Below are 56,965 nucleotides of genomic sequence, written 5' to 3'. Positions count from 1 at the left end.
CATGCGCTGATGTCGGGCGTCACCTCGATGCTCGGCGGCGGCACCGGTCCCTCGCACGGCACCTTCGCCACCACCTGCACGCCGGGCCCCTGGCACATCGCACGGATGATCCAGTCCTTCGATGCTTTCCCGGTCAATCTCGGCATATCAGGCAAAGGCAACGCATCGCGCCCCGCCGCACTGATCGAGATGATCAAGGCCGGTGCCTGCGCGCTGAAACTGCACGAGGATTGGGGCACGACGCCGGCCGCGATCGACAATTGCCTGTCGGTGGCCGATGACCACGATATCCAGGTCATGCTGCATTCCGACACGCTGAACGAATCCGGCTTCGTCGAGGACACCATCAAGGCCTTCAAGGGCCGCACCATCCATGCGTTCCATACTGAAGGCGCCGGCGGCGGTCATGCCCCCGACATCATCAAGGTCGCGGGCCTGAAGAACGTGTTGCCGTCCTCGACCAATCCGACGCGTCCCTTCACCCGCAACACCATCGACGAGCATCTGGACATGCTGATGGTGTGTCACCACCTCGATCCCTCGATCGCGGAGGACCTCGCGTTCGCGGAAAGCCGCATCCGCAAGGAGACCATCGCGGCCGAGGACATTCTGCACGATCTCGGCGCGCTCTCGATGATGTCCTCGGATTCGCAGGCCATGGGCCGTCTCGGCGAAGTGATCATCCGCACCTGGCAGACCGCGGACAAGATGAAGAAGCAGCGCGGATCGCTGCCGCAGGACAAGGGCAAGGACAACGATAATTTCCGCGTCAAGCGCTACATCGCCAAGTACACGATCAACCCTGCGATCGCGCATGGCGTGTCGAAGCTGATTGGGTCGGTCGAGAAGGGCAAGCTCGCCGATCTCGTGCTGTGGTCGCCGGCCTTCTTCGGCGTCAAGCCTGATTGCATCGTCAAGGGCGGCACCATCGTCGCAGCGCCCATGGGCGATCCCAACGCCTCGATCCCGACGCCGCAGCCGGTGCACTACCAGCCGATGTTCGGCGCCTTCGGCAAGGCGCGCACGGCGTCTTCAGTGGTGTTCACCTCGAAAGCAGCCGTCACCGGTGGCCTCGCGCGAAAACTCGGCATCGAGAAGAAGCTCTATGCGGTCCAGAACACCCGCAGCAAGATCTCGAAGAAGAGCATGATCCACAACGACGCCACGCCCAATATCGAGGTCGATCCGGAGACCTACGAGGTGCGCGCAGATGGCGAGCTGCTGACCTGTCCGCCTGCAGAGGTGCTGCCGATGGCACAGCGATATTTCATGTACTGAAATAGCGCCTCAACGCATGTCCCCGGCGCATGCCGATTGCATGTCCCGGGACGGCTTTTCCGGTTTTGCGTTCGATCCCGGCTGGTCTAATGTCCCGCCCGGTATCAAACCCCTCAGAAGAAAAGCCGGGAGGATTTCTCGTGATCTACGTCGTTGCCACCTTGACCATCAAGCCCGAAACGCGCGCCGAATTCATCGCGGCCGCCACCGCCTGCATCAAGGAGACGCGGAAGGAGCCGGGCAATATCGCCTACGATCTGCACGAGAGCGTGACTGATCCCAGCAAGATGGTGTTCGTCGAGCAGTGGGAGAATGCCGAGGCGCTGGTGCCGCATCGGGGCCAGGAGCATATGAAGACGTTCGGCCGTGTCGCGGTGAAGTGCTTTACCGCGCCACCGAAGATCGAAGTGATCACGCCCGAGAAGGTCGAGACGAGGTAACAGCGCATGATCCGGGCGACGCAGGTTAAGGGACAACACCGCTTCACGGAAACGCCGGCCGATACGGTCGTGCTCGATTTCGACGATCGGCACCGGCGCCGCATGGCGATGACCGGGACGCGAGGACTCGAATTCCTGCTCGACCTGGAGAATGCGGTCGCGCTGCGTGGCGGCGATGCGCTGGTGCTGGAGGACGGAAGGCTTGTCGAAGTGGTGGCGGCGCCCGAGCCGCTGCTCGAGATTCGCGGCCGCGATCCGCACCACCTCGTCCGCGTCGCCTGGCATCTCGGCAACCGGCATCTGCCGACGCAGCTGATGACCAAAGCCTTACGCATTCGCCGCGATCACGTGATCGAGGCGATGGTGAAGGGGCTGGGCGCGAAAGTGGTCGAGATCGAGGCGCCGTTCGATCCCGAAGGCGGCGCTTACGCCGATGCCGGTCATGCGCACGGGCATGATGATCACGCGCACCACGATCACGGTCACCACGACCATGCTCATCACGATCATGGTCATGATCATCACGGCCACGATCATCATCATGATCATGCCGCTCATGAGCACGGGCATGATGACCACCATCACCACGACGAGCATTGCGACCATCCCGACCATCATCACGGCCACAAGCATGCTCATGACCACAAATGAGCCTGACGGTGCCGACGACCTCGCCGAACGCGAGGCAGCGGCGCTGTACCGGCTGATGACCTGGCTATCGCCGGCGTTTCCCGTTGGCGGCTTCTCCTATTCCAGCGGTATCGAATGGGCGGTCGAAGTAGGAGATATCACCGACATTGTGACGCTGGCCGATTGGCTCGACGCGATGCTCGGTGAAGGTTCCGGCTTTTGCGATGCGACTTTCCTGGTGCAGGCCTATCGTGCCGCTGAGGCTGGCGAAGATGCTTCTTTGAGCGACATCGCCGAGCTCGCTGCCGCCTTCGTACCGTCGCGCGAGCGGCAACTCGAAACCACCTCGCAAGGCCGCGCCTTCATCGATATCTCGCGCGCGGCGTGGAATGCCAAGGGCCTCGATGCCATGGTCGCGGCATGCTGTACGCCAATGGTCTATCCCGTCGCCGTCGGCGTCGTCGCCGCAACGCACGGCGTGCCGCTTGCGCCGACGCTGCACGCCTTCCTGCATGCGCTGGTCTCGAACTGGATTTCCGCGGCAAGCCGGCTGATTCCGCTCGGCCAGACCGACAGCCAGCGCGTGCTGGTGAGGCTGGAAACCGCCGTCGCCGCGACCGCGAGTCGGGCGCTGAACGCGACCCTGGATGACCTCGGCAGCGCGACCTTTCGCGCCGATCTCGCCAGCCTGCGGCACGAGACGCAATATACGCGGCTGTTTCGGTCATGAGGACGAGATCCAACCGATCGTCGTCCCGGCGAAGGCCGGGACCCATAACCACAAATGTGCGTGGTTATAGAAGGATGCGCCCACAGCCCATCCCATCAACTGAGTTCGTTGGCTATGGGTCCCGGCCTTCGCCGGGACGACACTAGGAGAAAGTATGTCGAAATCTCACGGCCCTTTGCGTGTCGGCGTCGGCGGTCCCGTCGGGTCGGGCAAGACCGCGCTGATGGACCTGCTCTGCAAGACCATGCGCGAGCGTTACGACATCGCAGCGATCACCAACGACATCTACACCAAATGGGATGCGGAATTCCTTGTGCGCTCGGGCTCGCTGACGCCGGACCGCATCGCCGGCGTCGAGACCGGCGGCTGCCCGCACACCGCGATCCGGGAGGACGCCTCGATGAACCTCGCGGCGGTCGCCGACATGCGCGCGAAATTCCCCGGGCTCGATCTCGTGCTGATCGAATCCGGCGGCGACAATCTCGCTGCCACCTTTTCCCCGGAGCTTGCCGACCTCACCATCTACGTGATCGACGTTGCCGCCGGCGACAAGATCCCGTCCAAGGGCGGCCCGGGCATCACCCGTTCTGACCTTCTGGTCATCAACAAGATCGACCTCGCGCCCCATGTCGGTGCGTCCCTGGAGAAGATGAACACGGATGCCAAACGCATGCGCGGCGAGCGCCCCTTTGTCATGACCAATCTGAAAAAGAGCGACGGGCTCGACCGCATCGTCAGTTTCATCGAGACCAAAGGTGGACTGAAACAAGCGGATTGAAGCGGACGGGCCGCGGCGACGTGGCGCAGCCTTTTCCGCCGTTAACGCCTAAGGCAAAGCGGGGCCAACGGAACAAATTTCGGACACGGCGATTACCTACCTCCGGTGCCCGGGGCAAAGCCACAGATGGCCAGACGATCGGCCGGGCGGATTAAGCTTTTTGGGCGACCCAAGTTGCGTACAGATGCCTCCTCCGTCATTATCCCCTGCCACTGGGCTCACCCTGTTTCGGCACATGGCCGTTCGAGCGGCGTTGATATGCTCCGTTTTTATTGCCGACCTCCCGCTTTAGCCTGAGTATTCGCGTGGTCCGGCTGGGTTTCATCATCGGCTTCATCGCACTGCTCGGGGCCTTGCTCTCGGGGCTTGCGGCCTATCGTGTGCACGATCAGGAGCTGGCGCTGGACCGGATCGCGCTGGCGCGCGCGATCGACGTTCATGCGAGCCTCGTCCAGGATCGGTCAACAGAACGTGAGCTGCTGGCGCGTGTCGCCTCAGGCCTGTTCCGCGCGCCATCGGTGCTGAAGCCCAACATGCTGGAGCCGCTGCGCTCGGCGATCTACGCCTTCAAGACCGACTTCGTGGTGGCTGGCTGGGTGGCCCGGCTTCGGCCAGGCGAGCTCGCCGCGGCGCAGAACGCCATCGCGGCCGCCGGCTTCCCGAAGCCACAGATCCGAGATTACAACGACAAGCCGATCGATTCGGCAAGCCTGACGCAGCCCATCGACGTGCTGATGGATCTGGAGCCGCGCAGCGACGAGACCAAGACGCTGCCAGGCCGCAGCTACGATGACGAGCCGGTTCGCAGTGCGATGCTGACCCGGGCCAGGGTCGAGAAGCGGTCGGTTGCCTCCGACCCGATACCGCTGTTGCGTGGGAACGGGCCGATCGGCGTCATCGTAGCGGCCCCCGTCATTCCCGAAGGCGCAACCGAGCCGGCCGGCTTCATCACGTTTTCCTACGAGCTGGCCTCGCTGATGCTGACCAACGACGATCTGTCGTTGTTCTCGGTCGCGCTCAAGGACCCGCGCAAGGAGAACAGCGAGCTCGTCGCCAACGATCAGGGCGTCGTCTCGACCCGCATGACGACGCCGGACGGTCCGGCGCCGTCGGCGACGCGCACCATCAGCTTCGGTGGCCGCGACTGGCAGCTCGGCTATTACGCCAAGACCAATTCGGCGCGCCGCGCCGAGCAGACCGCGATCATCGTGGCGGCGATCGGCTTCGCCATCACCGCGATGGTGTGCGGCCTGTTTGGTTACGTCGCCTACAACAATCTGCGGCTGAGCCGCGAAATCCAGGTGCGGATCGGCTTCGAACGGCGGCTGACGGCCGTGATCGACGAGCTGAATCATCGCGTGAAGAACATCCTGGCGGTAATCCAGTCGATCGTGACGCGCACGCTGCGCCATGGCTCCGACATCGACGTCGCCCGCGAGCTGCTGATCGGCCGCATCCACGCCATGTCCAACGTGGTCTCGCTGCTCAGCGAGAGCCAATGGCAGGGCGTCAAGCTGAAGGGCCTGTTCGAGGCGCGCGCAATTCCGCACGCTGACCGCATCGCCGTCAGCGGCCCCGATATCGCCGTGAGCGCGCGCGCCGCGCAAAGCCTGTCGCTGCTGTTCTTCGAGCTCGCCTCGCATTCAGATGAAGGCCTGTCGCTGGTCGGCAAGCATCCGCACATTACCGCGAACTGGACCGTGACGGGCGAGGAGCCCGAGACTGTGTTTCATTTCCGCTGGGAGGAGTTCAACACCAGCGAGGCGACGCGTCGCCCGGATTCGGATTTCGGCCTGATCCTGCTCGACCGCGTCGCCCCCGAAGCGCTCGGCGGCAACGCCAAGCGCTATTTCACCGACGTCTCCTATGTCTACGAGCTGACGGCGCCGATGGAGACAGTCGTCGACATGACCGAGCGCGACCGCACGGACAAGATTTCGGCGCCGGTGCGACCGACGAAGTCGCCTTGAAGTCGGCTTGGCGCTCGCGCTTCAGACAGCGCTCACGCGAGCCGCGATGGCGGTCATTTCAAGTTTGACGTTCGGGCCAAGATCGGCCACGCCGACGGCGGCACGGGCCGGCAAGTGAGCTCCCGCAAAGTGCGCCTTCCAGGCCGCGTTGAACGCAACCTTCTCGCTGAGGTCGGTCATGAAGATGGTCACCTGCAGGACATTGGCCATGTCGGATCCGAGAGTCTCGAGCAGACGCGACAGCTGCCCAAGCACATCATTTGCCTGACCCGACATGTCCTGGCTCGTGTCCTCCGGCACGATTCCGCCGATGTAGAGAACGCCTCCATGCTCGACCACTTCGTGGAGCAACCCTTCGTAGGGCAAGATGCGCTTGATCATGATGAGAACGATGCTCCTGTCGAAATAGGCAGATTGGCCGTATCCTACGCCGGTTTTTAGCCTTTCGGCCGCAGCACCAGATCGACCAGGGACCGCGCATAGGCCGGGGTGATCGGCGCGATACCGAAGACGTAGCGATAGAACAGGCTGCCATAGATGGCGTCGTAGAGATCTTCCGCCGGCGCTTGCGCGAGAATGCTGCCGTCGCGCTGACCGGCCGCGATCATCTCCACCAACGCGTCGCGGCGGAATTGCAGATAGCGGGCATAGAACAGCTCGGCCGAGCCGGTCTTGGAGATGCATTCGGAGATGACGGCAAGCTGCACCTTGCCGAATTCGCCCTGCAAGGCTTCGGCATAGGCCGCGGCATGACGGCGCGCGCGCACGGCAGCCGTGCCCGCGCTCGCCGGCGGCAGTGGCAGCATTTGGGCGGCGTGATGGAGAAAGGCGTCGATCAGCAGCGCCTCCCGCGATGGCCACCATTTGTAGATGGTCATCTTGGAGACGTTGGAGTGGCGTGCCACCGCATCGATCGTGGTCGCGGCAAGGCCGGTCGTGGCCATCAGCGCATAGGCGCTTTCGAGGATGGCGTTGGTGGACTCGATCGAGCGCGGCCGGCCGCGCCGGGGCGCGCCCTCGGCCGCATCGCTCGTGCTTTTCCGCATGACCAAGCCGGTCTCTCCTTGCGCAGAGGCCGCCATTGCCACAGGGCCACCTCATTCCGCATAGCGCAGCGGAGGTCCCTGGCCTAGCAAAATCGCACGATAATTAGGCCCGTTGCCGCAAGGCCGCCGGCTCGTCCTGGCGCTTCGACCAGGAGATATAATACGCCACCGCCGTCATCACGGCGAAGCCGGCCAGGCTCACCCCGATTTGCATCACGACCAGATTGGCGCCAGTGATCAGGATGAGATGGCCGGCGAAAGACAGGAAGACGCCGATGCAGAACACGGCAAGCCACTCCTCGCCGCATTTGATCACCATCTGGAGCGACTTCCATTGCAGCCCCGGATGGTTAGACGGAATGAGATGGGTCGCAAGGAAGGCGAGCGCGAGGAAATGGATGACACGATACGGCGCGAGATTTTCCTTGTCGGTCGGCGAGATGCCGTTGAGCACGATGTCAGGCAGATAGGTGGACAGAGCAGGCGAATGGCGCATCAAGGTGACGGCCATCGCGAGCACGAGGTAGGCGCCGGCGAGCACACGCAGCCAGGAGATCTTGTGAAGCTTATGGCCTGACGCGCCGGTGACGGCGAACCAGCCGCCCAGCACCATCAGCATCTGCCAGCACAGCGGATTGAATGTCCACTCCAGGTCGGGATAGGCGTGAAACGTCCAGCCGAACCATCGCGCGGCGAGATACAGCGCAATCGAAGCGGCCAGAGTCACGTTCGGACGTCGCAGCAGGCCCCACAAGGCCAAGGGAAAGAACGCCATCAGCGGAATCATCAGCTGCAGAAGGTCGAGATTGAGCGGCTCCTCCTGGAGCACCAATCCCTGGACCAGGATGCGCAGCGGGTGCTCGAGAATCCCCGAGATGTTGTAATCGCTGATGATCTCCGGCGCCATCGATTGCGAGGCGACGTAAGCAATGGTGTCGATGTAGATCACGAACAGGACCACATAGGCGGCATAGAGCCGCCAGACGCGACGGAAGATGCGGGTCGCCGCGACGACATAGCCGCGCTCCAATGCCATCCTGCCGTGGATGATGGCAACGCCATAGCCGACCACGAACACGAACAGGTCGGCGGCGCCGCTGAAGCCGAAATTGCGCAGCGTCAGCAGGTTGACGACATTGTTCGGGATGTGGTCGACGAACACCGACCAGTTGGCAATGCCGAGCGTCAAATAGAGCCTGGCGTCGTGTTGGAATGCGGCGAGGTTCGCCTTGACGGACGGCTTCATTGCTAATTATTTCATTTGGAATCAGGGCGATGCTTTTAACGGCAACGACCTGCCTATCCGAGTAGCGATTACGTGAAGCCACAAGGATTTTTCCACGTCTGATGAAATATTGCGCAGAGGCGGCCCGTCGAGTCGCCGCGAGCCTTCCTGCTCGGTGGACGGCGCAACTTTCTTAGCGTAACGCGATCCTACTCGGCAGGCTCGGCCGGCGCCTCGTCAGGGACGCCGACGCGGCTTGCCATGATTCCAAGCGCAACGCCTCCGATCGCCAGGAACGGCAGCAGCCGTTTGACCCCGATGGCGCGGACGATCTGCAGGCCTGTGGCGATGAGCATGGGATCGGCGAGCATGCTCGGGGCTGCCTTCGCGGCACGCTCGGCCGCGATACGTGCGCGAGTCCGGATTTCCCGTTTATAGCCCCAATAGCTTCCCGCGGCAGCGAGCGTCAGCAGGAAGAAGATGCCGGCGCCGGCAAGGCAGGCCTGAACCGGGCCGTATTTGTCGAGGACGGAGATGAAGGCCGCGGCGCAGAGGAAGCATGTGGTGATGAACAGCGCGAGCGCCGCACCTGCCGCCAGCGAGGTCAGCCGCACAGTCGTGCCCGTCGATGCGCTGATGCCGTCGATGATGCGCTGAAACACAGCCTTGCTCCTCAGATGCCCACAAGCCAATTCGTGACCCGCCGGTCACGGCAGGAAGACTGTCGTGACCTCACGATCAATCGCGCGCCTCAGCGGCGCCAGGCGAAGCCGATCAGGAAGCCGATGCCGAGCGCGACACCGACGGTCGCCAGCGGCCGCTGCGTGATCGCGTCTTCCAGCGTCTCCTCGATCGAGCCATAGGCATCCTGCGCCGCGTCCATCATCGCGCTGCCGCGCTCCGAGAAATCGTCGAGAGTCGAATCCATGTTGTCGCGCGCCTGTTTGTAGCCGCGCCGGGCCTGCTTGCCCGTGGCGTTGGCGAAGGTGTTAAGGGCGTCGGTGATCTGATCGGTGAGGGCGGCGATATCGCTTTTCACGGCTGCTACATCCTTCTGGAGGCGTTCTGCGGTGGCTTTGTCGGTCCAGTCTCTCGTACCGGTTTCGCCAGTGGTCATTGACATCACAAGCTCCGAACTGTTGGCGGTGACCTGGACGGAAAACGTTCGGTTGTGGCCGAAGTTCCGTCTGCGGAGCCCGTCATTCCTGCGGCAATTGCGGCGAATTCTCCGGCAACAGATGCTCCTTCAGAATCAATCCTACGATCAGCAGCGGAGACGACAGGAACGCGCCCATCGGTCCCCACAGCCAGGTCCAGAACGCCAGCGCGACAAAGACGGCGAGCGCGTTTAACGACAGCCTTCGGCCGATGATGGTCGGCGTGACGAAGTGCCCCTCCAGAAAGGTGACGCCGCCGAAGGCGAGGGCGGCCATCAGGCCGCCGCCAATGGTTGGGAATGCGACCAGCCCGACCACGGCCAGCACGACGAACATGGCGACCGGTCCGATGATTGGAATGAAGTTGAGCGCAGCCGCAAGCCCGCCGAGCCCGGCTGGATTGGGCATGCCGGTGGCCGCACAGACAATGCCTGTGGCGATGCCGACGCCGATATTGATAACCGTGACGGTCAGCAGATAGTTGCCGAGATGAACCTCGATCTCGTTGAGAATCCGCAGCGTCCGCAGCCGCGCGTCGCGGTCGCCAAAATTCATGATCATGGCGCGCCGCAGGTCGCGCCAGCTCGCGATGAACAGGATCAGCGTGGCGAAGAACAGCAGAAATTCAGCGAAGGTCGGCGACACGAATTCCAGCGCGGGCTGCACCCAGTCCACTTTCGGCAGAGGGACACTCGGCAGCCCGTCGGACCCGCCGACCATGGTCTGCAGCTCCTTCCACAGCGCGAGCGGTCGGTCGAACACATGCGCCTTCTCCCTCAACTGCGCACCCAGCTCCGGGAGGCGTGAGCTCCACTCCATTGCGGGTACCGCGATCAGTGCAACGACGAAGGCGACCACCGTCGTGACCGCGATCACGATCAGCACCGCTCCAAGCGCGCGCGGCACCCGACGCTTCTCCAGGAAGGTGGCGGCCGGCGACAGCATGGTGCCGGCGACAACGGCCATCACGACCGGGAGGAAGAACGCTTTGGCGAAATAGAGCACGGCGATGACGGCGATCAAAAGCAGGCCGGCAAGCGCAAAGGCGACGAACTCGGTGCGCCTAATCACCGGCGGCAGCTCGACGTGGCTGTCTGGGAGTGGAGAACTCTCGTCGTTGCCGGAGATCAGACGTTCACTGGGAAGGACGCGCACAATTTCTCTCCCCGCACGGAGGTTTCCGGGCGCCCATTGGTCAACGGAGAACGCGTGAGGGGTGTCGGGGTTCCATCGCGGCTTCGTGAAGCCGTGCTCGCTTGACTGTGACACAGCTGCCGCAAGCGGTGGCGGAACTTGAGTCGGCGCTGCCGCGTTTACAAGCCAGCAGCATCACCCAGATGCGCACATCCAACGGGGCAGCACATGACAAAGTTCTCCGTCGTCCGTCGCAGCTTCTCGCCGCGCGCCGTCACCGCTTGTGCCTTTGCGACAGCTTTGCTGACAGTGCCGTTCGCGGCTCAGGCGCAGACATTCGGCTATGCGCCAATGCAGCTGCAGGCCTATCCGCAGGACCAGACGTATTCGCAGGGCTATGCCAACGTGGCACCCGAGGCCACCGACGAAGACGCGGTGCTGCCAGATCGGTTGCGCCGGCAGATCGTGAGCTTTGACCGCAATGAGCCCGCCGGCACCATCGTGATCGATACCGCCAACACCTACCTCTACTACGTGCTGGGTAACGGGCGCGCGATGCGTTACGGCGTCGGCGTCGGCCGTGAGGGATTCACCTGGTCGGGCGTGCAGAGCATCAGCCGCAAGGCGGAATGGCCGGATTGGCATCCGCCGGCAGAGATGATTGCGCGCCAGCCTTATCTGCCGCGCTTCGTCGCCGGCGGCCCCGGCAATCCGCTTGGTGCGCGCGCGATGTATCTCGGCTCCAGCGAATACCGCATTCATGGCACCAACGATCCCACCACGATCGGCAAATTCGTCTCGTCCGGCTGCATCCGCCTCACCAACGAGGACGTCACCGACCTGTTCAGCCGCGTCAATGTCGGCGCCAAGGTCGTGGTGCTGCCGAAGAATGCGCCGCTGATGGCGCGCGGCGGCGATCCCGTCCGCAAGCGGCCGGCGGCAACGACGCTGCCGTCCGGACGCCAGGCGCTCAACGTCCCAGCGTCGTCGGTGGACTAAGCGTTTGAGTGAGGTCAAATGATGAGACGTTCGATCAGCAAGCTCGCTGGCGGAGCGGCCGCGTTCGTCGCGGTTGCTTCCCTCAGCCTTGCGCTCGCGCCTGCAGTGCATGCGGAGGACTTCTTCTCGGCGCTGTTCGGCGGCTTCCGCATGCGGCCGCCGCCGGAGGTTCGCGTGCCGTTCCCGAACGACGACATGCCGCGCTACGATGCGCCGCGCCAGCGCGCATCCTACGGCGGCGGAACGGCCTACTGCGTGCGTGGTTGCGACGGGCGCTATTTCCCCGCGCAAGGTGCGGATGCCGAAAGCAAGGCGCAATCCTGCAAGAGCTTTTGCCCGGCTTCAGAGACGTCGCTGGTCTATGGGAGCAACATCGACGACGCCACCACGGACAAGGGCAAATCCTATTCCGATCTGCCCAACGCTTTCCGCTATCGCAACGAGATTGTCGCGGGCTGTACCTGTAACGGCAAGGACCCCGTCGGGCTTGCGCAGGTCAAGATCGAGGACGACCCGACCTTGCGCAAGGGCGACATCGTAGCGGGTAGCGACGGCCTCGTCGTCGCCAATCGCAACGCCAACGATCGTCGCGGCGTCGCGATGAACTTCTCGCCACTGCCGGAGTCCATGCGCGCGAAGTTCCGCCAGGTGCCGGTGATCGCGAAGGAGTAAGGCAGGCCTACGCCGCGCGGATCTTGCCAAGGAAATCGGAGACGTCGTGGCCGAGCTGATTGCTCTGGGCTTCGAGCATCTCGGAGGCACTCTTCACATTGTCGGCCGCCGCGGCTGCGGCATCCGCATCGGCCTTCACGCCGGTGATGTTGTCGGAGACGTTCCGGGTGCCCTGCGCCGCATATTGCGTGCTGCGTGTGATTTCCTGCGTTGCCGCACCCTGCTCCTGCACGGCCGCGGCGATCGCGGTCGCGACCTCGTTGACCTCGCCGATGATGCCGCCGATCGTCTGGATGGCGTGGATGGCATCGCCTGCGACCTTCTGGATGTCGGCGATCTGTTCGGAAATCTCTTCGGTCGCCCTCGCGGTCTGGCTCGCCAGCGACTTCACCTCCGAGGCGACCACGGCAAAGCCGCGGCCCGCTTCGCCGGCGCGTGCGGCCTCGATGGTGGCGTTGAGCGCGAGCAGATTGGTCTGCGCGGCGATGGTGTTGATCAGGCCGACGACCTCGCCGATGCGCCCGGCCGACTTTTGCAGGCCCTGCACCGTGCCGTCGGTCTCGCGCGCCTGCGTGACGGCGCGGCCGGCGATGCCGGCAGCATGCGCGGCCTGCTGACTGATATCGTTGATCGAGGCCGAGAGCTCTTCTGCTGCCGCGGCGACGCTGTCGACGCTCATCGAGGCGTCGCTGGAAGCCTTGCCGGCAATTTGCACGCGGTCGTTGGTCTGGCGCGACACGGCGGAGAGATCGCCCGAGGTCTTGCGCATCTGCCCGGAGGCATCGTTCAGTTCACCCAGCGTCTTGCGTACCGCGCCTTCGAACTCCCCGACATAGGCCTCCACGGCGCGCTGGCGGGCGGCGGCGCCCGCATTGCGCTCGCGCTCGTGCTCCTCGATCCTGAGCTTGTCGCTGGCCTGCTGCTTGAAAGTCTCAAGCGCGCCGGCGAGCGCACCGATCTCGTCGTTGCGATCGAGATAGCCGCTGTCGACGGCGAGATCGCCACCGGCGACCTTGAGCATGGCATCGCGGATGGTGTTGAGCGGATTGATCACGCGGCGGCTGATCAGCACGTTTGCGCCGACGGCGAGGCCGATGGCGAGCGCCAGCAGCACCAACTGCACGGTCAGCGCACGCTGCGCGGCAGCGCGCTGTTCCAGTGTATGGCTCTTGGCGGCATCGAGAGCGGTCTCGGCTACGGCCACAGCGGCGGACAGGCGGCCCACCGTGACGGGGGTCCATTGGTTGGCGGTCATCTCGGCCTTTTCACCATTGGCGAGCGCGCCCACCAGACGATCGCGAAGGGCCAGATATTGCGGATCGAAATAGGCGCTCTGGACCGCGGTCAGAGCGGATGACAGAGCCTGTGGCAGCTGCATCCCCAAGGTCGACAATTCCACCGCCTTCCACGCTGCGGCCGTTCCGCCGACGAACTGGGTATAGGCGAGGCGCGCCTCCGGTGCGATACGGCCGGCGCTGAGCCCGGTCGAGACGATCAGCGAGGCTTCGCCGCCGGTGTTACGGAGCAGCCAGGCATTCTGCTTGATCGAGAGCAACTGATCGATCGCAGCGTCCTGATGATTGACGGCGGCGGCCAGCGTGTTCGAGAGCTTGTCGAGCGTGTCGAGCAGCCCCTGCGTCGTCTCCATATATTCCTTCGGCAGGCCTGAGCGGCGCTGCTCCTTCGGCTTGGCGACGTCCTCCCAGAACTGCTTCTGCTCATCGGTCAGCAGCTTGTAGAGACGGGCGAGTTCCGGCACCATCGTCCCAGATTGCGGGAAGTCCATCGCAGGCAGTAGCTCGAGTGCATGCGCCATGGCGGGCATCTCGGCGTCCCGGATCGCGCGCAGATATTTCTCGATCTCGGCATCCACAGGCCCGGTCGAGTTGAGGAGCCGGTTGGTGGTCGAGCGGTCGGTGCGCAGATTATGCATCGCCTTGAACAAATCGGCGGAGGCGTCGGCGATCTGCGAAATGCGGTTGGCGGTCCTGAGGCGGTCCCATGAGTCCCAGGCGGTGAGCGACAGCGCAATCACCACAGAGATCGACGTGATCGCGATCACGGCCTTCAGCAGCGCGGACACGGTCAGACGATTGAGCATCGAGGTCCCCCAATTCCCATTTCAAGGTTCGGTAGCGATGCCCCGGCAAAATCAAGAACGATGGGGCATGACAGGATCGGCAATCACATACCGTTCGCGGCGCGGAGCGGACGGTTTCGGCATCTGAAACGAAAAGGGTAAAGTTTTAGGCGGGTCGTCTGCCGGTAGAATTACGCATTTACCAGAAGTTGCAATGGGTTGCCTGCATGGAACCAGCGCGCGAGACAGGCGTTAGGACCTCGTTAGCAATTTGCCTGAAGGGGGCCCTGCGATGCTGGTCGGCGTACTCGTCACCTTTCTCGTCGTCATTCTCGTGCTCTATCTCATCAACATGCTGCCGATGGACGGGCGCGCCAAACAGATCGCGCGCGTCATCGTCATCATCATCGGCATCGTCTCGCTGCTGAAATACCTCGCAGTGTTTTAGCGGGGCTACGGATGCCCAACAAAAAAGCCCCGGTTCACACCGGGGCTTTGATGTTCGCGTAAGCCGACGTATCAGCCCAGCGCCTTCGCCTCGCGACGGCGCGCGGTGAGGATGTATTCGGTGTAGCCGTTCGGCTGCTCGCGGCCCTTGAAGATCAGGTCGCAGGCGGCCTTGAAGGCTGTGCCGTCGAACGCGGGCGCCATCGGCTTGTAGATCGCATCGCCCGCGTTCTGCTTGTCGACGACGACGGCCATGCGCTTGAGCGATTCCATCACCTGCGCTTCGGTTATGACGCCCTGGTGCAGCCAGTTGGCGAGATGTTGGCTCGAGATGCGCAAGGTCGCGCGGTCTTCCATCAGGCCGACATCGTGGATGTCAGGCACCTTGGAGCAGCCGACGCCCTGGTCGATCCAGCGCACGACATAGCCGAGAATACCCTGACAGTTGTTGTCGATCTCCTGCTTGACGTCGTCAGGCGCCCAGTTCGACTTCGACACCGGAATGGTGAGAATGTCGGAGAGCTTGGCGCGCGGGCCGCCCTTGGTCAGCTCCTGCTGACGCGCGATGACGTTGACCTGGTGGTAGTGCAGGGCGTGCAGCGTGGCTGCGGTCGGCGATGGCACCCACGCCGTGGTGGCGCCGGCCTGCGGGTGCGCGAGCTTCTGCTGCAGCATGTCGGCCATCTTGTCGGGCGCCGCCCACATGCCCTTGCCGATCTGGGCGTGGCCGGGCAGGCCATCGATCAGGCCCATGTCGACGTTCCAGTCCTCATAGGCCTTGATCCAGGCCTGCGCCTTCATCTCGTTCTTGCGGATCATCGGGCCCGCTTCCATCGAGGTGTGGATCTCGTCGCCGGTGCGGTCGAGGAAGCCGGTGTTGATGAACATGATGCGCTTGGAGGCGCGCTGGATGCAGGCCTTGAGGTTGACGGTGGTGCGCCGCTCCTCGTCCATGATGCCGACCTTGAGCGTGTTTTCAGGCAAGCCCAGCATCTTCTCGACGCGGTCGAAGATCTCGCAAGTGAACGAGACCTCGTCCGGGCCGTGCATCTTCGGCTTGACGATATAGGCAGAGCCGGTGCGGCTGTTCTTGACCTTGGAGTTGCCTTTCAAGTCATGAATGGCAAGAAGCCCGGAGACGGCGGCATCGAGCAGGCCTTCGGGCACTTCCTCGCCCTTCTCGTCCAGCACCGCGTCGGTGAACATGTGGTGACCGCAATTGCGCATCAACAGAAGGCTGCGGCCGTGCAGCTTCACTTCGCCCTTGCCGTCCGGTGTCTTGTAGCTGCGGTCCGCATTGAGCGAGCGCGTCAGCGTCTTGCCGCCCTTCTCGAAGTCGGCGGACAGCGTGCCGTTCATCAGGCCGAGCGTGTTGCGGTAGACCAGCACCTTATCTTCGGCGTCGACCGCGGCGACCGAATCTTCCATGTCGAGAATGGTGGAGACTGCGGCCTCCATCACCATGTCGGCGACGCCGGCCGGATCGTCCTTGCCGATCGCGCTGCCACGATTGATCGTCACCTCGACATGCAGGCCGTTATTGACGAGCAGCACGGCTGATGGTGCCGCCGCATCGCCCTGGAAGCCGGCAAATTGCGCGGCGTTCTTCAGCGCGGTGGCGTTACCGCTCTTCAGCTTCACCGCGAGCTGGCCGGCGACCACGCTGTAGGCGGTGACGTCGGTGTGGCTGCCGGTTGCCAGCGGCACGGCGGTATCGAGGAACGCCTTGGCCTTGGCGATCACCTTGTCGCCGCGCGCCTTGTTGTAACCCTTGCCGCTTTCGGAGGGGTCATGCGGAATCGCGTCGGTGCCGTAGAAGGCGTCATAGAGCGAGCCCCAGCGCGCATTCGCCGCGTTCAGTGCGTAGCGCGCGTTGGTGAGCGGTACGACCAGCTGCGGGCCGCAGATCTTGCCGATTTCCTCGTCGACATTGGCGGTCTCGACCTTCTGCGTCGCCGGCTCCGGGACGAGATAGCCGATCTCCTTCAGGAAGGCGGTGTAGGCGTCGAGGTCGAACGCCTTGCCCTTGTGGGCCCGGTGCCAGTCGTCGATCTTGGCCTGGAGCTGATCACGGAAGGTGAGCAGCGAGCGGTTCTTCGGCCCCAACTCCTTGATGATGGCGGCAACCCCTGCCCAGAACGCATCCGGCGCGATCCCCGTTTTGGGGGCGGCTTCCTTGGCGATGAAATCGAAAAGGACGGGGGCGATCTTCAATCCGTGGGCGTCGACGCGTTTCATGATGGTCTTTCTTGTTGGAAATGGCTGTTTTTGGCTGCTTTTGACCCGGCAGCAGCAAAATGCGCCCACGCGGGGGCGGCTTTCGGGACCTATTAGCCTCAAAATCGGGGCGGTGAGAAGACCCCCAGGGGTCTGTCAAAATGTCAAGGAGATGTGGGCCCCCGTCATTCCCCGCGAAAGCGGGGAATCCAGTACGCCGCGGCTTCTCCGTATCCCAACGCTGTCTCTGGGATACTGGGTCGCCCGGTCAAGCCGGGCGACGACAGCGGGGCCAGGGCGGCCTCAAATATTCGCGGCGAGGTCCACGAGCTCGTCGAACAGCACGCCGGTCGCCTTCAGCATCTGCTCGATCTCATCCGCCGCATCGGCAACCGTCCGTGTCGACGTGTCGATCACGAGTTCAGCCCCCTGCGGAGCCTCATAGTCGTTGCCGATGCCGGTGAACGAGGCCAGTGAGCCCGCGCGGGCCTTCTTGTAGTGGCCCTTGGGATCGCGCTCCTCGCACACCCCGGCCGGCGTCGCGACATGGATCTCGCGGAACGTGGTGTCGGCGATGCGGCGTGCGGTGGCGCGATCCTCACGCGACGGGGAGACCGCCGCGACGATCGCGATATGGCCATTACGCGCAAGATGCGTCGCAACTTCGGCGAGGCGACGGATGTTCTCGCCGCGGTCGGCGGCGGAGAAGCCGAGATCGCTGTTGAGCCCGGCGCGCAGCGTGTCACCGTCGAGCAGGATCGGCGAGCCGCCATTGGCGAAGAGACGCCGCTCCAGTGCCTTCGCCAGCGTCGACTTGCCGGAGGCCGGCAGGCCGGTGAGCCAGACCACGGCGCCGTTGTGGCGATAGCGCGCGGAGCGCTCATCCAGGCGCAGCGCCGATTCCACCGGAACGATGTCGACAGGCACGGCACGCTGGCCGGCATCGACCGACAGCACGAGACCGCCGCCGGCAATACGCCCGGCGACCTCGATCACAAGGCGGCCGGTGCGCGGGTTCTCGGTGTAGGGATCGGTTGCGATCGGATTGGACAGGGAGATGTCGATCTCGCCGACATGGTTGCGGCCGATCGCCTTGTTCTCGCTGCTCGAGAGCTCGCCGGGATCGACTGCCTTTTCGATGGCAACGACGGTGGCGCGGCTTTCCTTCGGTCCGCAGCGGACCAGCAACTGATCGCCCTTGGCGAGCGGCTTATCGTGCAGCCAGAAGATGCGCGCGCGCAGCCGCCGCGTCTCGCGCGGGGCGGTGCTCGCATGCGCGATGATGTCGCCGCGCTCGATGAACAATTCGCGGTCGAGCGTGATGCCGACCGAGCGGCCCGCGCCCTGGCGCGTTGCGACCGGCGTCAGCGGCCAGCTCTCGACCGACTTGATCTTGGCGATCTTGCCCGCGGGCATGATGACGATCTCGTCGCCGGCAATCAGGCTGCCGGATTCGATACGGCCGGCGACGATGCGGCGATCGTCGAACTTGTAGATCGCCTGCACCGGCAGGCGCAGTGCCAGCGCTTCCAACGGCCGCGCCGGCTCGAGCCGGTCCAGCGCCTCGACCACGGTCGGACCCCTGTACCAGCCAATGCGGGCGGTGCGCTCGGCAACGCCGTCGCCATCGCGCGCGGAGATCGGGATCACGGCGGTCGGCGTCACGCCGAGGCCGTTGAGATGCGCCGAGATCTCGTCGCTGATTTCCTTGAAGCGATCGGCGCTGAAATCCACCCGATCCATCTTGTTGACGACGACAGCGACCTGCTTCACGCCGAGCAGATGCAGGAGATAGCCGTGACGGCGGGTCTGGTCGCGCACGCCTTCCAGCGCGTCGATGATCAGCACCGCGCCGTCGGCCTGCGAGGCGCCAGTGATCATGTTGCGCAGGAACTCGGCGTGGCCGGGCGCGTCGATCAGCACGATGTCGCGCGAATTGGTGCGGAAGCGGATCTGCGTGGTGTCGATGGTGATGCCCTGGTCGCGTTCGGTCTGGAGCGCGTCGAGCAGGAACGACCATTCGAACGGCATGCCGCGCCGCGCGCTGACGGCCTTCAGCATCTCGAGCTTGCCGTCGGGCAGGCTGCCGGTCTCATGCAGAAGACGGCCGACCAGCGTCGACTTGCCGTGGTCGACATGGCCGACGATGACGATGCGAACCTGCGGACGCGTGGTGCCGTTCGGCGTGGCGGGCGAAGTGGGGGTGACGAGCATGTTCATGACCGCGATGCGTCCTTGAATCAGAGGTAGCCGGCGACGCGCAGGCGCTCGAAAGCGTCCTCGGTCTCGTGGTCGAGCGCGCGGCCGGCACGCTCCGGCACCTTGGTCTGCTCGAGCTCGGCCAGGATCTCGTCGATGTTCGACGCGTTTGAAGCGACCGGATTGGTGATGTCCTGATCGCCCAGCGAGCGATAGCGCTTGCCGTCCTTGGCGAGATAGAGCGGGATGATCGGGATGTTCTCGCGCTTGGTGTAGGCCCAGATGTCGGCCTCGGTCCAATGCAGGATCGGATGGATGCGCAAATGCGCGCCTTGCGGCGGCGATGCGTTGAAATGATCCCAGAACTCCGGCGGCTGGTCACGCACGTCCCAATTGCCTTCGAGACCGCGCGGCGAGAACACGCGCTCTTTGGCGCGGGTGGCTTCCTCGTCGCGGCGAATGCCGGCAATCAGGCCGTCAAAGCCGTATTTGGCCAGCGCCATCTTGAGACCTTCGGTCTTGCGCGCGGCGGAACGGGCGGCCGGCGGCAGCGTTGGGTCGACGGCATCGATGGGCGGGCAGGGCTCGACGCGCAGATCGAGCTCCCACTCTTTGCCATAGTGATCGCGGAAGCGATACATCTCAGGAAACTTCTTGCCGGTGTCGACATGGAGGGCCGGGAACGGCACGCGGCCGAAGAAGGCCTTGCGCGCCAGCCAGATCATCACGTTGGAATCCTTGCCGAGCGACCACAGCAGGGCGATCTTCTTCAGACGCGCAAACGCCTCGCGGAAAATGTAGATGCTCTGGGCCTCGAGCTGGTCGAGATGGTCCATGCTTGGCGCAACATCAGCGGAAAATTCTTGCGAGCCCGAGCGTCCAACGGGGGCCTGGCTGCTCACGCCGGCAACTGCGGAATCGTCCTTGAGAAGATGCATCTCTGCCACTTTGCGTTTGGAGGCTAAAATTCTATAGTTGCACTGCAGGAGAGAAGAAAAAATTTTCTCTTTGCGCGCTCGAAACGACACATATATAGAAAATAATTCCAGTCAACCCCGGATGTGGGGGAAGCGAGTATCGCATGCGGTTCTTGCCGGTGTTTCTCGATCTCAAAGCCGGTCCGGTGGTCCTCATCGGCGCGGGTGAGCTTTTGCGCGCAAAATTGCGCGTGCTCGCCGCTGCCGGTGCGCGCGTTCGCGTGCATGCGATCGATGGCAATCAGGACCTGGGTCTGAACTCCGACGACACCGCGCGTATCGAGATCGCGACGGATGATCCGCTCACATCGGATCTTGCTGGCGTCATCGCGATCGTCTGCGCCGGCGCGGGCGATGTCGGCGTGGCGATGTCGGCGCGGGCAAAATCGCTCGGCCTGCCCGTCAATGTCATGGACGATCTCGATCATTCCAGCTTCATCTTCCCGGCGATCGTCGATCGCGGCGATGTCGTGGTCGCCGTCGGCACCGGCGGCACTTCGCCGGTGGTGGCGCGGCGGCTGCGCGAGAAGATCGAGGCACTGCTGCCGGCCCGCATCGGCGAGCTTGCCGAGTTCATCGGCGGCTTCCGCAAGTCCATCAACGAGAGCATTGCCGAGTTTCCGCTGCGCCGCCGCTTCTGGGAGCGGGTGATCGATGGCCCGATCGGCGCTGCCGTGCTGGCTGGCCGCAAAGCCGATGCGCGCGCGGCGTTGAATGCTATTTCCGATCCGTCCGATTTCGCGCGTGCTGACAAGCCGCAAGGCTCGGTTGCGCTGGTCGGCGCCGGCCCCGGCGACCCGGACTTGCTCACCATCAAGGCGCTGCGCGCGCTGCAGGACGCCGACATCGTCTTCCATGACGAACTCGTCTCGAGCGAAATTCTCGATCGCATCCGTCGCGATACAACGCGCGTTCCGGTCGGCCGCCGTGTCGGCAAGCCCGGCATCGGACAGGACGCCATCAACACGCGAATGATCGAAGCTGCGCAAGCTGGTCAACGCGTGGTGCGGCTGAAGGGTGGCGATCCCTTCGTGTTCGGCCGCGGCGGCGAAGAGGTGGAAGCCCTGCGCGCCGCCGGCGTTGCCTATTCGATCATTCCCGGCATCACCGCCGGGCTTGGCGGAGCCGCCGATTTCGAAGTGCCGCTCACTTACCGTCACGAAGCCACCCGCATCACCTTCCTCACCGCGCACAAGGCCCGCGATGCAGAGACCGTCGACTGGTCGACGCTGACCGACACCAGAATGACCGTTGTTGTTTACATGGGCATGACCGCGGCCCCCGCCGTGCGCGCGGGCCTGTTCGCCGCCGGCCGCTCGCCGGAGACGCCGGTCGGCGTGTTCGCCCGCGTCACGCGGCCCGATGCCCAAGGCGCGATCGGCATGCTGCGCGACTTGCCCGAGCTCGTGCGGCAGACCAATGGTGGTCCCGCCATTCTCATCATCGGCGACGTGGTCCGGCATGCCGGCTCGCTTCGTCGTCAAACTCCCAAGAAAAACTCAGCTCAAATCATCTCTGACCTATTGGATGCAGCCGAATGACCTCCCCGCTTGAACAGAAGAAGATCAAAATCGCCGGCCCCTCGGTCGTCACCGCCAACCGCACCTGGGACGGAATCGTTGTGTACCGCACCGCCGCCAAGAGCTGGTCCGCGGACCTCTCGGAGGCTGCGATCGTGCGCAACTCCGACGAAGCCAAGGCGTTGCTTGCAGAATCGGTCGCCGATGACGTCGGCGCGATCGGTCCCTATATCGCTCCGGTGCAGGTCGGCGCAGACGGCAAGATCGAACCCGGCAATCTGCGCGAACAGATCCGCCGCACCGGCGTGACCATCGGTCAGTCGGCCCAGGCTTAAGGCATTCGCTGATGTACGCTTACGACGAAATCGACCGCACGCTCGTCAACGAGCGCGTCTCGGAGTTCCGCGACCAGGTGAAGCGCCGCCTCTCGGGCGAGCTCACCGAGGACGAGTTCAAGATCCTGCGCCTCCAGAACGGCGTCTATCTGCAATTGCACGCCTACATGTTCCGCGTCGCGATCCCGTACGGGACGCTGGCGACGGACCAGCTGCGGGCGCTGGCTCATGTCGCGCGCAAATATGACCGCGGCTATGGCCATTTCACGACGCGGCAGAACATCCAGTTCAACTGGATCAAGCTCGCCGAGCTGCCTGACGCGCTGGAAGATCTCGCCAAGGTCGGCATCCACGCGATGCAGACCTCCGGCAACAACATGCGCAATGTCACCTCGGACCAGTGGGCCGGTGTCGCACCCGGCGAGATCGAGGATCCGCGCATCTGGTCGGAGCTGATCCGCCAGCACACCACGCTGCATCCGGAATTCTCGTTCCTGCCGCGCAAGTTCAAGATCGCGATCACCGCGTCGGACCACGATCGCGCCGCGATCAAGATCCACGACATCGGGCTGAAGCTGATCAAGAACGAGAAGGGCGAGACCGGCTTCGAGGTGCTCGTCGGCGGCGGCCTCGGCCGCACGCCGTTCATCGGCAAGACCATCAAGCATTTCGTGCATGGCCGCGATATCCTCAGCTATATCGAGGCGATCCTGCGCGTCTACAACCAGTACGGCCGCCGCGACAACATCTACAAGGCCCGCATCAAGATCCTGGTGCACGAGCTCGGCATCGAGAAATTCTCGCGCGAGGTCGAGGAGGAGTGGCAGCACATCCGCAACGCCTCGCTCCAGATCGACGACGAGGTGATCGAGGACATCCGCTCGCGCTTCACCTATCCCGCTTACGAAAAGCTGCCGCACATGCCGGACGAGCTGCGTCAGGCCGCGGCGGACGCCGACTTCGAGGCGTGGCGCAAGAACTCGGTCGCGCCGCACAAGGTGCAGGGCTATTCCATCGTCACCATCTCGCTGAAGCCGATCGGCAAGCCCCCGGGCGACGCCACGGCCGAGCAGATGGATGCGCTGGCCGATCTCGCCGACAAATATTCCTTCGGCGAGATCCGCGTCGGCCACGAACAGAATTTGGCGCTGCCGCACGTCGCCAAGCGCGATTTGCCGGCGCTGTGGAAGGCGCTCGACAAGCTCGGGCTGGCGACGCCGAACGTCAACCTGATCACCGATATCATCGCCTGCCCGGGTCTGGACTATTGCTCGCTGGCCAATGCGCGCTCGATTCCGATCGCGCAGGAGCTGACGCGGCGCTTCGCCAACCACGAGCTCGCCAATCTGATTGGCCGGCTGCACATCAACATCTCCGGCTGCATCAACGCCTGCGGCCATCACCATGTCGGCCATATCGGCATTCTCGGCGTCGAGAAGAACGGCGAGGAGGTCTACCAGATCACCATCGGCGGCCGGGCCGACGAGGGCGCGGCGCTGGGCAATCTGATCGGCCCCGGCGTCAAGTTCGACGAGGTCGCCGACGTCATCGAAGACGTTGTCGAAGCCTATCTTGCGCTGCGCGAGCGGCCCGAAGAGCTGTTCATCGACACGGTGAAGCGGCTCGGCGTCGAACCCTTCAAGGAGCGCGTCTATGCCACTCGTTAATGGCGGAAAAATCGCCGACGACCGTTTCGTCAAGCTGGCCGTCGACACGCCGTTGCCCGAGAGCGGCGACATCCTGGTGCCGGCCGAGCGTTTCATCGCCGAGGCGGATGCGTTGCTGAAGCGCGCCGGCAGGGTCGGCGTGATCTGGCCGAACAACCGCGACATCGACGAGCTCGTGCCGTATCTCGGCAAGATCGCCGCCGTTGCCCTGGTGTTCCCGACCTTTCGTGACGGGCGCGCCTACAGCCAGGCCCGGCTGCTGCGCGAGCGTTACAATTATCGCGGGGAGCTGCGTGCTACGGGGCAGATCCTGCGCGACCAGTTCGTGTTCATGCTGCGCGCCGGCTTCGATTCCTTCGAGGTCAAGAAGCAGGCCGATGCGGAAGCCTTCATGCAGACCGCAAAACGCTATTCCGTGTTCTACCAGCCGACCGGCGATGGCCGTATCACGGCCCTGCACCGGCGCATGCAGCTGCGTCACTCCGAGGGTGTCGGCACGTGAACGCCATCGCACCTCAAGTCTCGTCCGTTTCCACGCTACCTTCAGCGGCGGAGCTCGATCGTGCCTTGCGCGACGCCTCGCCTGCGGAGGTCGTCGCGGCCGCGCTGAAAGCGGTCGGCCGTGAGAAGCTCGCGCTGGTGTCGTCCTTCGGTACGGAATCAGCAACGCTGCTGAAGGTGATGGCGGACGTCGACCCGGCGATCCCCGTGATCTTTCTTGATACCGGCTGGCTGTTCGAGGAGACGCTGGCCTATCGCGATACGCTGATCGAAACGCTGGGTTTGAAGGACGTCCGTTCGATCAAGCCTGCCGAGGAGACGCTGACGCGCGAAGATCCGGACCGCGACCTCTGGTTCTCCGATCCCGACGCCTGCTGCCGCATCCGCAAAGTCGAGCCGCTCGCGCGTGCACTCAGGCCGTTCTCGGCCTGGCTCAACGGTCGCAAGCGTTTCCAGGGCAATACGCGCGCCGATATTCCGGTCGTCGAGGACGATGGCGCGCGGTTGAAGTTCAACCCGTTCGCCAATGTCTCGCGCGAGGAACTCGAGGCGATCTTCGTCCGCGCCAAATTGCCGCGTCACCCGCTTGCGGCATCGGGTTTTCGCTCGGTTGGGTGTATGCCTTGCACGAGCAGGACCGCCGAGGGCGAGGATGAGCGCGCGGGTCGCTGGCGCGGCCGGGCCAAGACAGAATGCGGCATCCACACGACGAAGACTTCGTAGCACAGTCGCGCTGCGGGCTTGCGAACAAGAAAATCCGCTTCCGTTGACTTGAGAGCGTTTCGCCACGAGTTTCGCCTGCATGCCTTCGCTGACATCGAGGTCATCGAAGTGAATGGAGATGGACATGGTGCGTCGTATCTTTCCGCTCGCTGCAGGACTGCTCGTTACGGGACTCGTTACAAGTTTCTTGGCAAGCGCGGCTCTCGCTGCTGACATCAATCTTCTGAACGTGTCGTATGATCCGACGCGCGAGCTCTATGTCGAGTTCAACAAGGCGTTCGCGAACGCCTATCAGAAGGAAACAGGCAAGAGCGTCGAGATCAAGCAGTCGCATGGCGGCAGCGGATCGCAGGCGAGGGCGGTGATCGACGGCTTGCAGGCCGATGTGGTGACCCTCGCGCTCGCCTATGACATCGACGCCATCGCCGGCAAGGGCCTCACGGCGGCCGACTGGCAGAAGCGCCTGCCGCAGAATTCATCGCCCTACACCTCGACCATCGTGTTCCTGGTGCGTAAGAGCAATCCCAAGGGCATCAAGGACTGGGACGATCTGATCAAGCCGGGGGTCGCCGTCATCACGCCGAACCCGAAGACCTCGGGCGGCGCCCGCTGGAATTATCTTGCCGCCTGGGGCTTTGCGCAGAAGAAATACGGCTCCGCCGACAAGGCCAAGGATTTCATCGGGAAGCTCTATCAGCAGGTGCCGGTGCTCGACACCGGCGCGCGCGGCGCCACCGTGACCTTTGTCGAGCGCGGCGTCGGCGACGTGCTGCTGGCCTGGGAGAACGAGGCGTATCTCGCGCTGAAGGAATTCGGCCAGGAAAAATTCGAGATCGTGGCGCCGCCGCAATCGATCCTCGCCGAGCCGCCGGTCGCCATCGTCGACAAAGTCGCCGCCAAGAAGGGCAGCCGCGACGTCGCCGATGCCTATCTCCAGTACTGGTACACCAAGGAAGGGCAGGAGATCGCCGCACGCAACTTCTACCGTCCGCGCGATGCCGAGATCGCAAAGAAGTACGAAAATTCTTTCGCCAAGGTCGAACTATTCACCATCGACGACGTTTTTGGCGGTTGGACCAAGGCGCAGAAAGAGCATTTCGCCGACGGCGGCGTCTTCGATCAGATCTACAAGAACTGATCGGGCGCTGACGGAGAGGCGACAGGGGCCTGGTGAGCGCAATCGCAGCACGACGCCGGACATTGCCGGGCTTCGGTCTCACGATGGGACTGACGCTGACCTGGCTGTCCGTCATCATCCTGATTCCGCTTGCCGGCCTGTTTTTGAAGTCGACTGAACTCAGTCCCGACCAGTTCTGGGCCATCCTCTCCAGTCGTCGCACCTTGAACGCGCTCCGCATCTCCTTCGGGCTCGCGTTCGCGGCGGCCTGCGTCAATCTGGTGATGGGCAGCATCATCGTCTGGGCGCTGGTGCGCTACCGCTTCCCCGGCCGGCGGCTGTTCGATGCGATCGTCGACGTACCGTTCGCGCTGCCGACGGCGGTCGCCGGCGTCGCACTGACCACGCTGTTCGCCGAGAAGGGCTGGCTGGGGGCGCCGCTCGCCGCGCTCGGCATCAAGGTGGCGTTCACGCCGCTCGGCATCTTCGTCGCCATGATCTTCATCGGCATTCCGTTCGTGGTGCGTACCGTGCAGCCGGTGCTCCAGGATCTCGACCCCGAGATCGAGGAAGCCGCCGGCAGCCTGGGCGCGAGCCGCTGGCAGACCATTATCCGCGTGATCCTGCCCTCGTTCGCGCCGGCGCTGCTCACGGGGCTCGCGCTCGCCTTCGCGCGCGCGGTCGGTGAATACGGGTCGGTGATCTTCATCGCCGGCAACCTGCCCAACGTCTCCGAGATCGCGCCGCTGCTGATCGTGATCCGTCTCTCCGAATTCCGCTACGCCGATGCGACCGCGATTGCGGTGGTCATGCTCCTCGTTTCCTTCGTCATCATCTTCGCGGTCAACCGGTTGCAGCGCTGGGCGCAGCACCGGGAAGGAGAGCGATGAGGGTGGGACGATGACGATGCAGATCGCCGATACCGTTTCGCTGTCTTCGCCCGAGGCCAAGGCACGCGCCCGTGCCGCGGCCGCGCGCAACAATCTCCGCACCGAGCCGCAGGCGGTGCGCATCGCCATCATCGCGCTGGCGATCGTGTTCCTGTCCGTCTTTGTCGTGCTGCCGCTGGTGCTGGTGTTCGCGCAAGCCTTCTCGCGAGGTCTTTTGGCCTATGCCGCGGCGCTGGCCGAGCCAGAGGCGCTGGCCGCGATCAAGCTGACGCTGGTCGTCGCCGCGATCTCGGTCAGCGTCAATCTCATCTTCGGTCTCGTTGCGGCCTGGGCGATTGCGAAGTTCGAATTCACCGGCAAAACCTTCCTGATCACGCTGATCGACCTGCCGTTTTCGGTCAGCCCGGTTATCTCCGGTCTCGTCTTCGTGCTGTTGTTCGGCGCGCAAGGCTATTTCGGCGGCTGGCTGAGGGATCACGACATCCAGATCCTGTTCGCGGTGCCCGGTATAGCGCTCGCCACGACATTCGTGACCTTCCCCTTCGTGGCGCGTGCGCTGATCCCCCTGATGCAGGAGCAGGGCACGCAGGAAGAAGAAGCCGCGATCTCGCTCGGCGCTTCCGGCCTGCAGACCTTCTTCCGCGTCACGCTGCCCAATATCAAATGGGGCGTGCTCTACGGCGTCCTGCTCTGCAATGCGCGCGCGATGGGTGAGTTTGGTGCGGTCTCGGTCGTCTCCGGCCATATCCGCGGCGAGACCAACACCATGCCGCTGCTCGTCGAGATTCTCTACGATGAATATCAATTCGTCGCGGCGTTTGCGATTGCCTCGCTGCTCGCCATGCTTGCGCTGATCACGCTGATAGCCAAGACCATCCTGGAGCGCCGGCTAGAGGACGGAGAAGAATCCCGTGACCATTGAAGTCAAAAACCTCGTCAAGAAGTTTGGCAATTTTGCCGCGCTCGACGGTGTCGACCTCAAGGTCGACAGCGGCGAGTTGCTGGCACTGCTCGGGCCGTCCGGCTCGGGCAAGACCACGTTGCTGCGGATCGTCGCCGGACTCGACTGGCCTGATGCGGGTGAGGTTGTCATCAACGGCGAGGATGCGCTGGCGCAGGGCGCGCGCGAGCGCCATGTCGGCTTTGTGTTCCAGCACTACGCGTTGTTCCGCCATATGAGCGTATTCGAGAACGTCGCCTTTGGCCTCCGCGTGCAGCCGCGCGCGATCCGCAAGGACCAGGTGGCGATCCGCGCCCGGGTCAAGGAACTGCTCGATCTCGTGCAGCTCGACTGGCTCGCCGACCGCTATCCGAGCCAGCTCTCCGGCGGCCAGCGCCAGCGCATCGCGCTTGCCCGCGCGCTCGCGATCGAGCCGCGCATCCTGCTGCTCGACGAGCCCTTTGGCGCGCTGGACGCAAAAGTGCGGAAAGAACTGCGCAAATGGCTGCGCTCGCTGCACCATGAGATCAACGTCACGTCGATCTTCGTCACCCACGACCAGGAAGAGGCGCTCGAAGTCGCCAACCGCGTCGTCGTCATGGACAAGGGCAGGATCGAGCAGATCGGCTCGCCCGACGACGTCTATGAGACGCCCGCGAGCGCCTTCGTCCACGGCTTCATCGGCGAATCCATCGAGCTGCCGGTCCAGGTCGAGGGCGGCGTCGTCAGGCTCGGCGATCGCCCGCTGCGGCTCGCCGCGGAGGGGCTGGCGCCTGGCGCGTCAAGACTGTTCGTGCGGCGACATGACATGCTCATTGGTCCGCCTGGTAGCGGCGCCTTCGAGGGCGCGGTCCAGCATGTCCGCAATTTCGGCCCGGTGCAGCGGGCCGAAGTCGCGCTCTCGGGCGGCCAGACCATCGAGATCGACGCTCCTCGTGACCGGGAACTGCGGGCCGGCGACACTATTGGCCTCGAGCCCCGCCGCTACCGCATATTTGCGGGTTAGGCTCCGTCATTCCGGGATGGTGCGAAGAACCAGACCCGGAATCTCGCGATTATTGAGCAGGATTCCGGGCTCAGCGCTGCGCGCTGCCCCGGAATGATGGATACGATTTTCCTCAAAATTCACCTTTCAGCCACGGTTGGTATGCAACAACGGCCCCTCATTTGGGGGCCCCTGAACATGCGCGCTGCGGCCGCGATCCTTCTCACTTTGCTTCTCGCCGGCTGCGCCGGCAATGAAGCGCCGGTCCAGCAGCCGTCGATGTATGCCGACATGTCGGTCCCGGGCGCCAAGCTCGATGCGCCGGCCGCCGCGATCATGATCTCGCAATACCGCCAGAACAACGGGCTCGGCGCCGTCGAGATCGACCCCGAATTGATGCGGCTCGCCGAATCCCAGTCCGGAGCCATGGCCGCCGCCAACAAGATGGACCATGACGTGCGCGCCCCCCTGGCCAAGCGGCTCAATGCCGGCGGCTATCCGGCAACCGTGGCTGTCGAGAACATTTCGGCCGGCTATCATACGCTGGCCGAAGCGTTTTCCGGCTGGCGCGACTCGCCTCCGCACCGCGCCAACATGCTCAAGAGCGGTGTCACAAAATTGGGCATCGCGGCGAGCTATGCTCCGGGCACCAAGTACAAGGTGTTCTGGACCATGATCCTGGCATCGACCGATCCCCGATAAGCCAGACTTGATCCCGGGTGCATTGACGTCGCGACAGACTGTCGCCACGGTGGCTCGCCTTTTGCTATTGTTCCCGAATGACAGATCATAGTCCGGAAGTCGCAACAGTCCCCGCGAAGGCGCAGCGCGTCCTGGTTCTCCAGGGCGGCGGCGCGCTTGGCTCCTATCAGGCCGGCGCCTATCAGGCGCTGTGCCATTTCGACTTCGAGCCCGAATGGGTTGCCGGCATCTCGATTGGCGCGGTCAATGCCGCCATCATTGCCGGCAATGATGGCCAGACCCGCGTCAAGCGGCTCAAGGAATTCTGGGAGATGGTCTCCGCGCCGGTGCCGTGGAAGCCGATCGGCAAGAGCGACCACAGCCGCGAGCTGTTCAATTCCACCAGCGCCGCACTGATCGCGACCTTCGGCGTGCCCGGCTTTTTCACTCCGCGAGTCCCGCCCGCGCCGCTTTGGCCGCCGGGCAGCAAGCAGGCCGAGAGCTATTACGACACCGCGCCGCTGAAGAAGACGCTGGAGCGCCTCGTCGACTTCGACCGCATCAACGATCTGAAGACGCGGCTTTCGGTCGGCGCCGTCGGCGTCACCTCCGGCAACTTCAAATATTTCGACAATTACGAGTTCAAGAAGCTCGGCAAGCTCATCGGCCCCGAGCACATCATGGCCTCAGGCGCGCTGCCGCCGGGCTTTCCGTCGGTCGTGATCGACGGCGAGCATTATTGGGACGGCGGCATCGCCTCCAACACGCCGCTCGACTTCGTGCTCGATGCTGAAATCGACCGCGACATGCTGATCTTCCAGGTCGATTTGTTCAGCGCCCGCGGCGACCTGCCGAATTCGCTGCTCGAGGCCACCGAGCGCGAGAAGGACATCCGCTTCTCCAGCCGCACGCGAATGAACACCGACAAGAACAAGCAGTTGCACAACGCCCGCAGGGCGGCGCGCGAGCTGATTGCCAAATTGCCCGATTATCTCAAGAACGACCCGTCCGTCGAGTTCCTCGCGAAGGTCTCTCGTGAGAGCACTGTCACGGTGGTGCACCTGATCTATCGCAGCAAGAACTACGAATCCTCGTCCAAGGACTACGACTTCTCGCATGTCGCGATGGTCGAGCACTGGGAAAGCGGCGTGCGCGACGTGCATCTGTCGATGCGCCACAAGGACTGGCTCGAGAAGCCGCAGTCCGGCGAGACCATGGTGACCTACGATCTCACGGGGGACGTCACCGCGCCCCCGCCAAAAAGGAGCGAATAACATGGGTACTCTCTCAGGCAAGAACGCCGTCGTAACAGGTTCGACCAGCGGCATCGGCCTTGCTTACGCGCGCGCGTTTGCCGCTGCCGGCGCCAATGTCGTCATCAACGGCTTCGGCTCGCCCGAGGACATCGAGAAGGAGCGCACCAAGATTGAATCCGATTTTGGCGTGAAAGCGGTCTACTCGCCCGCCGACATGACCAAGCCGGCCGAGATCGCCGGGATGATCGCGCTCGGTGAAAAGTCGTTCGGCTCGGTCGATATCCTCGTCAACAATGCCGGCATCCAGTTCGTCTCGCCGATCGAGGAATTCCCCCCGGAGAAGTGGGACCAGATCATCGCGATCAACCTGTCCTCGGCCTTCCATGCCATCCGCGCCGCCGTTCCCGGCATGAAGAAGAAGGGCTGGGGCCGCATCATCAATACGGCCTCGGCGCACTCGCTGGTCGCTTCGCCCTTCAAGTCGGCCTATGTGTCGGCCAAGCACGGCATCGCCGGCCTGACCAAGACCGTGGCGCTGGAGGTCGCAACCAGCAAGATCACCTGCAACTGCATCAGCCCCGGCTATGTCTGGACGCCGCTGGTGGAGAAGCAGATTCCGGACACGATGAAGGCCCGCAACCTCACGCGCGAGCAGGTCATCAACGACGTGCTGCTCGACGCGCAGCCGACCAAGGAGTTCGTGACCTCGGAGCAGGTGGCCGCCCTTGCGCTGTTCCTGTGCAGCGACGACGCTGCGCAGATCACCGGCACCAATTTGTCGATCGACGGCGGCTGGACCGCGGAGTAACGGCCGCGTTCTGTCGTCCCAGACGACACAGCGTGGGGTGGGCAAAGGCGCGAAAGCGCCGTGCCCACCATCTCTCTCGATCACGAAAAAGGTCGTGGGCACGCTTCGCTTTGCCCACCCTACGATACCGGGGACCGGGCTGTGGTCTCGTGCCTCAATGGCTCCAGGCCAATGCCGTTACGATCGCAGATTGCAGGTTGAGCTCCGCGAACATGATCTTGCTGGCGACCACGACAAGGACGCTGGCCAGCGCCACGCGCAGCACCGTTTCGGGCACGCGCGTTGCGCCGTAGCTGCCGATGATGATGCCGGGCAGCGAGCCCAGCAGCAGCACGCCCATCAGACCCCAGTCGACCGAGCCGAGCATCCAGTGTCCGATGCCCGCCACCAGCGTCAGCGGCACCGCATGCGCGATGTCGGAGCCGACGATGGTTGCCATCGGCAGGCGCGGGTAGAGCAACAGCAGCACGGTCACGCCGACGGCACCGGCGCCGACCGACGAGATCGAGACCAGCACGCCGAGCACGACTCCCGTGATCACGGTCGCGATCGTGATGGTGCGCTCGTCGAGCTGTTCCATGCGGCGGCGATAGCGCTCCATGATCGACTTGCGGAAGATCAGCGATGTTGCGGTGAGGATCAGCGCGAAGCACAGCACCAGATTGACCAGGTTGCGCTCGGCGTCGCTGCGAAGATCCAGCTTCCACAGCACCAGCAGCGTCAGCGCGCTCGCCGGAATGCTGCCGCAGGCCAGCCGCAGCACCGCACGCCAATGCACGCTACGTGACCAGCCATGCACCACGCTGCCGCCGGTCTTGGTGGCGGCGGCATAGAGCAGGTCGGTGCCGACGGCCGTGGTCGGGTGGATGCCGAACAGCAGGATCAGGAGCGGCGTCATCAATGAGCCGCCTCCCACGCCGGTCAACCCGACAAGCAGGCCGACGCCGAAACCCGAAGCAACGTAGAGCGGATCAATCATGTCAGGGAGAATCTAGGTTTATCTCGTCAGTTGGGCAATATGACGTAGGATAAACTTTCCCCGCGACGCAACCTGTTGGACAGAATAAGAAAAATTATGCTGCGGAGTGGCTGGGGAGAGAGGTTTCGCCTGTTTCGCGCGCTCAACTGGAAACAGTCGTCCCCGGAACAACGCGCAGCTGGGCGTGCGTCGTACCTATTTACCAAACGCGAGCACGTGCAGCCCCAGCCGCTGTCTCACGATCCAGAACAGCAGCACGGTCTCGAAGGTCAGCGAGATCGAGGTCGCGGCCGCGGCGCCGTGGCCGCCGAAGCGCGGCACCAGCGCGATGCAGAGCACGACGTTCATGACGAACGCCAGCGCATAGGCGAGCGCGCAGATCTTCTGCTGGCCCAGCATGTTGAGCAGCCGCTCCACGGGACCGATCGCGGCGCGCACCACGAGGCCGACGGCCGCGACGAACATGATGTCGTAGCCGACAACGAATTGTGGTCCGAACAGCCAGAGCAGCGGCTTGCCGAGCGCGAGCAGCACGATGGTTGCCGCCAGCGATGGCCAGAATGTCCAGACGATCGCATGCGCGACATAGGCTGACAGGCGCGCCTTGTCGCCGCTGGCGTTGTATTCGGCGAAGCGATGCGCCGTCGTCGCCGACATCGCGTAGTGAATGAACGACACCAGCGCCAGCGTCTTCACCACGGCAAAGTAGACGCCGACCTCGTCGGAGGGGCGGAACTGCTGCAGCACCAGCACGTCGGTGTAGGAGAGCAGCAAATAAAAACTCTCGACCAAGAGAATCGGCAGCGAGACGGCGAGCCAGCCGCTGATGTCGTAGGCCTTGGGGCCCGGCGCGATGTGCTCGGCGAGCCTGCGGTTCAGCACCACCATCTGCCCGGTCATCGCGATCCAGACTGCGCCTGCGCTCGCCACCATCGCGGCGATGGCGCCGAGATGATAGCCGAGCAGGAAGGCGCACGCCGTGATGCCGATGATCAGCGCCTGGCGGATGATGAATTGCGGCATCAGGCCAAGCTGCATCCAGTCATGCGAGCGCGCGATGCCGTCCTGGGTGTTGGCGACGACGAAGGCCGGCAGCGTCATGCAGCCGATATAGAGCGGCAGCTCCTCGGCCGGATCGATCCATGGCGAGAAAAGCTTGACGATGCCCGCAAGCGCGAGCGACACCAGCGCAGAGACGGCGAAGGTCAGCCAGCGGCTGCCGGACAGAAAGCCGCGCAGCAGCGCGTGATCGCCGCTGGCGCGATATTCCGGAATGATCTTTTGCGCGGAAGCGGAGATGCCGAAATCCATCATGCTGCCGAGCAGCAGCACCCAGGTCCAGACATAGACATAGATGCCGTAGTCGGACGTCCCCATCCAGCGCGCCAGCAGCACCTGCGAAAAATAGGCGAGGCCCGCGCTGATGACGCGAATGATGAAGATGGTGCCGGCCAACCGCCGCGTCAGCGATGCTTCGCTCGAGCCGCCCGTCAGTTTTCCGCGCAACCGTGCGATCAGGCCGGCCGGTCCGGTCGTTGCGGGTTCTGCATCCATCACGGCCAAGTCGAACAATCCCCAGGCGTCCGCATGTCGCGGCAGCCTCCGGACTTAGCAACCATTCGTTAAGATTCGGTTGGGTGGGAACGCGGTCGCGCCGCCCTCGGTGTCGTCCCGGACCTGCGCGCCGCTGCACGGCGCTTGTCTGGGACGACCGCTGAATGTGGAGTGCCGGCAGCGCAATTGACGCGCCTTCGGCAGTTCGGCCTCACTGCAAGTTCGTATTGAACTCGTACGATTTGTCCGGCCCGACCAGCGTCAATTTCAGCGCCGCGCCATCAGGCTTGACGCCCGGCGGCAATCCGTCGAGCTCGAAGGAAAATCGCTTCACCCCGGGCGGGCTGTGTTCGACCGCATCGGGAATGGGCAGCGACCACTCCGGCGTCGGCCCTTCCACGAACAGATTGACCTTGCTGCCTTCGGGCGCGACGACATCGACCACCACGTTCTTTGGCCCGTCGCGCTTGACGTCGCGGATGGTCAGCGGATTTGGGTCGCCGATATTGGCGGGCTTCGGCACGGCGTCGAGTGCTGCGCGCAAATTGCCGTCTTCAGTCGATGCGACGTTGTTGAAGCCGAGCTCGACATTGGCCTCGACGGGAATGCAAAGCTTTTCGCAGACCGCGTAGTTGATCTCGGCGCGCAGCGTCACGGGCTTGTCGGCCGCCTTGGCGACGATACGCAAGGGCAGCACGATCTGGTCGTGATAGCCGATCGAATGACCGCCCGCGCCGTCGTCGAATTTCAGTGGCGCCGGCCACATCACGGTCACCGCTTCGACATTGTCTGACTTGGAGAAGTCGAACCGCGGCGGAACGCCGGAATCGCCCGGCATGCGCCAGTAGGTCTTCCAGCCGGGCTCAAGCTGGACAGCGATACCGCCGAGCAGCACCGTGCCGCTGCGCGATCCCGCGAGCAGGCGCACCGCGGAATGTCCGTCGCGCTGCCACGGCGACGCATCGTCGGCATGGGCAGCGATCGCCAGTGACGACGCAAGCAAGGTTGTTGCGACGCCAATCGCCGCATGCAGGGGAACTCTGGTCAGCATGGCACGTCTTTACAGGGTCGCCCCTGGTCAAACCATTGAATTGCTTGTGATGGATGCACCCGAATCATATCTCTGCAAGCCTTGATTTGACAGCAGGGCGGCCCGACATCAGGATAGGAATTCAAACCGGAGTGCTTCACCGATGGCTCCCACAGGCAAGAGGACGGGCGAAAGCACCCGCGGCACAGGCCCCAGGCTCCCCAATTCCGCCGCTTACCTCGACGGCCGGCTCCTGATCGCGATGCCGGTGATGGGCGACTCCCGCTTCGAGCGCTCGGTGATCTATCTCTGCGCTCATTCCGCCGAAGGCGCGATGGGCATCATCGTCAATCATCCCGCGGGCAGCATCGACTTTCCGGAGCTCTTGGAGCAGCTCGGAATCGTCAAGAAGGGCGAGCACATCAAGCTGCCCGAAAATGCCGAAAGCATGAAGGTGCTGCGCGGCGGGCCGGTCGACACCGGCCGCGGCTTCGTGCTGCATTCCAGCGATTTCTATATCGAGAACGCGACGCTGCGGATCGATGACGGCGTCTGCCTCACCGCGACGGTCGACATTCTCCGCGCGATCGCCAACGGCTCCGGCCCCAAGCACGCCATCCTCGCGCTCGGTTACGCCGGCTGGGGGCCTGGCCAGCTCGAGACCGAGATCCAGAGCAACGGCTGGCTGCATTGCGACGCGGACGCGGACCTGATCTTCGGCGACGACGTCGACGAGAAATACGGCCGCGCCCTGCGCAAGATCGGTATCGATCCCGGCATGCTGTCGAACGAGGCCGGGCACGCGTAGCTGGGTGGGGCGACTTTGCAGTCGCGTGTCACCTTCCGCTGTCATGCCCCGGCTTGAGCCGAGCGATGACACCCGCTGCTGGATTGACGCTACTCCGCCGCCTGCTGCTGAACCGTCGGCTCGGTCCCCGCCACCGTCGCACGGCGCATGTCGCGCGGCTGCGACTGGTCGTAGCGGCGGACGCGATGCATGGTCTGGCGGTTGTCCCACATCACGAGGTCATGCAGCTTCCATTTGTGGACGTAGACGAACTCGGCTTGCGTCGCGTGCTCGTTGAGATCGCGCAGCAACAGCCGACCTTCCGGCACGCTCATGCCGACGACCTTGCCGGCATGCGATGACAGATACAGCGATTTGCGGCGATGCACGGGATGGGTCCGCACCAGCCGCTGCAGCACCGGCTTGAACATCGCCTTTTCCTCGTCGGTATACTCGGTGAAGCCGAGCGATCCCCGCGAATACATCAACGAGTGCTCGCAGACGAGGTCCTCGATCTCCGCCTTGGTCTCGTCGTCGAGCGCGTCATAGGCCGCGCGCATATCGGCGAATTCGGTGTTGCCGCCCTTCGGGTTCACCACGCGGGCTGACAGCAGCGAGAATTTTGCCGGGATTGGGCGGAACGAACTGTCGGAATGCCACAGGCAGTTGCCGAGATTGAACAGATGCGAGCGGCTGTCTTTTGCCAGCGGCTTGCCGTCCTTGCCGAGGTTGGAGACGTCGTTGAGGCCGGACTGCAGCCGATAGTCCTTTTCCTTGGTCACCGTGCCGCCGCGGGCATCCTCGCGCTGACCGAAATTCAGCGCGAACGCCATCTGCTGCTCGTCGCTGATATCCTGGTCGTGGAAGACGAGCACCGCATATTTGTCCATGGCGGACTCGATCTCGCGGGCCTCATCCGGCGTGAGCGGCTTTCGCAGGTCGAGGCCCGAAACCTCGCCGACAAAATGCTTCTGAAGCTGCCGGATGGCGATCGACATGGCGTTCTCTCCCACGAATTGCGAGCGGTTGGGCCCGCTCTGTCGGTGAAAAAGCTACTCTCGTAACAGTGGTTGTCAACGCTCGCCGCGCATGGCTCTCACGCATTCCGCGCCATCAGCCCGCCGTCGACCGGGATCACCGCACCGGTAAGAAAAGACGCTGCCGGCAGGCACAGGCTCAGCGTCATATGCGCGACCTCTTCTGGGTCGCCGTAGCGGCCGAGCGCGGTGCGGCGCTTGGCGTAGATGGTCTTGTGCTCCTCGGAGATGCGGTCCGTGATGGCGGTGCGGATCGGGCCCGGGCAGATGCAATTGACCGTGATGCCCTCGCAGCCGAGCTCGACTGCGAGCGAGCGCGTCAGGCTCGCAACGCCACCCTTCGCCGCCGAATAGGGGCTGTGCAATGCGGTGGCGCCGAGCGCTTCGGTCGAGGCGATGTTGACGATGCGTGGCGATTTCGATTTGCGCAAATGCGGCAGCGCGGCGCGGATGATGCGTGGATGCGCCGTCAGCATCACCGCGATGCCCTTGGCCCAGGCATCTTCATAAGCCTCATCGTCGATCGCGACGCGCACGGAGATGCCGGCATTGTTGATGACGATGTCGAGTCCGCCGAAATGCGCGGCGACATCGCCAACCACGCGCTTGATTTCGCCGCCGTCGGCGACGTCGAGCTTCCACGATTTCGCCGAGCCGCCGCTCGCCGCAATGTCCTTCGCGACTGCGTGCGCGCCTTGCTCGTCATAATCGGTGACGGCGATGTTGGCGCCTTCGCCAGCGAACACGCGTGCAGTGGCGCGGCCCATGCCGCTGGCGGCGCCGGTGACGAGAACGGTCAGACCCTTCACGGAGCGGCTGAGCTCTTTGAACTCGGACATGTGTTTCCTCGTGGTCTCTTGTTTCTTGTTGTGAGATGGACAAGGCTGGCATCGATCCGCAGACAGGTCAAACAAGCAAGACAAAAGGGGAGGCCGCGATGACGAACGAGCTCGATTTCTCTGGCAAGCAGGTGCTGGTGGTCGGTGGTTCCAGCGGTATCGGCAATGGTATTGCACAGGCGTTTCGCGCCAGAGGCGCTAGCGTTGCGGTATGCGGCACGCGCGCGCGTGCAGCGGAATATTCGGTCGAGGAGGGCTCCGATCTCGCCGGTCTTGCCTACGCGCAGCTCGACGTCAGCAAGACGAGCGCGATCGAGGAGTTCAAGCCGCCCTTCGACAAGCTTGATATTCTCGTGCTCGCGCAGGGCGCGGTGATCTATCGCCGCGGCGAGTTCGAGATGGCGGGCTTTCGCAAGGTCGTCGAGGTCAATCTCATGAGCCTGATGGCGTGCGCGACGCGATTTCATTCCATGTTGCGGGATTCGAAGGGGGCGTTGATCATGGTGTCCTCGACCGCGGCCTATCATTCCACCATGGGCAATCCCGCCTACAATGCCTCGAAGACCGGCGCGGTCGGCTTGACGCGGACCTTGGGCGAGGCGTGGGCCGAGGACGGCATCCGCGTCAACGGCATCGCGCCCGGCCTCGTCGACACCAAGATGACGAAGGTGACGACCGACAATCCCAAGCGGCTCGAGGGCGCCTTGGCGCGCATTCCGCTGCGGCGATTGGGCACGCCGGCTGACATGGCCGGTGCGGCCCTGTTCCTGGCCTCTACGCTGTCGTCCTACATCATCGGTCAGACACTGGTGGTCGATGGCGGACTCATTCTCTGACCTGATTGGAACTGCGCTGCGCCTGATCGGTTACTCCGGCTGACCCCGGAGGAGGAGCATCATGGACAAGGACAGGATCGTCGGATCGGCCAAGGAATTCGCTGGACGCGCTGAAGGCGCCGTCGGCGATCTCGCAGGCGATGCGCAGACGCAGGCATCGGGCAAAGCGCGCGAAGCCGCCGGCACAGTGCAGAATCTCTACGGCCAGGCCAAGGACGCCGTCCGTGACGCCGCGGACACCGCCACCAGCTACGCCAAGGATGCTTACGACAAGCCGGCCGAAACTTTGCGTGACGGCTCGCAGGCGATTGCCCAGAAGGTGCAGGACAATCCGCTCGGCTCGCTTCTGATCGCGGGCGGCATCGGCTTCGCCCTCGCGCTTCTGATGTCGCGCCCCGCCCGTCGCCCGCCGCCGCGCTGGCGTTATTACGGCTGAGCGACAAACACGCGCTCTCGTGCCCCGGACGCGCTGCAGCGCTAAAGCGCTGCTGCGCAGAGCCGGGGCAATTCTTTGTCGATGTTGAAGAAGCTGGGTCCGGCTCCGCGGCGCACCACCAAGGCGCTGCGCCGCGTCCGGGACATAAGACTAAACTACCGAACCACTTCGGCTGCACGCCCGACATTGCCGGGCGGACGCGGAATCGCGGGGTTCGGATTCGGGTTGCGCGGCCCGGGCGCCAGTTGACGCGGAGCAGGTTGCGGCGAGCCGAAGCCGAAGAAATCACGCAGTGACGGCGTTGCCTGTGCCGGCTGCGGCGGCGGCGTCGGCTTCTTCGGTGCGACCGGCTTGGGAGGCGCGATCGCAGCGGCAGCACCGGGCGTGCCGGGCGCCGCAGCGCCGCCGTCGGGCGTCGTCGCCGCAACAGGCGTATCGCCCTTGGCTTGCTCGCGGCCGACCTCGCGGCGCGGCCAGGAATAATCATCCGCACGGCCCGCGGGCGCGGCCAGCGGTTCGCCCTTCACCAGCGTCCTGGCCGCGAGCGCATCGACGGAGGCGGGGCGCGTGCCGGGTCCACCCAGCAATTGATCGGTCGAGATCGAGGCCGCAACCAGCGGCACGATCGGGCCGGCGAGCGGCCGCGGCGGCGGCTTGCCGGGCTCGGCGTTGGTGTCGGGCGTTGCCGGTTCGCTCGGCAGGGCGATCGGACCGGAACGGCCGGCCAGGAGACGCGTGATCTCGCGTTCGACATAGTGCGCGAGCTTGCGCGCGCCGGGCTTGGTGAAATAGACGCCGTCGCCGCTGCGCAGCTGTCGGATCTGGCCTTCGAAATCAGGACCCTTCTGCAGGAAGCGGCCGGCCTCGTCGACAAAGCCGTCCCAGACGTCGACATAGGTGATGCCGGCCTTGGCTGCGCCTTCGCGATAGAGCGAATCCAGGAACAGCATGTCCGCGGTGCCCTTGGGTCCGCGGATCGCGGGCAGGCCGACCCAGAGCACCGGCACGCCCTTGGCCTTCAGGACGCCCGCAAGTTCCTCGATCTTCTTGCCGTAGAGCTCAACCCAGCGGTCGTCGCGGAATTCATAGACGCCATTTGGATTACGCGGGGCCTTTTCGGGCGCGGCTGCGGGCGTGTCCGCGTTGTCGGCGTCGTCCTGCGGCAGGTCGGTGTCGACGGGCTTGTCGTCCGGCTTTGCCGCGGTGTCGGACTTGGTCTCGCCGGACTTCGCGTCACCCGGTTTGGCGTCACCTTTTCCTTGCGGCTTGGCGCGCGCGCCCTTGTCGTTCTTCTTGTCCTTGTCCTTCTCCGCAGGCTTGTCGGTGACAGGCTCGCGGATCGACATGCGATCGTTGAGGCCGAGCATGACGACGATGACGTCAGGCTTCTCGGTCTCCAGAATGCCCTTCGCGGCCGCGGCCCAGTCCGAGGGCTCGCCCTTCGGCTGATACTTGATCAGGCCAGACGTGGTCCTGTGCTTGCGGATCACGCCCATGTCGGGCTGCTCGGTGTAGGCGTCTTCAAGGCCATAGGCGAGCCAGTCGGCCATGGCATCGCCGATCACCAGCACGTTCTTGTCCGGAATGGTGTCACGCTTGGCGGGTGCCGGCGCGCGCGAAAAATCCTGGCGCGGGGCCTGCTGCTGCTGCTGTTGGAAGGGCGCGAAGAAATCACCGCCGAACCAGCCGCCACCACGCTGCGGCGGCGGCGCCGATCGCTGCGGCGGGCCACCGAAGCCCGGGAAGTTGAAGAACTGCGCCGAGGCCGGTCCCGCGATCGAGACCAGGATCGCAAGCGCCGTCCCCAGCGCGATCAGCGGGCCGGTCTCGGTCAGCGCCTTGAAAAAGGATTTTGGCTTCGACATGCGATCTCGGGCGCGCGCAATGGGGTCTGGAGATAGGTCGTTATAATAACGGAATCGGGCGCCAAACGGGCAAATTCTCTTGCAGATTCTTAGGGAATACACCGCCGATCCGGCCAAAATCGCCGCTCAGGGTTACTTTCGGGCCGCTTTTACCGCCCGCGCAGCCGGTCCAGCACGTCGGAGGTGGCAAACCCGTCGGCAGGGAGCCCGATCGAGACCTGGAAGTTGCGCAACGCCTCCCGGGTCTGGCCGCCGAACTGGCCGTCCGGGGTACCCTTGTAGAAGCCACGCTGGGCCAAGAGCTGCTGCAGTTCCAGCCGCTCGGTCCGCGACAGCTCCCGTTCCTGCCGCGGCCATGGCTGCACGAAGGGCTGCCCGCCGCGCAGGCGGTCGGCGAAATGGCCGATCGCCATCGCATAGGCCTCGGCGGGATTGTATTTCATGATGACGCGGAAGTTCTGCAGCATCAGGAAGCCGGGCCCCTGCGCGCCGGCGGGCGCCAGCAAATAGGCTTTATCCGCCGGATGTGGGAAAGGCTGATTGGTCGCCCGCTTGAGCCCGAGCTTCTCCCATTGTGCGAGCGTCATCATCTTGGCCCGGTCGGCCAGCATGTAGTTGAAGCCCTGCGGCACCACGACCTCAAAGCCCCAGGTCTGGCCGCTCTGCCAGCCGTCCTTCTTCAGATTGTTCGCTGTCGAGGCGATTAGATCGGTCGGATTGTCGACCACGTCGCGCCTTCCGTCGCCGTCGCCATCGACGGCAAAGCGCTTGAACGCGGTCGGCATGAACTGGGTCGGGCCGAATGCGCCGGCCCAGGAGCCGCGCATCTGCTCAGGGCGCAGATCGCCGCGGTTGAGGATCTCCAGTGCCGAGAGGAACTCGTCCTTGAAATAGGCCTGGCGGCGGCCGACGCAGGCGAGCGTCGCGGTCGATTGCAGCACGCTGCGGTCGCCCATCTGCGTCGAATAGTTGGATTCGATGCCCCAGATCGCCGCGATGATATAGCGGTCGACGCCATAGGCCTTTTCGGTCGCGTCGAACTGCGCCTTGTATTGGGCGAGGATTTCCTTGCCCTTGGCGAGGCGGTTGTCGTTCACGAGGATGTCGAGATAGTCCCAGATCGACTTGGAGAACTCCGGCTGAGAGTCCATCAGGTCCATGATGCGCAAGTCGGGCGACAGCCCAGCGGTGAAGCGCTGAAAATTCTCCTGCGTGATGCCGCGCCGTGCGGCATCAGGCCACATGCCCGCAACGCAATTGTCGAAATTGCCGGCCGCCTCGCGGATCGCAGCCGCCGTCATCAGCGGATGGCCGGAGGCGCCGTCCTCGCCGCTCCAAGGTTGAGCTCCCGTCTGGGCCCCGCCCGGGGCCGGCTGCGACGGCGCCGGATTCGAGCCGGAGAAAATACCGCCGAACAGGTTGGACAGGCCGCTTTGCCCCTGTTGTCCTTGTTGCCCTTGGGCCCGCGCGGACACAGGGAACAGAAGCGCGGCCGCAATCATTGTTGCGCTCGCCAGAGATCCGCCGCGTTTTGCCAAGCCTGCCACCGATTGCCTCATATCCCATCCGTCCGGCCGAAAATCCGCCATCAGGAGGCCTCGTTACGGTTGCCAATATCTTAACAAAGGTGAATTTTTGCTGGTCACCTTTTTCGCGGATGGAGCCCTGCATCCGCATTTGCTACCTTCTGTAAACTGTTTGGCGAGTGCTGTTGTCCAGTCGCAAAGATCGACCGTGGGGCGAGATCAGTTGGTGTCCAACCTTCTCGCTCGCTCATGCGGCGTCTGCTGTGGTGGGGGACGTGCGCGGTCGATGGTGGAGAGTCCAAGAGGGCCACTCAACCCCGCGATAGTTAGATCTGCGGGCGAGGAACCCTTGAGAAAACCGGATGCTCCGGAACATAGCTGCCCGGCCACTACTCCAGAGGTCGGGCAGGGGGCGTTGCCGCTAACGCCGGCAACTTGTTGAGTTGCCGGTTTGGATGTCTATTGCGGGCAGCCTTGCTTGATCCAGCATCCAAAAGTGTTGACCCAAGCGGCCGGCCAGGGCTGCTCGCCGGAGCCCGGCGGGGGCATGGCTTGGCTCGACACTTCGTTGTAGATTTTGTGGGCCCAGATCTTCACTGATGTATAATTGCTCAGATCGAGCTGGTTATTGGTGACCTGCTTCATATGAGCGACATCCGTCGGGGTGAAGAGCTTCTGGATGTCGTTGGTCCAGGTCACGGCGGTCGGGCAGTTCATTGCCTCGAAGAACGCATGATTGTGGGTAGCCATGAGATGCCCCTCTCTACAGTTGATGAGCCGGTTATCTGCTAAGCCGTCGATTACGTCGCACGTTGGTTAGGCCTTTGGATGTTTCCACCGCGGGGACTTCGGGCAGCGTTACCGAACCACGCGCGAGGATCACACTGAAATCGCCCGCACTGCCGGCCGGGTTCTGACCCTGGCTGCCGTGGCATCCCATGCAGCCACCCATGTTGTAAAACTTGCCGCCGTAGTAACTGTTCTTGTGCGGAGAGCCGTCCTGATTCCATTCGGTGCTGATGTTGGGCGACAAGCCGCCGGCAAAGAACTGAAGCGAGCGATTGGTCTCCACGACAATGTTGGCCTGATAGTAGCTCGAGGCCGCCGGGTTCGTCGCCGCGTACGGCGGCTGAGCCGTATACAACGAGCCGTTTGGAAGATTGGGATTTGGAATCTTGTCGTAGGGAAAGTATTGGACGTTGACGAGCTTGTAGTAGAGAGCCGGCGCAGTGGTGAAGTTGTTCTGCTTCAGATAGGCCGTGATCGCGGCATGAGCCTGCGCGTTGGCTGCGATGGCATAAGGCGGAATCGCATTGTCGCGTTTGTTAACGCAGATGTTTCCATCACTCGGCTGGTTGTTCGTCGGTGGAAACGTGGCGTTGCGATAGTAGAGCTGGCTGCCGGGCGAGCCACAGTAGCTCGCGGTTGGCGCCGGTTTGCAGGTCGCTGGATCGGACGTCAGGATGACCGTCCCCAGTTTGCTGGTGAGTTCCACCGGAGGCGGCGAAGACATCGGCGGTTGCGGATCGACCAGGCAGACCTGTGGCGTCGTGGCCGTCGCCGGTTCGGGTTGTTGGATGTTGCCGTCCACGTCTTCGATCGGTTTGCCATCCGCAGTCAGGATGTTGTCGGCCTGCTCGAAGGTTGCGTAAATGAAGTACGGCGCTGACGGCGTCTTCTGGATGATATGCAATGCGACGAGACCCCAGCTGGCGTCGCGATAGCACGGGCCACCGGAGCCGTTCTCGTAGAACCGCACCGTTTGTGTTTGAAAACGCCCTGACCCGATCTCCGCGTTGTTCAGCGGTCGCCAGCCGGCCTTCACCTCGATCGTCCCATCGGGAAGGCTCACAAGCGTCTTGCTGCCGGCGGTTGGGCTGGCTTCGTTCTTGGCCAGGTAGGCCTTGGTTGCGGCGACGACGTCCGGCGGAATCTGATTCCACCATTGATTCATGAAGTTGTTGGGGTCGCTGTTGCCTGCGACATAAACGTATTGCGACCTGTTTGCCTTCGCGAGAAAACGGATCAGCTGCGGCGACGAATTGCCTGGCGAGCTCGAAGGGTTGACGACGCCGGCGTACATGTTGTCCAGGGTGATTTGATCGGTTTCGTCCAGGTTTATCCAAGGCGTCGGATCATTTGACTGCCTGGAATCGCACGCGAGAACGGGCAGCACGTAATTGTAGGCCGGCAGCGAATCGTAGCCCCATGATGTGGCAGCAGTCGAACCGCTATATCCGTGCGGCGGATTTGAATCGCCCGGAAAGATCTCCGCCTTGCCGCGCATGGTTTGCCAAACCAGCAGCTTGCAGTCGGGAGAGGGGTCACCGAATTTGCACGTCGATGACGGTGCTTCACGCTGGCCTGGTTCACCGGTTTGAGGACCGGCAGGCCAATTGAGCGCGATGAATTCCTGCCAGGCGAATGCCGATGCCTGTTCCGGCGAAGCCGCCGGTGCGCCACCGGTGGAGGGGGGGCCTTGGACGAAGGGTGGGTTCAGCTCGTTCGGAACCGATGCACTGACCGCGATGGTCGGACCGGCCTGTCCGGCTGCTTGCCAAGCAGGCAAATCAACGACAATGCATGCGACAATGAATGGACAAATGAGAGTTATCGGCCGGCGGGTCTTGGGCATACCTGCGCTCCGCTGACTTCAAATGAAGAGCGAAGCAAATATCTAAATGGCGAATAAGTCAATCTTAGATTGTAAATTTCTAATGCCCGATCTTAAAGATGTTCGCGCGACCGTTTGATCAATGCCGATCGCAGTGGCCGGTCGGGGGCCTTGGATCAGTGAAATTTCCGTGCCCGCGCTTCGCGGCTCATCATACATCCGCCTTTGTTCGCGGCTGCAAAACGGTTACCAAGGTGAGATAAATCGCTCGATCTACCCATTTGAGGCGTCTGACAATCCCATGAAAATCCGCAAAGCCGTATTTCCCGTCGCCGGCCTCGGCACCCGCGTCCTGCCCGCCACCAAGGCGATGCCGAAGGAAATGCTCACCATCGTCGACAAGCCCCTGATCCAGTACGTCTATGACGAGGCGCGGGAAGCCGGCATCGAGCACTTCATCTTCGTCACCGGCCGTAACAAGAACGTCATCGAAGACCATTTCGACAGGATGTTCGAGCTCGACACGACGCTCAGTCAGCGCGGCAAGAAGGCCGAGCAGGAGATCCTGGCGCAGAACCAGCCGGAAGCCGGCGCCGTCAGCTTCACCCGCCAGCAGGCGCCGCTCGGCCTCGGCCACGCGGTCTGGTGCGCGCGCGACATCGTCGGCAACGAGCCGTTCGCGGTGGTGCTGCCCGACGAGCTCGTGCTCAATTCGCCCGGATGCCTGAAGCAGATGGTCGAGACGGCGGCAACGCTCGGCGAGAAATCCAACCTGATCGCGGTCGAGGCGGTGCCCGACCATCTCACCCATCAATACGGCATCTGCGGCGTCGGAAAGCGCACCGGCAAGATGTTCGAGGTCGATGGCATGGTCGAGAAGCCGGCCAAGGGCACGGCGCCCTCAAACCTTTCGATCACAGGCCGCTATATTCTCCAACCCGAGATCTTCAAGATTCTGGAGACCCAGGAGCGCGGCGCCGGCGGCGAGATCCAGCTCACCGACGCGATGATCGGCCTCGCCAAATCGCAGAAATTCTACGGCGTCGAGTTCGAGGGCGAGCGTCATGATTGCGGCTCCAAGCCCGGCTTCCTGCGCGCCAACATCGCCTATGCGCTGAAGCGGCCCGAGCTGCGCGAGGGGCTGATCGCGGAGATGAAGAAGTATCTCGAGCAGTAGCCGCTCACGCCACCAGCGACAGCTGCGCCAAGCTTGCCACCACCGACTGGTTGCGGCCGCCGGCTTTTGCGGCATAGAGCGCCTTGTCGGCGGCGGCGACCAGCACGGCCCAGTCCATGCCAGCAGTGGGCGCGAGGCTGGCGACGCCGCAGGAGACGGTCGATCCCGCGCCGCCATCGGACCAGCCCAGCACCTTGGCACGAATGGTCTCGGCGATCCTGAACGCGTCGGTGGCCGACGTGTTCGGCAGCAGCACGGCGAACTCCTCGCCGCCATAGCGTGCGGCGCAGTCGCCGGCGCGGCGCACCGAATCCGAGATGCAGATGGCGATGCCGACCAGCACCTGGTCGCCGGCCTGGTGACCGAACGTGTCGTTGTAGGCCTTGAAGTGATCGGCATCGATCATCAGCAGCGCGACCTGCGTCTTTTGGCGCATGGCGCGCCGCCATTCCATGTCGATGACCTGGTCGAACTTGCGGCGGTTGCGCAGGCCCGTGAGCGCGTCGGTCGTCGCCATCTCCTCGAGCCTGCTTTCGGCATCCGCGCGCCGGCCGATCTCGCGGGCGAGCACGATGGCCGAGCCCAGCACGAACAGGGACAGCATCAGCACCACGGCGCCGATGCGCAGCGCTTCTCTCTGCCACAATGCGAACACCGCGCTCAGCGGCTTGCCTGCCACGACAAACAACGGGCCGGAGCCGCTGCTGCGCACGTAAAGGCGCGGCGTCACATCCACCGGCCCCTTACCGGCGTAGGACCCGCCGGCCCTGAGATTGTCAGGTTTCCAGTTCTGCTGCGTTCCCAGATTCTTGCCGATGATGTCGAGATCAAACGGCCGCCGCATCATGATGGTGCGGTCGCGCTTGAGCACGGTGATGGTGTCCTCGGGGTCGAGGCTCAGCCGCTCGAACAGTTCGTGGAAATAGGTGTAGCGGATCGAGCCGGCCACGACCCCCATGAAGCCGCCGTCGGTATCGCTGATGCGCCGGCTCAGCACGATCGAAAAGGCGCCGCGGAACAGCATCGGACGGCTAATGAACAGTCCGACGTCCGGATTGTCGCGATGAATTCGGAAATACTCTTCGTCGGCGCGGTTCTCGGCTTGCGGATCCAGTGTCGAGGCGTCGATGGTCAGCCTGCCGTCGGCATCGAAGACCTGGATGGCACCGAAATGCCGAGCCGTGGTCGCATGATCGAACAGGATGAGCTGACGGACCGATCTCGAGACCGTGGCGAGTTCGGGCAGCAGCATGTTGTTGACGACCGCCTTCAGGGAGAGGTCGTAGATATCGATGTTGCGGCTGATGTCGGCGTCGATCGAGGTGGCCAGGTTTTCCAGCGTCTGGCGGGCCAGCGCCTCCTCGCCGCGGCGCATGTCCAGCATGACGTTGACGCAAATGGCGGAAAAGCCGATCACCGTCACGACGGACGTGATGATCAACAGCTTTGCCGATATACGCCAGGGCCGGCGGGCCTTGGCTTTGCGCCATCCAGACAGCATCCTTTGCTCCCGATACTAGTGGATGCGCCTGAAAGCTTGCTCAGTGTTTAAGCCGCGACGGCACCGCCGCGATGAGTTAAGGAATGGTTTATCCGGCTAGCGATTTTTGGCAGGCCCGATCGGCTGGATCCGGGCTTCGGACGAGAGGACAGACGTGAACGACTACGATGCGCTACGTGACTACTTGATGCGGCACAAGCAGGCGGAGTTCGTGCTGACCTTCGAGCAGATCGAGGAGATCATCGGCGCTGCTCTGCCGCGCGCGGCCAACCGTGCGTCATGGTGGGACAGCCTGCGCAGCCCCGATATCCAGATGCCGCAGCGCGAAGCCTGCCTCGCCGCGGGCTTCGTGGCGACGCGGATGGCTGACGGTGCGAGCGTGCGGTTCACGAAGCGGAAGAACGACCGGCGGAGGTAGCGAGATTTCCTGGTCCGGTATGTTCCCTTCCGTAAACGGGAGAGGTGAACGTCCCCGCCGCTGCGCGATTCAACCTGACAATCCCGTTCTAGAGGCTTCGTCTCACGCTTTCGAGAAATTGTTGTTTTTCGCCCGGCGCGTAACCTTGGGAAGCTCCGTAATACGGTTCATTTGATTGATTGAACGGTGCGGACCGGGAGTGGATCGGTGATTTAGGTGGCACATACGCTCTGGTCTCGGCGTGTGCGGCCGATCTTGATCCGACCGGGCGACGATCATGCCGCTTGTTCTCTTGCATCGGCGCCGTCGCACCACCGTAGTACGGGTTGAGGACGCACATCTGACCGTTGGCCGATGCCCTGCATTCGTCCATCGTATGGTAGCTGCATCGATAGTAAGGGGTAGCTCCGAAGGCGACGACGTACAGACAAACGGGATAAGCCGGATCATATCTCTGAGCCCGGGCATGCCCTGATGCTAAGAGCATGCCTATGGCCAAAATCGTCAAAGCTAATGTGCGCATTGGAACTTCCTCCAAGTGGCGCAACATGCGGTGCACGCGGACCGTAGACGGCATTGATCCAGGTCAACGTTCTCGGAATGGGTTCCCGCGTGGATATCGAGAGGCCGCGGCGCTCTTAAGTATCGTAGGGTGTGCAAAGCGAAGCGTGCCCACGTCTTCAGGATGGTGGGCACGGCGCAAGTGCGCCTTTGCCCACCCTACGGCACCTCGCGCGTCGAACGATCAGCTCGCTGCTTCCAGCCGCACTTCCGTCAGCAGGCGCATCGCGGCATCCGCGTCCATCGGCTCGCCGAAGGCGAAGCCCTGCGCGTATTCGCAGCCCAATTGATACAGTTCGACCGCGTCGGAATCGGTCTCGGCGCCTTCCGCCACCACGTCCATGCCGAGATCATGTGCGAGCGCGATGATCGACTTCAGGATCACCGGCCGCGTTCCGCGGTTGGTGGTGCGGACGAAGGACTGGTCGATCTTGATGGTGTCGAACGGGAAGCGCTGGAGATAGGCCAGCGAGGAATGGCCGGTGCCGAAATCGTCGAGCGACAGCCCCGTGCCGAGCTCGCGGATCCGCGTCAGCATTTGCGCGGCGTGCTCCGGATTCTCCATCACCAGCGATTCCGTCAATTCCAGCTTCAGCGTGCCGCGCGCGACTGAAGATCGCGACAGCACGGTTCTGATATCGTGAATCAAATCGTGGCGCAGCAGCTGCCGCGAGGAGACGTTGACGGACGCGAAGATCGGCTCGCGCGAGCGCATCGCGCGTTGCCAGATCGAAAGCTGCTTGGCGGTCTGGTCGAGCACGAACATGCCGAGATCGACGATCAGGCCGGTCTCTTCCGCGATCGTGATGAATTCCGACGGCGCCATGCGCCCGAGTTTTGGATGATCCCAGCGCACCAGTGCCTCGAAGCCGGCGACTGAGCGATCCTCGAGCCGGACGATTGGCTGGTAAAGGATGGTGAGCTCCTGCCGCTCGATGGCGCGGCGCAGCTCGCTCTCCAGCGTCAGGCGGTCGGTCTTCCGCGCGCGCATTGCCGGCTTGTAGACGTCGATGCGGTCGCCGCCGATGCGCTTGGAATGATACATCGCAAGCTCGGCGTCCTTGATGATCTCGTCCGTGAGCTGGGTTTGCGGATCGGACAGCGCCATGCCGATCGAGGCGGTCAGGAAGATCTCGCGGTCGTTGAAGGCGATCGGCGCGCGGATGGTCTTGCGGATGGTCTCGGCGAAATTGGTGATCCGCGCCGGGTCCTGCTCCGAGAGCAGGATCAGGCCGAACTGGTCGCCGGCGAGGCGCGCCAGCGTGTCCTGCGGCTTCAGGATGCGGGTGAGGCGGCGGGCCAGCGTCAGCAGGATGGAATCGCCGACCGCGATGCCGACGGAATCGTTGACCTGCTTGAAGCGGTCGAGATCGATCACCATCAGCGTCGGCCGCAGCGTCGGCATGGTCTTGGCGAAATGCGCGACGGCGCCCAACCGGTCCATGAACAGCTTGCGGTTGGGCAGGCCCGTGAGATTGTCATGCACGGAATCGTGCAGCAGGCGCTCTTCCGCGTTGCGAAGCTCGGTGACGTCGGTGAGCGTACCGACCACGCGCGAGACCTCGCCGTCGGAGCCGACCACCGGGCGCGCCTTCAGCGCGAACCACATGAAATGACCGTCGGGGGTACGCAGGCGGAAATCCTGCACCAGGCGGCCGCGGCGCTGGTCGAGCACGCTATCGAGCGCGGCACGGAAACGGTCCTGGTCGAGCGGATGCAGCACTTCTAGCCACGAGGCCGCGGGTCCTTCGAGCGTGCCGCGCTTCAGTCCGAGCAGGGCTTCCGTCTCGGGGCTGGTGAAAACCTTGTCGGCGGACACGTCCCAGTCCCAGATCAGATCGCCGGAACCCGCCAGCGCCAGCGCGCGGCGTTCGATGTCGGAGACGACGCCTGTGGTGGCGCCGCCGCCGGCGAAGGCGTGCTGCATGACGGTGAAGCCGATCAGCATCACGATCAGCACGAGGCCGCCGAGCAGGGCAGGGCCGACGATGTCGTTGGTAACGGAGCCCGCAACCGTCATGCCGGCCGCGACCACCCAGACCACCAGGAGGAACCAGGTCGGGATCAGCAGCACCGCGCGGTCGAAACCATGGGTAGAGAGATAGACGATCAGCGCGAAGCCGGCGAACGCGATCAGCACCAGCGAGATGCGTGCGATGCCGGAGGCGACGGCCGGGTCGAATAGCGCGAGCGCGACCAACGAGCCGAGGAACGCGAGCCAACCCACCGTGATGTGCGAGTAGCGCACATGCCATCGACTGAGATTGAGATAGGCGAACAGGAACACCAGCAGCGTCGCCGCCAATATCGCTTCACCCGCCGCGCGCCAGATGCGCTCGGCGTTGTTCGACATGTCGAGCACCTTGCCCCAGAAGCCGAAATCGACGCCGATATAGACCAGCACCGCCCAGGCCAGCGCTGCGGCCGCCGGGAACATGATGCTGCCCTTCACCACGAACAAAATCGTGAGAACGAGCGCCAAAAGGCCGGAGATGCCGATTACGATGCCCTGGTACAGCGTGAACGAGTTGACCTTGTCCTTGTAGGCTTCCGGTTCCCACAGATAGAGCTGCGGCAGCTTGTCGGTGCGCAGTTCCGCGACGAAGGTGACGACGGCGCCGGGATCGAGCGTGATGCGGAACACGTCGGCCGTCGCGCTTTCCTGGCGTTCCGGCCGGTCGCCGATCGACGGCGTAATGGTCGCGATGCGCGACAGCCCGAGGTCGGGCCAGAGCAGTCCCGAGGAGACGATGCGGTAATGCGGAGCGACAATCAGACGGTCGAGCTGATCGTCGGTGTTGTTGGCGAGCGCGAACACCACCCAGTTCTGGCCGCCCTCGCGGGCGCGCACCTCGATGCGGCGGACGATGCCGTCGGTGCCGGGCGCGGTGGAGACCTGGATGCGATCTGCGTCGCTGCGCTGATGCTCGAGCACGCCGGTGAGGTCGATCGCGGGCGCGTCGCTGCGGACGCTGACAGCGTCGAGCGCGCGCGCGGGATACGCGGCGACAAGAATCATGAGGCCCAGCGCGATGGGCGCGAGGCACCTGATCAGACGCAAGGTCAGTTCTCCGCGTTCGACGCAAACTCTGAGTGCAGGAACGGCACGCAAGGCTGGCACGTAAAGACGATTTCAGACCGGACGGAAGTGGTTCGGCGTTTCGCGATAGATGCCACGAAAGCCAAGAAAATCAAAGGGTTTCCGCCCGGTTTGATGGGCCAGCGGCCTAGACCTCCAACACAATTTTGCCAATATGTGCGGAGGTCTCCATGCGCCGGTGTGCGTCGGCGGCCTTTTCCAGCGGGAAAGCACTGTCCATCAGGGGTTTGACCCGGCCTTCGCGCAGAAGCGGCATCACTTTCGCCTCTATCGCGGCGACCATCGCCGCTTTGTCCGCATTACTACGGGGACGCAAGGTCGAGCCGGTATGGGTCAACCGCTTCACCATCACCTTGGCGATGTTGACGCTGACCTTGGGGCCGTTGAGGGTCGCGATCTGCACGATGCGGCCGTCGACGGCAGCGGCGTCATAGTTGCGATCGACATAGTCGCCGGCGACCATGTCGAGGATCAGGTTGACGCCGACCTTGTCGGTTTCTTCCTTGACCACAGTGACGAAATCTTCGGTTTTGTAATTGATCGCACGATCCGCCCCCAGCTTGAGGCAGGCGTCGATCTTGTCCTGCGAGCCGACGGTGACGAACACCTTTGCACCGAACGCCTTCGCGAGCTGGATCGCCATGGTGCCGATGCCTGAGGAGCCGCCGTGGATCAGCAGCGTCTCGCCGGCTTTCAGGCCGCCGCGCTCGAACACATTGTGCCAGACCGTCATCAGGGTTTCCGGCAGCGCACCGGCTTCCCTAATCGACAGGGCCGGGGGCACGCTCATCGCCTGCGCGTCCTGTGCGATGCAATACTGCGCATAACCGCCGCCGGCGACCAGCGACATGATCTTGTCGCCGATCTTGTGCCGCTTGGCGTTGCTGCCGACCGCGACCACTTCACCTGCGATCTCGAGGCCGGGCAGGTCGCTGGCGCCGGGTGGTGGCGGATAGGCGCCGGAGCGCTGCGCCACGTCGGGCCGGTTGACGCCGGCGGCCTGCACCTTGACCAGGATCTCGTCAGGACCGGGCTGCGGCACAGCCCGCCGTTCCGGCAGCAGCACCTCCGGTCCACCGGGCTTGGAGATGGCGACCACGGTCATTTGCGCGGGCAGCTTGTCCATGATGTGTCCTTGAGCAAAGGTGCGAGGGAAACGAGGCCTTTGATTAGCCAGCGCAGTCCGGACTGGCAACCGCCCAAGCCGTGTATCAAGCGGTGTGGTCCGGTCGGCGGACGCAGGAGGAACGACGATGCCGATGGAAGACGACGACCGCCCGCGCAAGAAGGTCACCCACGAGATCGGACAGGATCTCTCACTGTTGTCGGTCGAGGAACTGACCGAGCGCGTCTCCTTGCTCAAGACCGAGATCGCAAGACTGGAAGAAGCCGCCACCAAGAAGCGCGCCTCGCGCGATGCGGCGAACAGCTTTTTCAAGACGTAGTCGTCGTCAAACCAATGTCTGTCGTCCTGGCGAAGGCCGGGACCCATACTCCGTGCAGGTCATTGGGCGATGACTCCGAGTTACCTGCTCGTGCGACCACGCCTCCCGTGGTTATGGGCCCCGGCCGCCGGGGCGACGACGGAGAGACACTCGTCCACTGGCCGACATGCCTAACGAACCCTCAAAATAATCGTTCGTTTACGCACCATTAAGCTTTCGAGTTTATGACTGGAACTGTCCTCGTTTGGACACCGAGTGGCTCCTGTCCACTCTGTTTGACGCCTCCCTGTTATCAACTTTCAAAGCCGCCGGTCTCCGGCGGCTCTTTTTTTCCTCCATTTCCGGTTGAGTTCCTCGGAACGACCCGCGGAAACCATATCCGCGCTTGCCGCTGGACTCCGCGATCCCCCCGCGCAATGATTTGTTCATCATAAGCCGGCGCAAAAGCCGGACAGGTAAACAGTTGCGTAAGGGGCGTTAACCATGGAACGTTTGCAAGCCGACGGCGCTCTCGTTCAACTCAGCGAGCGGTTCACCAATTCTGCGGCGTTCGGCGTCCTGTTCCGCGAGGGCATGGATCTCGTCGAAGAGACCGCCGCTTATCTCGACGGTGCCGGCCGCACCGAGGCCAAGGCGCTCGACCGGGCCGTCAGCCTCACCTACGCGACCGAGAGCATGCGCCTCACCACGCGCCTGATGCAGCTCGCCTCATGGCTGCTGTTGCACCGTGCCGTGAAGGAAGGCGAGATGACGCTGGTCCAGGCCAACCGCGAGAAGACCAAGGTCAAGCTCACCGCCGCCGATCCCGGTCCCTCCGACACCATCGAGAAGCTGCCGACGCAGCTCCAGGATTTGATCCATCGCTCGATGAGCCTGCAGACCCGCGTGCGCCGGCTCGATAGCTCGATCCACACCCCGCCGGCCGACCACATCGCGATCGGCAACCCGCTGGTGCCGCACCTCAACGCATTGAAGGCCGCGTTCGAGCGGTAAGCTTTTCGTCATTCCGGGGCGATGCGAAGCATCGAACCCGGAATCTCGAGATTCCGGGTTCGGTCCCGCGGACCGCCCCGGAATGACATGCGGAAAAACAAAAACGCCCCCGGTCTCCCGGGGGCGTTTTTCGTTCCCGCCTTGCCGGCCGGATCAATCCTTTTTGAGGAAGCCCGAAAACTTCTTCTGGAAGCGCGAGACGCGGCCGCCGCGATCCATGATCTGGGCGTTGCCGCCGGTCCAGGCCGGGTGCGACTTCGGGTCGATGTCGAGGTTCAGCGTGTCACCTTCCTTGCCCCAGGTGGAGCGGGTCAGGTACTCGGTTCCGTCGGTCATGACGACCTTAATCGTATGATAATTCGGATGAATCTCGGCTTTCATGGCAATTCCTAGGGCGCCCGGCGCCTTGCTTGAGTGGCTATCGAATGACGGATTTGGCCGGGTCTATACCTCACAGCCCCCCTTAAAACAAGCCATTGTGGGGACTTGAGAACCGGGCCGTCCCCTACGGTACATCCCGGATTTGCCTCGCCCCGTGCAGCGGCCTATGTGGAGCCAACGTCTCTCTTTTGGTCGGATTCCAATGAGCGCTGTTGAACGGCTTGAAACCGGGCCCGCAGAGGCCCCGTCGATCGAAGCCGAACTGATCGAGCAACCGGCCAAGGGCCGGGCCAAGCTGCGGCCGCTGATGGCGCTCGCGCCCTACGTCGCCCGCTATCGCGGCCGCGCGGCGCTTGCCTTCGTTGCGCTGACGATTGCGGCGCTGACCACACTGCTGGTGCCGGTCGCGGTGCGCCGGATGATCGATTTCGGGCTGACGCCCGAAGGCATCGCGATGATCAACAATTACTTCTCGGTGATGATCGCGGTCGTTGCCGTGCTCGCGCTCGCGAGCGCATCGCGCTACTACCTCGTGATGACGATCGGCGAGCGCATCGTCGCCGATCTCCGGCGCGACGTGTTTGCGCATCTGCTCTCGCTGTCGCCCTCCTTCTTCGACTCCGCGCGCAGCGGCGAACTGGTGTCGCGGCTCACGGCCGACACGACGCAGATCAAATCCGCCGTCGGCGCCTCCGTGTCGATCGCGCTGCGCAATCTGATGATGTTCTTCGGCGCGGCAGCGATGATGGTGATCACCAGCCCGCGTCTCTCAGGCTTCGTACTGCTGGCGATCCCGCTGATCGTGCTGCCGCTGGTCGCGTTCGGGCGCTGGGTGCGGCGGCTGTCGCGCAATGCGCAGGACACGCTGGCGGATGCGTCCGCCTATGCCGGCGAGCTGGTCGGCGCGATCCGAACCGTGCAGGCCTATACCAGCGAAGGGCTTGCGGCGAACCGCTTTGGCGGTGAGGTCGAACAGGCCTATGAGGCCGCGCGCACGTCGACACAGGCCCGCGCGGTTCTCACCGCCATCGTCATCTTCATCGTGTTCGCAAGCGTGGTCGGCATCCTCTGGATCGGCTCGCATGACGTGCTGACCGGCACGATCACGCCGGGCCGGCTCGGCCAGTTCGTGCTCTATGCGGCCTTCGCGGCCGCAGGCCTCGGCCAGCTCAGCGAGGTCTGGGGCGAGGTGTCGGCGGCATCAGGCGCCGCCGAACGCCTGTTCGAGATTTTGCATGTGAAGCCGGAAATCGCAGCGCCCGCGGCGCCGCGCGTGCTGCCCGTGCCGGGGCGCGGCGAGGTCGGCTTCGATCGGGTCAGCTTTGCCTATCCCGCGCGGCCCGATGTCAACGTGCTCGACGCCGTGTCGTTCGCGGTGCGTCCTGGCGAGAAGGTCGCGATCGTCGGCCCGTCCGGCGCCGGCAAGAGCACGATCTTCCATTTGCTGCTGCGCTTCTACGATCCACGCGGCGGTTCGATCTCGCTCGATGGCGTGCCGGTGAGGTCCGCCGATCCGCGCGACTTCCGCTCGCGCATCGCTTTGGTGCCGCAGGAATCCAACGTGTTTGCCGCCAGCGCCCGTGAAAACATCCGCTTCGGCCGGCCCGATGCTGATGATGCCGAGGTCGAGCGTGCCGCCGATCTCGCGCATGCCAGCGAGTTCATCCGCCGCCTGCCCGAAGGCTTTGACACGCCACTCGGCGAGCGCGGCGTGACGCTGTCTGGCGGCCAGCGCCAGCGCATCGCCATCGCACGCGCCATCCTGCGCGATGCGCCGCTGCTGCTGCTCGATGAAGCGACCTCCGCACTCGATGCCGAAAGCGAGACGCTGGTGCAGACCGCGCTCGAAGAGCTGATGAAGCACCGCACCACGCTCGTCATCGCGCATCGCCTCGCCACCGTCTTGTCCTGCGACCGCATCCTGGTGATGGACCAGGGCAGGATCGTCGAGCAGGGCACCCATGCCGAGCTCGTCGCGGCGAACGGGCTTTATGCGAGGCTGGCGAGGTTACAGTTCGAGGGGGCGTGAGGCGTCGCTGATCTCACGGACACTTGGGCGAGCCCATCGGCACGTTCGGCCACGGCCAGTTCTTCCAGCTTCCGCCCTCGCCAATGCAAGGTGACCCGCCGTTGGCTGGCGCCGGGCTGTCTGTCGGAATAGGACTGTTCGTTAGCGCAGGCGAACCTGTCGTTTCAGTTGCTGCCTTGGGCGGTGAGGCCAAGCGCTGGTCGACATAAACACTCGACACATAGCCCGCGACGATGACGCCGAGAAAGACCGAAGACCCTTTGGCCAGATCGCTCAGCCGCATTGATCCTCTCCATCAGTTTGCTGATTGCAACACTAGCAGTCCGCGTCGGGCTATTGCGTGACGGAAGTCACGGCCGCCACGCCATCTTCAGCACCGGCCGTCCCGACGTCGGGTTCAAATCCTCGCCGGCATGCGCAAAACCGTTGCGCTCGTAGAAGCGGATGGCGCGGGC

The 56,965-nt window shown here is 63.8% G+C and carries 55 protein-coding genes (2 of these 55 running past the window's edge); 29 read left to right on the top strand and 26 right to left on the bottom strand.

Annotated features, from left to right (window positions below; genetic code table 11):
• The 6 genes from ureC to L6639_RS18185 all read left to right on the top strand — a co-directional run.
• Positions 1-1,278: the 3' portion of an urease subunit alpha gene (ureC, locus tag L6639_RS18210; RefSeq protein WP_237863091.1), read on the top strand. 438 nt of this gene lie to the left of the window's left edge; 1,278 of the gene's 1,716 nt are visible here — the last part of the coding sequence; its start codon lies beyond the left edge, outside the window; the stop codon is at positions 1,276-1,278.
• A gap of 140 nt (positions 1,279-1,418) precedes the next feature.
• On the top strand, positions 1,419-1,718 hold the full coding sequence (locus L6639_RS18205) for a putative quinol monooxygenase (RefSeq protein ID WP_027530199.1): 300 nt from the start codon (positions 1,419-1,421) through the stop codon (positions 1,716-1,718).
• A 6-nt stretch (positions 1,719-1,724) separates the two neighbouring features.
• Positions 1,725-2,369: an urease accessory protein UreE gene (locus tag L6639_RS18200; protein WP_237863090.1), complete on the top strand. Its 645-nt coding sequence runs from the start codon at positions 1,725-1,727 to the stop codon at positions 2,367-2,369.
• Positions 2,350-3,078: an urease accessory protein UreF gene (locus L6639_RS18195; protein WP_237863352.1), complete on the top strand. Its 729-nt coding sequence runs from the start codon at positions 2,350-2,352 to the stop codon at positions 3,076-3,078. The genes L6639_RS18200 and L6639_RS18195 overlap by 20 nt, the downstream gene beginning before the upstream one ends.
• A 154-nt stretch (positions 3,079-3,232) precedes the next feature.
• Positions 3,233-3,856: an urease accessory protein UreG gene (gene ureG, locus L6639_RS18190; protein ID WP_237863089.1), complete on the top strand. Its 624-nt coding sequence runs from the start codon at positions 3,233-3,235 to the stop codon at positions 3,854-3,856.
• A gap of 305 nt (positions 3,857-4,161) precedes the next feature.
• Positions 4,162-5,826, top strand: a complete 1,665-nt coding sequence (locus tag L6639_RS18185) for a CHASE domain-containing protein (RefSeq protein ID WP_237863088.1) — start codon at positions 4,162-4,164, stop codon at positions 5,824-5,826.
• A gap of 21 nt (positions 5,827-5,847) precedes the next feature.
• Here the strand turns inward: L6639_RS18185 and L6639_RS18180 are convergent, their stop codons facing one another.
• The 6 genes from L6639_RS18180 to L6639_RS18155 all read right to left on the bottom strand — a co-directional run bounded on the left by L6639_RS18180 (position 5,848) and on the right by L6639_RS18155 (position 10,409).
• A complete protein-coding gene (locus tag L6639_RS18180; protein WP_237863087.1) occupies positions 5,848-6,207 on the bottom strand; it encodes a RidA family protein in 360 nt (119 codons plus the stop codon).
• A 56-nt stretch (positions 6,208-6,263) separates the two neighbouring features.
• Positions 6,264-6,872: a TetR/AcrR family transcriptional regulator gene (locus L6639_RS18175; RefSeq protein ID WP_237863086.1), complete on the bottom strand. Its 609-nt coding sequence runs from the start codon at positions 6,870-6,872 to the stop codon at positions 6,264-6,266.
• 103 nt (positions 6,873-6,975) lie between these two features.
• Positions 6,976-8,118, bottom strand: a complete 1,143-nt coding sequence (locus L6639_RS18170; protein ID WP_237863085.1) for an OpgC domain-containing protein — start codon at positions 8,116-8,118, stop codon at positions 6,976-6,978.
• Positions 8,119-8,306: 188 nt separating this feature from the next.
• Positions 8,307-8,759 (bottom strand): hypothetical protein, encoded by a 453-nt coding sequence (locus L6639_RS18165; protein WP_237863084.1) that lies wholly within the window; start codon positions 8,757-8,759, stop codon positions 8,307-8,309.
• Positions 8,760-8,848: 89 nt separating this feature from the next.
• Positions 8,849-9,220, bottom strand: a complete 372-nt coding sequence (locus tag L6639_RS18160) for an ElaB/YgaM/YqjD family protein (protein WP_237863083.1) — start codon at positions 9,218-9,220, stop codon at positions 8,849-8,851.
• A gap of 76 nt (positions 9,221-9,296) precedes the next feature.
• Positions 9,297-10,409 carry an AI-2E family transporter gene (locus L6639_RS18155; protein WP_237863082.1) on the bottom strand — a complete coding sequence of 371 codons (1,113 nt, stop codon included), beginning with the start codon at positions 10,407-10,409 and terminating at the stop codon, positions 9,297-9,299.
• Positions 10,410-10,616: 207 nt separating this feature from the next.
• Between L6639_RS18155 and L6639_RS18150 the strand changes: the two genes are divergently transcribed.
• Together L6639_RS18150 and L6639_RS18145 are read left to right on the top strand one after the other, a co-directional pair.
• Positions 10,617-11,387 carry a L,D-transpeptidase gene (locus L6639_RS18150; RefSeq protein ID WP_237863081.1) on the top strand — a complete coding sequence of 257 codons (771 nt, stop codon included), beginning with the start codon at positions 10,617-10,619 and terminating at the stop codon, positions 11,385-11,387.
• A gap of 18 nt (positions 11,388-11,405) precedes the next feature.
• Entirely contained in the window at positions 11,406-12,059 is a 654-nt protein-coding gene (locus L6639_RS18145; protein WP_237863080.1) for a DUF2865 domain-containing protein, read from the top strand.
• 7 nt (positions 12,060-12,066) lie between these two features.
• On the opposite strand, the gene L6639_RS18140 is transcribed toward L6639_RS18145, so the two are convergent.
• Positions 12,067-14,160, bottom strand: a complete 2,094-nt coding sequence (locus tag L6639_RS18140; RefSeq protein WP_237863079.1) for a methyl-accepting chemotaxis protein — start codon at positions 14,158-14,160, stop codon at positions 12,067-12,069.
• A 271-nt stretch (positions 14,161-14,431) separates the two neighbouring features.
• Between L6639_RS18140 and L6639_RS18135 the strand changes: the two genes are divergently transcribed.
• Positions 14,432-14,587, top strand: coding sequence for a Thivi_2564 family membrane protein (locus tag L6639_RS18135; protein WP_008546817.1), 156 nt, complete (start codon positions 14,432-14,434; stop codon positions 14,585-14,587).
• Between the two features lie 71 nt (positions 14,588-14,658).
• Here L6639_RS18135 and L6639_RS18130 read toward each other — a convergent pair whose 3' ends face one another.
• The 3 genes from L6639_RS18130 to cysD form a co-directional block, all read right to left on the bottom strand.
• Positions 14,659-16,824 (bottom strand): malate synthase G, encoded by a 2,166-nt coding sequence (locus L6639_RS18130; RefSeq protein ID WP_237863078.1) that lies wholly within the window; start codon positions 16,822-16,824, stop codon positions 14,659-14,661.
• Positions 16,825-17,106: 282 nt separating this feature from the next.
• A complete protein-coding gene (gene cysC, locus L6639_RS18125) occupies positions 17,107-19,023 on the bottom strand; it encodes an adenylyl-sulfate kinase (RefSeq protein ID WP_237863077.1) in 1,917 nt (638 codons plus the stop codon).
• 20 nt (positions 19,024-19,043) lie between these two features.
• Positions 19,044-19,838 (bottom strand): sulfate adenylyltransferase subunit CysD, encoded by a 795-nt coding sequence (cysD, locus tag L6639_RS18120; protein ID WP_237863351.1) that lies wholly within the window; start codon positions 19,836-19,838, stop codon positions 19,044-19,046.
• A 245-nt stretch (positions 19,839-20,083) separates the two neighbouring features.
• Between cysD and cysG the strand changes: the two genes are divergently transcribed.
• From cysG to L6639_RS18060, 12 genes are all read left to right on the top strand, one after another.
• Entirely contained in the window at positions 20,084-21,520 is a 1,437-nt protein-coding gene (gene cysG / locus L6639_RS18115; RefSeq protein ID WP_237863076.1) for a siroheme synthase CysG, read from the top strand.
• A complete protein-coding gene (locus L6639_RS18110; protein WP_140481233.1) occupies positions 21,517-21,834 on the top strand; it encodes a DUF2849 domain-containing protein in 318 nt (105 codons plus the stop codon). The genes cysG and L6639_RS18110 overlap by 4 nt, the downstream gene beginning before the upstream one ends.
• 11 nt (positions 21,835-21,845) lie before the next feature.
• Positions 21,846-23,501: a nitrite/sulfite reductase gene (locus L6639_RS18105; RefSeq protein ID WP_237863075.1), complete on the top strand. Its 1,656-nt coding sequence runs from the start codon at positions 21,846-21,848 to the stop codon at positions 23,499-23,501.
• The gene (locus L6639_RS18100) at positions 23,488-24,003 is read left to right on the top strand and encodes a DUF934 domain-containing protein (RefSeq protein WP_237863074.1); all 516 of its coding nucleotides are present in this window, start codon (positions 23,488-23,490) and stop codon (positions 24,001-24,003) included. The genes L6639_RS18105 and L6639_RS18100 overlap by 14 nt, the downstream gene beginning before the upstream one ends.
• Positions 24,000-24,725: a phosphoadenylyl-sulfate reductase gene (locus L6639_RS18095; protein ID WP_237863073.1), complete on the top strand. Its 726-nt coding sequence runs from the start codon at positions 24,000-24,002 to the stop codon at positions 24,723-24,725. Before L6639_RS18100 ends, L6639_RS18095 begins: the two co-directional genes overlap by 4 nt.
• A 124-nt stretch (positions 24,726-24,849) precedes the next feature.
• The gene (locus L6639_RS18090; protein ID WP_237863072.1) at positions 24,850-25,863 is read left to right on the top strand and encodes a sulfate ABC transporter substrate-binding protein; all 1,014 of its coding nucleotides are present in this window, start codon (positions 24,850-24,852) and stop codon (positions 25,861-25,863) included.
• A 32-nt stretch (positions 25,864-25,895) separates the two neighbouring features.
• Positions 25,896-26,732: a sulfate ABC transporter permease subunit CysT gene (gene cysT / locus L6639_RS18085; RefSeq protein ID WP_338076542.1), complete on the top strand. Its 837-nt coding sequence runs from the start codon at positions 25,896-25,898 to the stop codon at positions 26,730-26,732.
• 10 nt (positions 26,733-26,742) lie between these two features.
• A complete protein-coding gene (gene cysW, locus L6639_RS18080) occupies positions 26,743-27,654 on the top strand; it encodes a sulfate ABC transporter permease subunit CysW (RefSeq protein WP_237863071.1) in 912 nt (303 codons plus the stop codon).
• Complete coding sequence (locus L6639_RS18075; RefSeq protein ID WP_237863070.1) at positions 27,644-28,678, top strand: sulfate/molybdate ABC transporter ATP-binding protein; 1,035 nt, start codon at positions 27,644-27,646, stop codon at positions 28,676-28,678. The genes cysW and L6639_RS18075 overlap by 11 nt, the downstream gene beginning before the upstream one ends.
• 177 nt (positions 28,679-28,855) lie before the next feature.
• Entirely contained in the window at positions 28,856-29,359 is a 504-nt protein-coding gene (locus L6639_RS18070) for a CAP domain-containing protein (protein ID WP_237863069.1), read from the top strand.
• A 77-nt stretch (positions 29,360-29,436) separates the two neighbouring features.
• Positions 29,437-30,612: a DUF3734 domain-containing protein gene (locus L6639_RS18065; RefSeq protein WP_237863068.1), complete on the top strand. Its 1,176-nt coding sequence runs from the start codon at positions 29,437-29,439 to the stop codon at positions 30,610-30,612.
• Between the two features lies 1 nt (position 30,613).
• Positions 30,614-31,402: a 3-hydroxybutyrate dehydrogenase gene (locus L6639_RS18060; protein WP_237863067.1), complete on the top strand. Its 789-nt coding sequence runs from the start codon at positions 30,614-30,616 to the stop codon at positions 31,400-31,402.
• A gap of 154 nt (positions 31,403-31,556) precedes the next feature.
• On the opposite strand, the gene L6639_RS18055 is transcribed toward L6639_RS18060, so the two are convergent.
• The 3 genes from L6639_RS18055 to L6639_RS18045 all read right to left on the bottom strand — a co-directional run bounded on the left by L6639_RS18055 (position 31,557) and on the right by L6639_RS18045 (position 34,986).
• Entirely contained in the window at positions 31,557-32,381 is an 825-nt protein-coding gene (locus tag L6639_RS18055; protein WP_237863066.1) for a sulfite exporter TauE/SafE family protein, read from the bottom strand.
• Positions 32,382-32,576: 195 nt separating this feature from the next.
• Positions 32,577-33,944 carry a flippase gene (locus L6639_RS18050; RefSeq protein ID WP_237863349.1) on the bottom strand — a complete coding sequence of 456 codons (1,368 nt, stop codon included), beginning with the start codon at positions 33,942-33,944 and terminating at the stop codon, positions 32,577-32,579.
• 202 nt (positions 33,945-34,146) lie between these two features.
• Entirely contained in the window at positions 34,147-34,986 is an 840-nt protein-coding gene (locus tag L6639_RS18045; RefSeq protein ID WP_237863065.1) for a protein-disulfide reductase DsbD domain-containing protein, read from the bottom strand.
• A gap of 142 nt (positions 34,987-35,128) precedes the next feature.
• Here L6639_RS18045 and L6639_RS18040 point away from each other — a divergent pair, with 142 nt between their 5' ends.
• On the top strand, positions 35,129-35,773 hold the full coding sequence (locus tag L6639_RS18040) for a YqgE/AlgH family protein (protein ID WP_237863064.1): 645 nt from the start codon (positions 35,129-35,131) through the stop codon (positions 35,771-35,773).
• Between the two features lie 89 nt (positions 35,774-35,862).
• On the opposite strand, the gene L6639_RS18035 is transcribed toward L6639_RS18040, so the two are convergent.
• Both L6639_RS18035 and L6639_RS18030 read right to left on the bottom strand, forming a co-directional pair.
• The gene (locus L6639_RS18035) at positions 35,863-36,750 is read right to left on the bottom strand and encodes a TauD/TfdA dioxygenase family protein (RefSeq protein ID WP_237863063.1); all 888 of its coding nucleotides are present in this window, start codon (positions 36,748-36,750) and stop codon (positions 35,863-35,865) included.
• A 98-nt stretch (positions 36,751-36,848) separates the two neighbouring features.
• Positions 36,849-37,628, bottom strand: a complete 780-nt coding sequence (locus L6639_RS18030; RefSeq protein ID WP_237863062.1) for an SDR family NAD(P)-dependent oxidoreductase — start codon at positions 37,626-37,628, stop codon at positions 36,849-36,851.
• 98 nt (positions 37,629-37,726) lie between these two features.
• Between L6639_RS18030 and L6639_RS18025 the strand changes: the two genes are divergently transcribed.
• Positions 37,727-38,464, top strand: coding sequence for an SDR family NAD(P)-dependent oxidoreductase (locus L6639_RS18025; protein ID WP_237863061.1), 738 nt, complete (start codon positions 37,727-37,729; stop codon positions 38,462-38,464).
• 61 nt (positions 38,465-38,525) lie between these two features.
• On the top strand, positions 38,526-38,900 hold the full coding sequence (locus L6639_RS18020; protein ID WP_237863060.1) for a CsbD family protein: 375 nt from the start codon (positions 38,526-38,528) through the stop codon (positions 38,898-38,900).
• Between the two features lie 155 nt (positions 38,901-39,055).
• Here the strand turns inward: L6639_RS18020 and L6639_RS18015 are convergent, their stop codons facing one another.
• The 4 genes from L6639_RS18015 to L6639_RS18000 all read right to left on the bottom strand — a co-directional run bounded on the left by L6639_RS18015 (position 39,056) and on the right by L6639_RS18000 (position 44,926).
• Entirely contained in the window at positions 39,056-40,765 is a 1,710-nt protein-coding gene (locus L6639_RS18015) for an SGNH/GDSL hydrolase family protein (protein WP_237863059.1), read from the bottom strand.
• Between the two features lie 149 nt (positions 40,766-40,914).
• The gene (locus tag L6639_RS18010; protein WP_237863058.1) at positions 40,915-42,324 is read right to left on the bottom strand and encodes a lytic murein transglycosylase; all 1,410 of its coding nucleotides are present in this window, start codon (positions 42,322-42,324) and stop codon (positions 40,915-40,917) included.
• A gap of 426 nt (positions 42,325-42,750) precedes the next feature.
• Positions 42,751-43,041 (bottom strand): hypothetical protein, encoded by a 291-nt coding sequence (locus tag L6639_RS18005; RefSeq protein WP_237863057.1) that lies wholly within the window; start codon positions 43,039-43,041, stop codon positions 42,751-42,753.
• A gap of 31 nt (positions 43,042-43,072) precedes the next feature.
• Positions 43,073-44,926 carry a hypothetical protein gene (locus L6639_RS18000; protein ID WP_237863056.1) on the bottom strand — a complete coding sequence of 618 codons (1,854 nt, stop codon included), beginning with the start codon at positions 44,924-44,926 and terminating at the stop codon, positions 43,073-43,075.
• Positions 44,927-45,206: 280 nt separating this feature from the next.
• Here L6639_RS18000 and galU point away from each other — a divergent pair, with 280 nt between their 5' ends.
• Complete coding sequence (gene galU / locus L6639_RS17995) at positions 45,207-46,082, top strand: UTP--glucose-1-phosphate uridylyltransferase GalU (protein ID WP_237863055.1); 876 nt, start codon at positions 45,207-45,209, stop codon at positions 46,080-46,082.
• A gap of 4 nt (positions 46,083-46,086) precedes the next feature.
• On the opposite strand, the gene L6639_RS17990 is transcribed toward galU, so the two are convergent.
• Positions 46,087-47,583 (bottom strand): GGDEF domain-containing protein, encoded by a 1,497-nt coding sequence (locus tag L6639_RS17990; RefSeq protein ID WP_237863054.1) that lies wholly within the window; start codon positions 47,581-47,583, stop codon positions 46,087-46,089.
• 154 nt (positions 47,584-47,737) lie between these two features.
• Here L6639_RS17990 and L6639_RS17985 point away from each other — a divergent pair, with 154 nt between their 5' ends.
• On the top strand, positions 47,738-48,001 hold the full coding sequence (locus L6639_RS17985; protein ID WP_237863053.1) for a DUF7662 domain-containing protein: 264 nt from the start codon (positions 47,738-47,740) through the stop codon (positions 47,999-48,001).
• 88 nt (positions 48,002-48,089) lie between these two features.
• Here the strand turns inward: L6639_RS17985 and L6639_RS17980 are convergent, their stop codons facing one another.
• The 3 genes from L6639_RS17980 to L6639_RS17970 all read right to left on the bottom strand — a co-directional run bounded on the left by L6639_RS17980 (position 48,090) and on the right by L6639_RS17970 (position 52,788).
• Positions 48,090-48,524 carry a DUF3551 domain-containing protein gene (locus tag L6639_RS17980; protein ID WP_276576240.1) on the bottom strand — a complete coding sequence of 145 codons (435 nt, stop codon included), beginning with the start codon at positions 48,522-48,524 and terminating at the stop codon, positions 48,090-48,092.
• Positions 48,525-48,746: 222 nt separating this feature from the next.
• Positions 48,747-51,623 (bottom strand): EAL domain-containing protein, encoded by a 2,877-nt coding sequence (locus L6639_RS17975; protein ID WP_237863052.1) that lies wholly within the window; start codon positions 51,621-51,623, stop codon positions 48,747-48,749.
• 166 nt (positions 51,624-51,789) lie between these two features.
• A complete protein-coding gene (locus L6639_RS17970) occupies positions 51,790-52,788 on the bottom strand; it encodes an NAD(P)H-quinone oxidoreductase (RefSeq protein ID WP_237863051.1) in 999 nt (332 codons plus the stop codon).
• Between the two features lie 127 nt (positions 52,789-52,915).
• Between L6639_RS17970 and L6639_RS17965 the strand changes: the two genes are divergently transcribed.
• On the top strand, positions 52,916-53,107 hold the full coding sequence (locus L6639_RS17965; protein WP_237863050.1) for a DUF1192 domain-containing protein: 192 nt from the start codon (positions 52,916-52,918) through the stop codon (positions 53,105-53,107).
• Positions 53,108-53,590: 483 nt separating this feature from the next.
• On the top strand, positions 53,591-54,100 hold the full coding sequence (gene rcdA, locus L6639_RS17960) for a protease adaptor protein RcdA (protein WP_237863049.1): 510 nt from the start codon (positions 53,591-53,593) through the stop codon (positions 54,098-54,100).
• A gap of 153 nt (positions 54,101-54,253) precedes the next feature.
• Here rcdA and rpmE read toward each other — a convergent pair whose 3' ends face one another.
• A complete protein-coding gene (gene rpmE, locus L6639_RS17955) occupies positions 54,254-54,481 on the bottom strand; it encodes a 50S ribosomal protein L31 (protein ID WP_025034016.1) in 228 nt (75 codons plus the stop codon).
• Positions 54,482-54,683: 202 nt separating this feature from the next.
• Between rpmE and L6639_RS17950 the strand changes: the two genes are divergently transcribed.
• Positions 54,684-56,510, top strand: coding sequence for an ABC transporter ATP-binding protein/permease (locus L6639_RS17950; protein ID WP_237863048.1), 1,827 nt, complete (start codon positions 54,684-54,686; stop codon positions 56,508-56,510).
• Between the two features lie 13 nt (positions 56,511-56,523).
• Here L6639_RS17950 and L6639_RS17945 read toward each other — a convergent pair whose 3' ends face one another.
• Positions 56,524-56,793, bottom strand: coding sequence for a hypothetical protein (locus L6639_RS17945; RefSeq protein ID WP_237863047.1), 270 nt, complete (start codon positions 56,791-56,793; stop codon positions 56,524-56,526).
• Positions 56,794-56,860: 67 nt separating this feature from the next.
• On the bottom strand, positions 56,861-56,965 hold the 3' portion of the coding sequence (locus L6639_RS17940) for a GNAT family N-acetyltransferase (protein ID WP_237863046.1). The gene runs 342 nt beyond the window's last position; only the last 105 of its 447 coding nucleotides appear in the window; the start codon falls outside the window, past its right edge; the stop codon is at positions 56,861-56,863.

It is taken from the genome of Bradyrhizobium zhengyangense, from assembly GCF_022012555.1.
GTDB classification, from domain to species: Bacteria; Pseudomonadota; Alphaproteobacteria; order Rhizobiales; family Xanthobacteraceae; genus Bradyrhizobium; species Bradyrhizobium zhengyangense.
The sequence above is the reverse complement of the archived record's forward strand: the minus strand, read 5'-3'. Positions and strand labels throughout refer to the sequence as shown.

Coding starts and splice junctions, on each gene's coding strand:
- L6639_RS18200 (WP_237863090.1), top strand. CDS start 1,725: ATGATCCGGGCGACGCAGGTTAAGGGACAACACCGCTTCACGGAAACG.
- L6639_RS18195 (WP_237863352.1), top strand. CDS start 2,350: ATGCTCATGACCACAAATGAGCCTGACGGTGCCGACGACCTCGCCGAA.
- ureG (WP_237863089.1), top strand. CDS start 3,233: ATGTCGAAATCTCACGGCCCTTTGCGTGTCGGCGTCGGCGGTCCCGTC.
- L6639_RS18180 (WP_237863087.1), bottom strand. CDS start 6,207: ATGATCAAGCGCATCTTGCCCTACGAAGGGTTGCTCCACGAAGTGGTC.
- L6639_RS18175 (WP_237863086.1), bottom strand. CDS start 6,872: ATGCGGAAAAGCACGAGCGATGCGGCCGAGGGCGCGCCCCGGCGCGGC.
- L6639_RS18170 (WP_237863085.1), bottom strand. CDS start 8,118: ATGAAGCCGTCCGTCAAGGCGAACCTCGCCGCATTCCAACACGACGCC.
- L6639_RS18160 (WP_237863083.1), bottom strand. CDS start 9,220: ATGTCAATGACCACTGGCGAAACCGGTACGAGAGACTGGACCGACAAA.
- L6639_RS18150 (WP_237863081.1), top strand. CDS start 10,617: ATGACAAAGTTCTCCGTCGTCCGTCGCAGCTTCTCGCCGCGCGCCGTC.
- L6639_RS18145 (WP_237863080.1), top strand. CDS start 11,406: ATGATGAGACGTTCGATCAGCAAGCTCGCTGGCGGAGCGGCCGCGTTC.
- L6639_RS18140 (WP_237863079.1), bottom strand. CDS start 14,160: ATGCTCAATCGTCTGACCGTGTCCGCGCTGCTGAAGGCCGTGATCGCG.
- L6639_RS18135 (WP_008546817.1), top strand. CDS start 14,432: ATGCTGGTCGGCGTACTCGTCACCTTTCTCGTCGTCATTCTCGTGCTC.
- L6639_RS18130 (WP_237863078.1), bottom strand. CDS start 16,824: ATGAAACGCGTCGACGCCCACGGATTGAAGATCGCCCCCGTCCTTTTC.
- cysC (WP_237863077.1), bottom strand. CDS start 19,023: ATGAACATGCTCGTCACCCCCACTTCGCCCGCCACGCCGAACGGCACC.
- cysD (WP_237863351.1), bottom strand. CDS start 19,838: ATGGACCATCTCGACCAGCTCGAGGCCCAGAGCATCTACATTTTCCGC.
- cysG (WP_237863076.1), top strand. CDS start 20,084: ATGCGGTTCTTGCCGGTGTTTCTCGATCTCAAAGCCGGTCCGGTGGTC.
- L6639_RS18110 (WP_140481233.1), top strand. CDS start 21,517: ATGACCTCCCCGCTTGAACAGAAGAAGATCAAAATCGCCGGCCCCTCG.
- L6639_RS18105 (WP_237863075.1), top strand. CDS start 21,846: ATGTACGCTTACGACGAAATCGACCGCACGCTCGTCAACGAGCGCGTC.
- L6639_RS18100 (WP_237863074.1), top strand. CDS start 23,488: ATGCCACTCGTTAATGGCGGAAAAATCGCCGACGACCGTTTCGTCAAG.
- L6639_RS18090 (WP_237863072.1), top strand. CDS start 24,850: ATGGTGCGTCGTATCTTTCCGCTCGCTGCAGGACTGCTCGTTACGGGA.
- cysW (WP_237863071.1), top strand. CDS start 26,743: ATGACGATGCAGATCGCCGATACCGTTTCGCTGTCTTCGCCCGAGGCC.
- L6639_RS18070 (WP_237863069.1), top strand. CDS start 28,856: ATGCGCGCTGCGGCCGCGATCCTTCTCACTTTGCTTCTCGCCGGCTGC.
- L6639_RS18065 (WP_237863068.1), top strand. CDS start 29,437: ATGACAGATCATAGTCCGGAAGTCGCAACAGTCCCCGCGAAGGCGCAG.
- L6639_RS18060 (WP_237863067.1), top strand. CDS start 30,614: ATGGGTACTCTCTCAGGCAAGAACGCCGTCGTAACAGGTTCGACCAGC.
- L6639_RS18055 (WP_237863066.1), bottom strand. CDS start 32,381: ATGATTGATCCGCTCTACGTTGCTTCGGGTTTCGGCGTCGGCCTGCTT.
- L6639_RS18045 (WP_237863065.1), bottom strand. CDS start 34,986: ATGCTGACCAGAGTTCCCCTGCATGCGGCGATTGGCGTCGCAACAACC.
- L6639_RS18040 (WP_237863064.1), top strand. CDS start 35,129: ATGGCTCCCACAGGCAAGAGGACGGGCGAAAGCACCCGCGGCACAGGC.
- L6639_RS18035 (WP_237863063.1), bottom strand. CDS start 36,750: ATGTCGATCGCCATCCGGCAGCTTCAGAAGCATTTTGTCGGCGAGGTT.
- L6639_RS18030 (WP_237863062.1), bottom strand. CDS start 37,628: ATGTCCGAGTTCAAAGAGCTCAGCCGCTCCGTGAAGGGTCTGACCGTT.
- L6639_RS18025 (WP_237863061.1), top strand. CDS start 37,727: ATGACGAACGAGCTCGATTTCTCTGGCAAGCAGGTGCTGGTGGTCGGT.
- L6639_RS18020 (WP_237863060.1), top strand. CDS start 38,526: ATGGACAAGGACAGGATCGTCGGATCGGCCAAGGAATTCGCTGGACGC.
- L6639_RS18015 (WP_237863059.1), bottom strand. CDS start 40,765: ATGTCGAAGCCAAAATCCTTTTTCAAGGCGCTGACCGAGACCGGCCCG.
- L6639_RS18010 (WP_237863058.1), bottom strand. CDS start 42,324: ATGAGGCAATCGGTGGCAGGCTTGGCAAAACGCGGCGGATCTCTGGCG.
- L6639_RS18005 (WP_237863057.1), bottom strand. CDS start 43,041: ATGGCTACCCACAATCATGCGTTCTTCGAGGCAATGAACTGCCCGACC.
- L6639_RS18000 (WP_237863056.1), bottom strand. CDS start 44,926: ATGCCCAAGACCCGCCGGCCGATAACTCTCATTTGTCCATTCATTGTC.
- galU (WP_237863055.1), top strand. CDS start 45,207: ATGAAAATCCGCAAAGCCGTATTTCCCGTCGCCGGCCTCGGCACCCGC.
- L6639_RS17990 (WP_237863054.1), bottom strand. CDS start 47,583: ATGCTGTCTGGATGGCGCAAAGCCAAGGCCCGCCGGCCCTGGCGTATA.
- L6639_RS17980 (WP_276576240.1), bottom strand. CDS start 48,524: ATGCGCACATTAGCTTTGACGATTTTGGCCATAGGCATGCTCTTAGCA.
- L6639_RS17970 (WP_237863051.1), bottom strand. CDS start 52,788: ATGGACAAGCTGCCCGCGCAAATGACCGTGGTCGCCATCTCCAAGCCC.
- L6639_RS17965 (WP_237863050.1), top strand. CDS start 52,916: ATGCCGATGGAAGACGACGACCGCCCGCGCAAGAAGGTCACCCACGAG.
- rcdA (WP_237863049.1), top strand. CDS start 53,591: ATGGAACGTTTGCAAGCCGACGGCGCTCTCGTTCAACTCAGCGAGCGG.
- rpmE (WP_025034016.1), bottom strand. CDS start 54,481: ATGAAAGCCGAGATTCATCCGAATTATCATACGATTAAGGTCGTCATG.
- L6639_RS17950 (WP_237863048.1), top strand. CDS start 54,684: ATGAGCGCTGTTGAACGGCTTGAAACCGGGCCCGCAGAGGCCCCGTCG.
- L6639_RS17945 (WP_237863047.1), bottom strand. CDS start 56,793: ATGCGGCTGAGCGATCTGGCCAAAGGGTCTTCGGTCTTTCTCGGCGTC.